Genomic DNA, 56,573 nt, shown 5'->3' with positions numbered 1-56,573 from the left:
AGAGCCACGAAGCCGCTTCCCGGGCCGCGCATCCCGGCCTGTTGACGCCGGATCCAACGGGCATCACCTCCACGGCGCGTTTCGCAGGCGTCGACGCCGACGGGGAGAAGCGGCGGCGCACGGCGCGGCTGTACGGACTGCGCAACTACCCGCCGAAGCAGGTGGCCGACGCCGTTCTGGAGGCGGTCGTTCACAACAGGGTCGTGGCCCCGGTGACGCCGGAGGCACGTGGCGCCCATCCGAGGTTCCGGTTCGCACCAGGAGTGTTGAGAGGGAACACGCGTGTAGAGCCGTCCCTCTGGTTTCCACAGGGGCCCTCAAAGAACCTGTGGATAAGTCCACTTGGCTGTGGATCAAACCTGTGCGGGAAACTCGATCGCGTGACGCGTGTCTCTCGGCCCGCTGGTTCCATGCGACAGGACCACATGTACGACAGACGCACCGTCAAGCTGGATGCCACTGCCATGCAGCGTGACGGGCCCGTCTTCCACGTCAGCGAGAACGGGGTCTGCCTGACGAGGAGAGTGCCGCCGCGGTATCTGCGATTCCCCGCTCGACACCGACCCCGCATGATCGGTGGCATGGAGCAGCTACCCACCACCCAGGCCGCCGTCACCGCTCTCCGCGCCATCGCCGCGGAGTACGCCCTGGAGATCGAGGTCACCGAAGACATCGGCGCGGACCAGACCTCCCGCCGCAGCGCCGCAGGCGTCGGCGTGACCACCGATGTCGACGGTTCCCTCCCCCATGAGGCGTTCGCCGAGTTCGGCGGGATTCCCCGGGTGAGCGTCCGGCTCTTTCCCGAGGGCGACGCCTTGATCACCGTCGAGGACGTGGAGTTCCCCGACATCCCGCGTGACGACGTCCCCGCGTTCCTGCGCTCTGTCTTCGGCGGCCTCGCCTTCGTCAAGGGGCGCCGTTTGATCGTGCCGCTGCCGGGTGACCGCACGTACAAGGAGTTCGTGCCGATGCTCCTCCTCACCCCGTGGCTGAGTGGTCGCGTACGGTGACGCATGGCGAGGCCGGTGGACGTTTCACGTGAAACCGGTTCGGGCGCAATAGGCTCGGATGCATGAGCCTGCGTCTGAGCACCGTGATCCTTCCGCACCGCCGCTGGCACGAGGGCGGCCGTTCGAGCTGGACGCGTGCCGAGCAGCTCGGATTCCACACCGCGTACACCTACGACCACCTGTCCTGGCGGAGCTTCCGGGACGGACCGTGGTTCGGTGCCGTGCCGACGCTCACCGCCGCCGCGGCCGTCACCGAGCGGCTGCGCCTGGGCACCCTGGTGACCTCGCCGAACTTCCGGCACCCCGTGACACTCGCCAAGGAGCTGATCTCCCTCGACGACATCTCCGACGGCCGGGTCACGCTCGGCATAGGAGCGGGTGGCACGGGCTTCGACGCCACCGCGCTCGGCCAGGAGCCGTGGACACCGCGCGAGCGGGCCGACCGGTTCGCCGAGTTCCTTCCGCTGCTCGACCGGTTGCTGACCGAGGACGCCGTGTCCTACGAGGGCGACTTCTACTCGGCGCACGAGGCGCGCAACATCCCGGGGTGTGTACAGCGGCCCCGGCTGCCGTTCGCGGTGGCCGCGACCGGTCCCCGCGGGCTGCGGCTCGCCGCCCGGTACGGGCAGGCGTGGGTGACCACCGGTGACCCGAAGCTGTACGAGAACGGCACCCCCGAGCAGTCGGACCGCGCGCTGCGGGACCAGGCCGACGGACTGGCCGCCGCCTGTGCGGCGATCGGACGGGAGGTGAGTGAACTCGACAAGGTCCTGCTCACCGGCTTCACTCCCGACCGCAGTCGACCACTGGAGTCCGTGAACGCGTTCGTGGACTTCGCCGGCCGTCACCGGGATCTCGGATTCACCGACCTCGTCGTCCACTGGCCGATCCCCGACTCGGACTTCACGGCCGACGAGAAGGTCTTCGAGCGGATCGCCATGGAGGCACTGGCGCAGCTGAAGAGCTGAGAGCCGTAGCTCACATATGTGCGGACTCGCGCACGGTCGTGCAGGCATATGCGTGACAATGGCCGGGTGACCTCAGCGACCCGACAGCCAGACCCCCCGGCCGCCGCCACTCGCCCGCGGCTCATCGCCACCGATCTCGACGGCACCCTGCTGCGCGACGACAAGTCGGTCTCCCCGCGTACGGTCGCCGCCCTGGCCGCCGCCGAGAAGGCGGGCATCGAGGTCTTCTTCGTCACCGGCCGCCCCGCCCGCTGGATGGACGTCGTCAGTGCCCACGTGCACGGTCACGGCCTCGCCATCTGCGGCAACGGCGCCGCCGTGGTCGACCTGCACGGCGGCCCCGGAGCACACCGGTTCGTGAAGGTGCGGGAGCTGGCCCGGGAGAACGCGCTGGACGCCGTACGGCTGCTGCGCGAGGCGGCGCCCGGCACGGTGTACGCGGTCGAGCAGACATACGGCTTCCACCAGGAGCCGGCGTACCCGAAAATGCACATGGAGGCCCCCGACGACCTCCTGCCCGCCGAGGAGATCCTGGCACCGGGTGGCCGCGCCGCCGCCGAGCCGGTTCTCAAGATCCTGGCCTTCCACCCCGAGCTGGACCCGGACGGTTTCCTCACGCTGGCCCGCCTCGCCATCGGCGACCGGGCCAACGTCACTCGGTCCAGCCCCAGCGCCCTGCTGGAGATCAGCGGGCCGGACGTCTCCAAGGCCAGCACGCTCGCCCTGTACTGCGCCGAGCGCGGCATCTCGCACGAAGAGGTCGTCGCCTTCGGTGACATGCCGAACGACGTCGAGATGCTCACCTGGGCAGGACGTTCGTACGCGATGGGCAACGCGCATCCTGACGTGATCGCCGCCGCGTCGGGGCGGACGGTCGCCAACAACGACGACGGGGTGGCGGTCGTGATCGAGCGGATGCTGCGGGACCTGCCCTAGCGGCTGGTCCCACAGCCCTGTCCCACGGGGTGCCCGGCCTCGCCGGGCGCCTGGACCGTCAGAGCGGCCGCACCGTCATAGCGGCACCCCGCGCTGCGCCAGCCACGGCACCGGGTCCAGCGCCGATCCCATCTCCGGTGTGACCCGTACCTCGAAGTGCAGGTGCGGTCCGGTGGAGTTGCCGGTGCTACCCGCCTGTCCGACCCACTGGCCGGGGCGGACCCGGTCGCCCTGGTCGACGGCGACAGCGGCCAGATGGGCGTACTGCGTGTAGTAGCCGCCCGCGTGCTGGACCACGACCTGGATGCCGAACGCACCACCGCACGAAACCTTCACCACCCGGCCCGTGCCGACCGACCGCACCGGCGTTCCCACCGGCACCGCGAAGTCCTGTCCGGTGTGCCGGTTCGCCCACCGCGTCCCACCGCTGCCGAACGACGCCGACAGGTCGTACGTCTCCACCGGTGACACCCAGGACCGGTCGAGGCGCACGTCCGGCTGGTCGAGACGGACCGCGCCGGGACACGAGCCGGCCGCGACCGAGGCGTCCGCCTGTCCCTCGAGCCGCGCCCGCGCCGCCTCCAGCTTGCCCTCGATCCTCTTCTTCAGCTCCGCCAGCCCGGCGTTGCGTTCCTCCAGCCTCTGCCAGGCCGACTGCGCCCTGGCCTCGTCGGCAGCGAGCCGGGCCTCGGCACGCAGGCTCTTCTCAATGGCCTTGTTGACGGCAAGATCCACGCGCGACACCGCTCGCTGACTGCGCATCAGCTCGTCGGGGTCATCCGCGAGAACCACCTGCGCGGTGAGCGAGAGCCCACCGCCGCTGCGGTACTGGGCGCGGGCGATCCGGCCCAGGTCCTCGTGCATGGCGTCGATCTTCTGCCGCTGCCGGTCGAGGCGGGACTCGTACTCCAGGGCCTTCGACCGCTGGGCTTCTGCCTCGCGCCGTCCGTCCTCGTACTGCTGGGTGGCCTTGGCCGCCTCCTCGTAGAGCCTCGCCACCTCCGCGCCGAAGGCGGTGCCGGAGCCACCGTCCTCGTCCACGGCGTCGCTGGGACGGGCCGCGAGCACGGCGAGCGCGCACAGCAACACCGGAACGAGCAGCGGATGTCGGCGAGGTGAGCGCATGACAGTGATCGTGGACCGGATGAGGGCCTGCGGTCTTGCCGAGGTCGTACGAGTGGGGGACCTGTTGCTGCACTCGGCTCAGTACGGCTGCTGCACATGGGGCAACCGGGCTCCGGCAGAGATCAGTTCAGTACGGTGCCGGCCACCGCGTCATCGCGCCACCGCCGCCCGCCCGGTGCCCGGCCCGATCCGACCGGTGCCGCCGCCGGTCTCGGCGCGGCCCTCGGGCTGGGCAGGCCGCGGGGCCGTCCGGACACCGTCGTGCGCGACGGTCCAGCCGCATGCCCCGCCGGCCGTCCGGCCGGGTGGCTGGCGCGCCGGCTGCGAGCTCGATGCGGGTCGCGTGCGCATGCCGTAAGGCGTTGGACAGGGCCTTGCCCAGCGCGGCGATGAGGCGATTGCCGGTCGGATCGCCGACGACGGTGCCGACCGGCCCGACGAACCGGTGCGGGGGTATGAATCCGAGCGGCACTGCGTGGTGATCTCGCGCGGAATGTCCGTGCGCCGCGGCGCGAGCCTGCGGGTCACTCCGCCCCCACGAGCAGTTCCGACGCCGCCTCCCGCTCGGCCATCGCCCGCAGCGGCCCCGGTACGGCGGCCAGTTCCGCGTACGCCCCCCGCTGCACGACGCGGCCCTCGTCCAGCACGATCACCTCGTCCACGGCGTCCAGGCCCACCAGCCTGTGTGTGATCAGCAGTGTCGTACGGCCCTCGGTCGCGGCCAGGAGATCGGCGGTGAGCGCGTCGGCGGTCGGCAGATCGAGGTGCTCCGCCGGCTCGTCGAGTACGAGGACGGGGAAGTCGGCGAGCAGCGCCCGGGCGAGTGCCAGCCGCTGCCGCTGACCGCCGGACAGCCGGGCTCCGTGCTCCCCGATCAGCGTGTCCAGCCCGTCGGGCAGGCCGTCGGCCCACTCCAGCAGCCGGGCCCGTGCCAGCGCGTCGCGCAGTTCTCCCTCGGCTGCGTCCTTCCTGGCCAGGAGAAGGTTCTCGCGCACCGAGCTGTCGAAGAGGTGCGAGTCCTGGGCGCACAGCCCGACGAGCCGCCGTACGTCGTCGCCAGCCAGGGCGTAGGCGTCGACGCCGGCCAGGGTGTATGAGCCCGCTTCGGCGTCGAGGAACCGCAGCAGCACCTGGGCCAGCGTCGTCTTGCCGGCCCCGGACGCTCCGACCACGGCGATACGCCGGCCCTCGGCCAGAGTCAGGTCCACCCCGGCGAGGGCCTGCCGGTCCTGCCCTGCGTGACGGGCGGTCAGCCCCTTGAGGACGACCGGGAACGGCGACGCGGGCGCCTGCCTGGGTGCCTCCGGCTCCCTTACCGGTTCGGGGGCGTCGAGCACCTCGTACACCCGCTCGGCACTCCTGTGCACACGCTGCCGGTACTGGACGGCCAGCGGCAGCCCGAGTACGGCCTCGAAGGCGGCCAGCGGGGTGAGTACGACGACTGCCATGGCCACACCCGCGAGCCGGCCTTCGGCGACGGCGTGAACCCCGGTGAAGGCGGCGCCCGCCACGGTCAGACCGGAGATCAGCGCGGTGAGCCCGTCCCCCAGCGCGGTGGCGGTGGCGGCACGCGAGGCGATCCGGGTGAGCGTGCCGTCGGCCCGGCGCGCCTCGGCGGCCCGTGAGGGCAGGGCGCCGGCGACGGTCAGCTCGGCGGTGCCGGTGAGCAGATCGGTCACCCGGGTGGCGAGCACGCCTCGGGCGGGAGCGAGCCTGCGTTCGGCCCGCCGTGCCACGGCGCCGGTGACCAGCGGGACCCCGGCTCCGGCCACCAGCAGACCGACCGCGAGGACGACCCCGGCCTCCGGCAGCAGCCAGGCCGTGAAGCCGACCGACGCGGCCGAGACGACCACCGCGGACGCGGCGGGCAGCAACCAGCGCAACCAGTAGTCCTGCAAGGCGTCGACGTCCGCGACGAGCCGGGACAGCAGGTCGCCCCGGCGGGTGCGGCGCAGTCCCGTAGGTGCCAGCCGCTCCAGTCGCCGGTACACGGCGACCCGGGTGTCGGCCAGCATCCGCAGCACGGCGTCGTGCGACACGAGCCGCTCGGCATAGCGGAACACGGCACGTCCGATACCGAAGGCGCGCGTCGCCGTCACGGCCACCATCAGGTACAGCACCGGCGGCTGCTCGGAGGCCCGCGAGATGAGGTACCCGGAGGTGGCCATCAGACCGACGGCACTGCCTAGCGCCAGACTGCTGAGCAGCAGGGCGAGGCCGAGCCGCCCGCGCCGGGCGGCGGACATCGCCCGCACCCTGGCGAGGACACCGCCGGGTGCTTCCGGCGAGGGGACCAGGTCATCGGGGACAACCGCCGCAGTATCCACGGGGGTCTCCTCGAAGCGTCGGGCGGCTGGCGTTCCGTGGGTCCGGCCGGCCGCGGCGGCCGGTGCCGGCTCCTCGAGCCGTACCACCCGGTCGGCCACCTCCAGCAGGGCCGGGCGGTGTACCACCAGCAGCACCGTCCGCCCCTGCGCCAGCCTTCGCACAGCGGCCACGACCTCGGCCTCGGTGGCCCCGTCCAGGGCGGCCGTCGGTTCGTCGAGCAGCAGCACCGGCCGGTCCGCGAGGAACGCCCGGGCCAGCGCCAGCCGCTGCCGCTGCCCGGCGGACAATCCGGCCCCGTCCTCCCCGAGCACCGTCCCCGTCCCCTCGGGCAGCGCGTCCACGAACTTCAGCGCGCCCGCGTCCCTCAGCGCGCGCCGTACGGCGGTGTCGTCGGCCTCGGGCCGGGCCAGCCGTACGTTCTCGGCGATGGTCCCGGCGTACAGGTGGGGGTGTTGCGGCACCCAGGCGACGCGGGCGTGCCACTGGGCCAGGTCGAGGGTCGTGAGGTCGGCTCCCCCGATGCGGACCCGTCCCCCGGCCGTGCGTACGAAGCCGAGGAGGGTGTGGAGAAGCGTCGACTTGCCCGCCCCGCTCGGGCCGACGAGCGCGACCGTCTCCCCGGGTTCGACGGAGAAGCTCACGTCCGTCACGGCGTCCGCGGCACGTCCGGGGTAGCGGACCGTCACGTCCTCGAAGGACAGTGCGCCGTTCACCGGCACCGGTCCGGTCCCCGAGGCGGGTACGGGCCGCTCCAGCACCGAGAAGATGTCCTCGGCGGCCGCGAGTCCCTCGGCCGCCGCGTGGTACTGCGCCCCCACCTGCCGCAGTGGCAGATAGGCCTCGGGCGCCAGTACCAGCACGACCAGACCGTCGTACAGGGCCATGTCGCCGTGGACGAGCCGCATGCCGATGGTGACGGCGACGAGCGCCACGGAGAGGGTGGCGAGCAGTTCCAGGGCGAAGGACGACAGGAAGGCGATCCGCAGGGTCCGCATGGTCGCCTGCCGGTACTCGCCGGTGATGCGCTTGATCGAGTCGGCCTGCGCCTTGGCCCGTCCGAAGACCTTCAGCGTCGGCAGCCCGGCGACCACGTCCAGGAAGTGCCCGGACAGCCGGGACAGGAGCTGCCACTGACGGTCCATCCGGGACTGTGTGGCCCAGCCGATCAGCATCATGAAGATCGGGATGAGCGGCAGGGTGCCGACGATGATGGCCGCGGAGACCCAGTCCTCGGTGACGATGCGGGCGAGTACGGCCACGGGTACGACCACCGCGAGGCCCAGCTGCGGCAGATAACGCGAGAAGTAGTCGTCGAGGGCGTCGACTCCACGGGTGGCCAGCGCCACGAGCGACCCGGTCCGCTGTCCACTCAGCCAGCCTGGACCGAGCGCGGTGGCCCGCTCCAGCAGGCGGCCTCGCAGCTCGGACTTCACTGCCGCGCTCGCCCGGTGCGCGGCCAGCTCGGTGAGCCATCCGACCAACGCTCGTCCACAGGCAACGGCCACCAACAGCAGCAAGGGGGCGCGGAGTTCGGCTGCCGTCATACCGGACTGGAAGGCGCTCACCACCACTTCGGCGATGAGCATCGCCTGGGCGACGAGCAAACCGGCGCCGACGGCGCCCAGGACGACGACCGCCGTCAGGAAGAACCTGGTGGCCCGGGCGTACCGCAGCAGACGTGGATCAATGGGTTTCACGTGAAACATGCCCTCCCGTCCAGGGTGTGTGTTTCACGTGGAACATGACGCCGTGCCACGTGAAACACACACCGACCGGACTCAGTGCGCGGGTTCGGCGATGTGCTGGGTGCCGATCCGCTTGCGGAACACCCAGTACGTCCAGCCCTGGTAGAGCAGGACGACCGGCGTGGCGACCGCGGCCAGCCACGTCATGATCTTCAGGGTGTAGGGGCTGGACGAGGCGTTGGTGACGGTGAGACTCCAGTCCGCGTTGAGCGTGGACGGCATCACGTTCGGGAAAAGCGTCAGGAAGAGCATCGCCACGGCGGCCACGATGGTGACGCCGGAGAAAGTGAAGGACCAGCCCTCCCGCCCGGCCTGGTTGGCCATGAGGGCGACGATCAGCGATGCGACGGCCACCAGCAGGGCGACCAGGCTCTTCGCGTCCCCGTTGTCGACCTGCGTCCAGGAGAGGAAGGCCAGGGCCAGCACGGCCGCGACAAGGCCGACTCGCAGCGCGAGGGTCCGGGCCCGCTCGCGAATCTCACCGACGGTCTTGAGGGCCGTGAACACCGTCCCGTGGAAGGTGAACAGCGTCAGCGTGACCAGGCCACCGAGGAGTGCATACGGATTGAGCAGGTCCCATACGGAGCCGACGTACTCCAGGTCCCGGTCGATCTTCACGCCGTGGACGATGTTGCCGAAGGCCACGCCCCACAGGAACGCCGGGATCAGCGAGGTCCAGAAGATCGCGGTCTCCCAGTTGCGCTGCCAGTTCTCCTCGGGTCGCTTCACTCGGTACTCGAAGGCGACGCCCCGGACGATCAGGCAGACCAGGATGACGAGCAGGGGCAGGTAGAAGCCGGAGAAGAGCGTGGCGTACCACTCGGGGAAGGCTGCGAAGGTCGCACCGCCCGCCGTGAGCAGCCATACTTCATTGCCGTCCCACACAGGCCCGATGGTGTTGATCAGCACCCGCTTCTCGGCCCGGTTCCGGGCGAGCAGCCTGGTGAGCACGCCGACCCCGAAGTCGAACCCCTCCAGGAAGAAGTAGCCGGTCCACAGGACGGCGATCAGAACGAACCAGACGTCGTGCAGTTCCATGACTGTGCAGCTCCCTCGGCCTAGTAGGAGAAGGCCATCGGCTTGTCGGCGTCACGGAGGTCGCCGCCGATCTTCGTGGGCGGGTTGAGGTCGGCCTCGGTGAGCTCGGGCGGGCCCGCCTTGACGTACTTGGCGAGCAGCCTTACCTCGATGACGGCGAGGATGGCGTAGAGCGTGGTGAAGACGACCATCGAGGTGATGACCTCCGCCTGCGAAACACCGGGGGAGACCGCGTCGCGTGTCTGCATCACGCCGTAGACGACCCAGGGCTGTCGGCCCATCTCCGTGAAGATCCAGCCCCAGGAGTTGGCGATCAGCGGGAACGCCATCGTCCAGAGGGCAAGAAGCCAGTACAGACGGGAGAGTCTCGTGCCGAGCGGGTTGCGCAGCAGGACCAGATGGGGCACCTCGTCCTCGCCGGTCCGCAGGGCGGCCGGAAGCATGAACTTCTTCCGCGTCAGCCACAGGCCGAGCAGTCCGAGGGAGAAGGACGCCATCCCGAAGCCGATCATCCAGCGGAAGCCCCAGTAGGCGACGGGGACGATGGGCTTGTAGTCCCCCGGGCCGAACTTCTCCTGCAGGGCTTTGTTGGTGTCGTTGATGCCCGGCACGTAGGAGTCGAAGTCGCTGTGGGCGAGGAAGGACAGCAGGCCGGGGATCTCCAGAGCGACCTTGTTGTGCCCCTTGTCGACGTCTCCGTAGGCGAACACGGAGAAGGGCGCCGGCTCCTCGCCGTCCCACAGAGCCTCGGCGGCGGCCATCTTCATCGGCTGCTGCTCGTACATGACCTTGCCGAGGGTGTCGCCGCTGACGGCGGTGAGCACACCACCGACCGCCAGGGTGACCAGACCGAGCCGGAGCGAGGTCCTCATCACGGGGATGTGCTTCTTGCGCATCAGGTGGAAGGCTGCGATGCCGACCATGAAGGCGCCGCCCGTCAGGAAGGCCGCAGAGAAGCTGTGGAAGACCTGGTTGAGCGTGGTGTTCTGGGTCAGGACGGCCCAGAAGTCGGTCAGCTCGGCTCGGCCCTTCTCCTCGTTGATGCGGTAGCCGACGGGGTGCTGCATCCAGGAGTTGGCCGCGAGGATGAAGTAGGCCGACAGCAGCGTACCGATCGAGACCATCCATATGCAGGCCAGGTGGATCTTCTTCGGCAGCTTGTCCCAGCCGAAGATCCACAGGCCGATGAAGGTGGACTCGAAGAAGAAGGCGATCAGCGCCTCGAAGGCGAGCGGCGCACCGAAGACATCACCGACGAACCGGGAGTAGTCGGACCAGTTCATGCCGAACTGGAACTCCTGCACGATGCCGGTGACGACCCCCATGGCGATATTGATCAGGAAGAGCTTCCCCCAGAACTTGGTCGCCCTGAGGTACTTCTCCTTCTCCGTACGGACCCAGGCGGTCTGCAGTCCGGCCGTGAGGGCCGCCAGCGAGATCGTCAGCGGGACGAACAGGAAGTGGTAGACGGTCGTGATGCCGAACTGCCATCGCGCCAGCGTCTCCGGCGCCAGAGCCATGTCCACGTCGTCAGTCTCCTTACATCGCCACATCGCCGTGGTCAGCGGCGGTTTGAGCGTGTATGTCACACCTATCTCGGGCGCAACCGGGACACGCTTGTGAACGCGTTCACATTCACAAGCAATTATGACGTACAGCTTTTCAGCATCGGAAGGGGGGTCCCCTGTGACGTCAAGCCCTTGGTGAGAGCTTCGACGTGTTGGTGAATGCGCCGCGCGTGGATACGGGTCTCATGGCGTGAAGGGGTGCACTTCGGAACGAACATGCCGGTTTCACGTGAAACGGGTCACCTTCATGTGAAACCGGCACTCAACAGGTCGCCCTCACCGGAAACGGCTACCCAAGGTCTCCGAGCCGGGCACGGCCACACGGCCACCTTCTGGACCGATGGCGACGCGCTGGCGCCGCCGTAGCCGCCGTATGGGCACACGCCTGTCTCGCGAGTGAGTGCGTGAGGGAGGGAAGGGTGGCAGGGAGGGAGAGAGGACCTGTGCCACCTCGTGCGCCACCGCGCGAGTCTCCTGCCATGCCCTGAGCGCCCCTACGGCAACGGCGGGTACGGAGTGTCTACAGCCCCTTGCGGAACTCCTCCGACACCTTCAGGAAGATGTCGTTCGCCTCACTCTCCCCGACCGTCACCCGCACTCCCTCACCCGGGAACGGGCGGATGACCACGCCGGCCTGCTCGCAGGCGCCGGCGAAGGCGACCGTGCGCTCTCCCAGCCGCAGCCACACGAAGTTGGCCTGGGTATCCGGCACTGTCCAGCCCTGGGCGCGCAGCGCGTCGACCACGCGCGTGCGTTCGCACACCAGCGAACCGACCCGCCCGATCAGCTCGTCCTCGGCCCGTAGCGAGGCGATCGCCGCCTCCTGCGCGATCTGGCTCACCCCGAAGGGCACCGCCGTCTTGCGCAGCGCCGCCGCCACAGGCTCGTGTGCGATCGCGAACCCGACCCGAAGGCCGGCGAGTCCGTACGCCTTGGAGAAGGTCCGCAGGACGCAGACGTTGGGCCGCTTGCGGTAGATCTCGACACCGTCCGGCACCTCGGCGTCGCGGATGAACTCCCTGTAGGCCTCGTCGAGGACCACCAGCACGTCGCTCGGCACCCGGTCGAGGAACCGCTCCAGCTCGGCCCGCCGCACCACCGTGCCCGTCGGGTTGTTCGGGTTGCAGACGAAGATCAGCCGGGTCCGGTCGGTGATCGCGGCCGCCATCGCGTCCAGATCGTGAACGTCGCCCGGCGTCAGCGGCACCTTCACGGACGTCGCGCCGCTGATCTGGGTAATGATCGGGTAGGCCTCGAAGGAACGCCAGGCGTAGATCACCTCGTCGCCCGGACCCGAGGTCGCCTGGATCAGCTGCTGCGCCACACCGACCGAGCCAGTGCCGGTGGCCAGGTGGGACAGAGGCACTCCGAACCGGTCCGACAACTCGCTCATCAGGGCCGCGCAGGCCATGTCCGGGTACCGGTTGAAGGACGAGGCCGCGGCCGTCACCGTCTCCATCACGCCCGGCAGCGGCGGATAGGGGTTCTCGTTGGAGGACAGCTTGTAGGCCACGGGGCCGCCGGACGCGGCAGGCTTGCCCGGCTTGTAGGTGGGAATACCCTCCAGCTCGGCGCGCAACTTGGGGCTCGTCTCGCTCACCGCAGTCCTCCTCGTGACCACCACCGGCATCGAATACTTCTCACCTTAAGAGGATTCGACGCCCCTGCGTATAGGTGAGGCCGGACCGCCCGCGTCACACTGGCATCAGGGAAATCAAGGGCATCAGCGCACGAAGGCGCACGATTCGGGGGGCGCGCCTCACATATATCTACGCGCCGGTGGCTCACGCCGTAGCGCGCATCCCTCGTGCAGGTGAGTTGAGACCTCTTCGCAACATCTGCCACTTGGCAGGCCCCCGCTGGTCGACACGTCAGGTAATGGGGTCCGAGAGCCCAAGTAGCTTGCTTTGCAAGGCTGTTATGGCTTGATGATCATGCAGAAACGTGACTGTCAACGCGTGCATATGCGTCCGCCCTACCCCATGCCATGAGCCCTACTATCGGCTCGCCATGACAGCAGCAGGGAAGCACCAGGTGAGCCGCGCGGAAACCTCACGTCGAGGCAGTCGGCCGGGCCGGGCGGGCATCAGGGACGTGGCCGCCGCCGCCGGAGTATCCATCACTACCGTCTCCGATGCCCTCAACGGCAAGGGCCGACTCCCGGATGCCACCCGGCGCCATGTGCGCGAGGTCGCCGACCGACTGGGCTACCGGCCCTCGGCCGCCGCCCGCACGCTCCGCACCGGCAAGTCGGGACTCATCGGCCTGACCGTGACGACATACGGGGATGAACCTTTCACCTTCACCGAGTTCGCGTACTTCGCCGAGATGGCGCGCGCCGCCACGTCCGCCGCGCTCGCCCGCGGCTACGCCCTCGTCATCCTCCCGGCGACCTCCCGTCACGACGTGTGGTCCAACGTCGCCCTCGACGGCACCGTCGTCATCGACCCCTCCGACCACGACCCGGTCGTCAGCGAACTGGTACGCCAGGGCTTACCGGTCGTCTCCGACGGCCGCCCGGCCGGCTCGCTCCCCGTCACCGCCTGGGTCGACAACGACCACGAGGCCGCCGTACTCGGCATCCTCGACCACCTGGCCGACGCCGGCGCCCGCAGGATCGGCCTGCTCACCGGCACCACGACCGACACGTACACCCACCTGTCGACCACCGCCTACCTGCGCTGGTGCGAGCGCGTCGGCCAGGACCCGGTCTACGAGGCCTACCCGGCGCACGACCCGTGCGCCGGCGCGGTCGCAGCGGACCGGCTGCTCGCCCGCCCCGACCGGCCCGACGCCGTCTACGGCCTGTTCGATCCGAACGGCACCGACCTGCTCGCCGCCGCCCGCCGCTACGGGCTGCGCGTACCGGAGGACCTGCTGCTGGTCTGCTGCAGCGAATCCACCGTGTACGCGAGCACCGAGCCCCCCATCACCACCCTGTCGCTGAAACCCCGCCGCATCGGCACCGCGGTGATCCAGGTCCTCATCGACGCCATCGAGGGGCTCGACTCGGACCAGCCGGTCGAACAGGTGATACCGACCGAACTGATCGTGCGCACGTCGTCGCAGCGCCGCCCGTCCCGTACGACGGTCAGTCCGCCGCGGACGCCCGAGGGCGAGTAGGGCCGCCCCGGAGGCGCGACAAGGCGGAGCCCGGCCTGCACGGCCGCGGTAACGACGGCAGCTCCGTGGGAACGACGGCGAAGGCGGCGGAGGCAGCGCTCGACACGTCCGGGGCGTCCAAAGCGTCCGGGGCACGGCCGAACCGCCACTGCGGACGGGTGAAGCCGGGCCCAATCGGGGCGAAAGCCGCGGTGAAACGGAGTCCTGCTCTGATTCACCACCCCTGGGTCATCACACAGCGCGATCCGCATTCCTATGATGGGCCCACACACCGCGGGCCGCTGCGACCAGGCAGTCCGAAGCGGTGCAGATGCGGCGCGATGGTGGAGGGGTCGATGACTCAGGGGGCCGGTCAGGGACCCGAGGTGGAGCGGACGGCGACGGTACGAGACTTCCGGGTGCCCGCGTACGTCCACGAGGCCGCTCCGTACGCCGCCACCGGCACGCGCGCGGGCGAAACCGCGCCGCCCGAGGAGGAGTACGAGGAGACCCTTCCGGAGGGGTACACACCCACTCAGCGGGATCTGCCCGTCATCCGTCGGGGTGACACGGTCCAGGTGACCGTCGATCCCGAACCGGCCGCGGTGCAGCAGCCCGCCACGGGTCAGGGCCCGCTCTTCGTCGTCGGCGACGTACACGGCTACCTCGACGAGCTGGTGGCCGCCCTCCAGGAGAAGGGCCTCATCGACGCCGCCGGACAATGGTGCGCGGGCACGTCCCGCCTGTGGTTCCTCGGCGACTTCACGGACCGCGGCCCGGACGGCATCGGCGTCATCGACCTGGTGATGCGGCTGTCCGCCGAGGCCGCGGCGGCCGGCGGATACTGCAAGGCGCTGATGGGCAACCACGAGCTGCTGCTGCTCGGTGCCAAACGGTTCGGGGACACGCCCGTCAACTCCGGGGCGGGCACCGCCACGTTCCAGGCGGCCTGGCTGCTGAACGGCGGGCAGAAGACCGACATGGACCGCCTGCAGGACCACCACCTGCAGTGGATGGCCCGCCTCGACGCCCTCGAAGAGGTCGACGGCCACCTCCTGGTCCACTCCGACACCACCACCTACCTGGACTACGGCCGCTCCATCGAGGAGGTCAACGACACCGTCCGCGAGGCGCTGACGCGCAACGACGCGGAGGAGGTGTGGGACCTGTTCCGCAAGTTCACCAAGCGCTTCTCGTTCCGCGACGAGGGCGGCGCCGACGCCGTGCGTTCCCTGCTGGACACGTACGGCGGAACCCGGATCGTTCACGGCCACAGCCCCATCCCCTACCTCCTGGGCGAGGTCGGCTCCGAGGACGGCGAGGACGACACCCGTACCGCGGTGGAGGGACCTCATGTCTACGCGGACGGGCTGGCCATCGCGATGGACGGCGGCGTGACCATGGCCGGAAAGCTGCTGGTCCAGCAACTCCCGCTCGACGCCTGACCGTTCACCACACGGGTTCGCGCATGACCGCGTCGATACAGCTCGGCACCCAATTTCTGTAAACCCCCTGTCACCGTCCACCGTCACGGCTCTACCATCGGCTTATCCGTAGCAGGCTCCCCTCCGTTTCTGCCCGACGGCTCGTTGGCATGCGAGCCCCAAGCCCTACGGAGCATCGGGGGATGCACATGAACAGCGTTCCGCAGTACCTGCCGAACGAGGACCGCAAGGAGTACGAGCGGATCCTCGACGAGGCACTGCGCTCCGCACCACACCGCCCGGAACTGGCCGCTGTCGGACAGCGCCTCAACCCCGAACAACTGCGCACCATGGCACTCAACGCCACCGCCCTCATCACGGCGGCGGCCACGACCGAGTACCAGCACTACGTGAAGGTCCGCGAGGAGCTGCGCCACCCGGCGCCGTCCACCCCGTCGGCCGCCCCGTCGTCCACGCGTGATTCCGGCACCGCCGAGCCGGGCACGGGCGCGTCGGGGCTCGCCGCCACCATGGGCGAGGTCGCCGAGGCGACCGGCGCGGGTGCCTTCGCCGTCGTCACCGTCCTGGCACCCGTCCTGGCCGGCACCGCCGCGGCGATCTTCCTGCTCGTCGGCTACCTCCTGAAGCTGCTCGATCCGGGGCAGACCTTCGCGCAGACCATGCTCACCACCGGATGGGTGTTCGGTGCCGTGACCGCGGTGGCGATCCTCGTCGCCGCGGTGGGCCTGCTGCTCACCGCGCTGCGCAATCGCCCCTCCGCCGAGCCCGTCCGCTACGGCGAACTCGACGAGGAAGTGGTCCGGGCCAGGGACGCCTGGCACGACGCCCTGCTGGAACGCGGCATCCTGCCCTTCCTGCGGGAGGCACTCGCCGCTCCGAACACGACGGCACTGCACCGTACGGGACCGGTGGCGCCGGCCGGCCGCATGCCGCACCTCGGCTACGACCGTCCCGGATTCACGAGCCCCGACGGCGGCTCGGAGGCGAGTCGGCGTCCGCGTTACTCGAGCCCGGACTACAGCAGCCCGGACTTCGGCGGCCCGGAGCACCAGCCCGAGTAGCCACCGCCCCGGGCGGGCAACGGATCAGAGGATGCCCGCCCGGCCGGCGGCAGTGATCCAGGACGGGAACTCGGACAGCAGGCGGTCGTACAGCTCCGGGTCGGGGACGGTGCTGATGTCGTCCACGGCGAAGAAGCCGACGTTGTCGACACGGCGGCCCGGCAGCGTGTCGAAACGCTCGAGCACCCCGTAGTTGGACCGCCCGAGCCCCACGAACTGCCAGAAGACCGGTTCCTCCACCGCGCCCCGCAGCTCGCGCTCGATATCGGCGTTGCGGTAGACACCGCCGTCGGAGAAGAACAGCACCAAGGTCGGAGCCGACGCCGGGTTGTCCCGGACGTAGGACCGGATCTCGGCGATCACCTTCTGTTCCTCGTTCTGGATGCCGACCGCCCGCATGTCGACCTGCTCCGGGTGCAATCCCTTCTTCCTGCCCCGGCGGAAGAGGCTGATCTCCCCCACGCGCACGTGCAGCCGCAGCCACTCGGGAAGCTCGCCGAGGCGGAGGTCGGGCAGGCGGGCGGGGTTCGAGGCGAAGGTCCATGCCTGCATCTCCCCGTCGTCGTCCAGTTGTGCGGCGACGGCGGCCATCCGCTCCACGACGTCCGCGACCACGCCCTTGGAGTAGAGGAAGGACATGGACCCGGAGGCGTCGAGTACCAGGATGACGCGCGCGGTGACACCGGACGCGCCGTGCTTGGTCAGGCTGACCGCTACCTGTTCCTTGCGCAGGGACAGCCGCTTGCGCATGTCGACGGGAAGGTGCTCCTCGCCCTTGGTGAGACGGGGCCCGGCGGCAGGAGGCGCCGAGGACGCCGACGGCGGGGCCGCTGCTGTGGGCGGGGCGGACGGAGACGCCGGTACGTACGGTGCCGGAGGTTCCGACGGGGCTCCCGGTGCCGGAGGTGACAACGGGACTGTCCGGACCGAAGATGCGGACGGGGCCTGCGGCGCCGGGGGTACCGACAGCGCCGACGGCAGGGGAGAGGCTGCCGTTGACGGGGCGGCGGGCGCGGCGGGATCGTCGTCCACGCTGATCCCGAAGTCGGTGGCCAGCCCCGCGAGTCCGGAGGCGTACCCCTGTCCGACCGCACGGAACTTCCACTTCCCCTGGCGCCGGTACAGCTCGCCGCCGACGAGGGCGGTCTCCGTGCCGGCCGTGATGTCGAACCGGGCCAGCTCGGTGCGGGTCCCGGCGTCCAGCAACCGCAGTGACAGTCCCGGGATCTGGCCGAACGTCCCGCCGTCCGCCGAGGCGCACAGCACGATGCGGTCGACGGCCGGTTCCACCGAGCGCAGGTCCACCTCTACGGCGTCGGTCGTGACACCCGCGCCGGCCCCGTGGCCACCCTGCTTGCCCAGGTGCCCCACTGCGTCGGACGCGTGGCGAGGCTGGTTGTAGAAGACGAAGTCGCCGTCGTCCCGCACCTGTCCGGCCGAGGTGAGCAGGAGCGCGGAGGCGTCGACCTCGGGCACACCCGGCCCGGCGGACCAGACGAGTTCGACGCGCACCGCGGGGGAGTCGACGGCGAGGTTGGCGCCCTTGCTCAGGGAGGTGGCTGTCATGCGCCCAGTCTGCCCAGCCGAGCCGTCGGTGGGGAGGGGCGGGCGTCGACAGCGTGTCCTGCTCGCCTACCTGCTCTGCCCTGCGTGCCCCCTCTTCCCCGTCTCCCGCATCGATGCGGGGGACGGGGAAGGCTGCTCGTCCCCGTCCCCGGTCGGTGCCAGACGCAGCAGTTCCTCACCGGTCGCGTACAGCTCGACCAGTAGCGGTCGCAGAGCTCGGCCCGCTTCCGTCAGTCCGTACCGGGTCCGCACGGGAAAACCACGGCGCCTTTCGGCCTCCACCAGGCCCCGCTCCCGGAGCGTACGCAGCCGCTCACTGAGCACTTTCGCCGACAGCTCGGGGAACAGCGTCCGCAGCTCGGTGAAGCCTCGGTGTCCTCCCATCAGTTCACGCAGCAGCAGGGTGGTCCAGCGGCCGGAGACCGCGGCGAGAGCGATCTCCACCGGGCAACCGGCCTCGGGGCGATGAGTGCGGCCTCGCACCCCTGGGACCAGCTCCGGGTCCCACGCGTGGGTTTCCGCTTGGTGACCCATGTCGAGAGGCTGTTCGCTTGCCACATGACGCATCCTCCCAGTGTGCTCCTGGCGCACAGCGCCACCGATCACCCTTACGCTTTCGCGCGAGCTTTCAACACCTTCGATCCCGCGGCCCTGGACCAGCTCTACGAGGCGGACGCCGGCTTCGTGCCGACGCCCGGGCGCCTGGTCACCGGCACCGGCCGATTCAGGGCCAACGACGACTTCCTGCGCCTGCGCGTCCCGATCGAGGTGACGCCACGCCACACATACGTCGTCGGTGACCTGGCACTGCTGATCGTCGACTTCGTCATCGCCGGCACGGCCGCCCACGGCGGCCAGGTCCACATCGAGGGCACCGCGACAGACGTGGCTCGCCGCGGGCCGGACGGGTACTGGCGTTACGTGATCGACAATCCGTTCGGGGTGGCAAGCCCTCCCGGACAGACATCGGCCCCCGGCTCACGCTGAGTCCCCGCCGCGCGTACGGAGGGGTGGCTCAGCGTGAGGTCAGTGCAGACGGAACTCAGTCGGCCAGCGGCAAGTAGACCCTGTTCCCGCCTGCCGCGAACTCCTTCGACTTCTGGGCCATGCCCTCCTCGATCTCGGCCTTGCTGCCTCCGTGCTCCCGTCGGATGTCCTGCGAGATCTTCATCGAACAGAATTTCGGTCCGCACATGGAGCAGAAGTGGGCCGTCTTCGCAGGCTCGGCCGGCAGCGTCTCGTCGTGGTACTCCCGTGCCGTGTCCGGGTCGAGAGCCAGGTTGAACTGGTCCTCCCAGCGGAACTCGAAGCGGGCGTCCGACAGCGCGTCGTCCCATTCCTGCGCACCCGGGTGGCCCTTGGCGAGATCAGCGGCATGGGCGGCGATCTTGTAGGTGATGACGCCGGTCTTGACGTCGTCACGGTTGGGCAGCCCCAGATGCTCCTTGGGCGTGACGTAGCAGAGCATGGCCGTGCCCCACCAGGCGATCATCGCGGCACCGATGCCGGAGGTGATGTGGTCGTACGCCGGCGCGACGTCCGTCGTCAGCGGACCGAGCGTATAGAACGGAGCTTCATCGCAGATCTCCTGCTGAAGGTCGATGTTCTCCTTGATCTTGTGCATCGGAACGTGGCCCGGGCCTTCGATCATGGTCTGAACGTTCAAACGCTTCGCGATCCGGTTGAGTTCCCCGAGCGTCCGCAACTCCGCGAACTGCGCCTCGTCGTTGGCGTCCGCGATCGAGCCCGGCCTCAGGCCGTCGCCGAGCGAGTACGTGACGTCGTAGGCCGCGAGGATCTCGCAGAGCTCCTCGAAGTTCTCGTACAGAAACGACTCCCTGTGGTGCGCCAGACACCACGCCGCCATGATCGAGCCGCCGCGAGACACGATGCCGGTCTTGCGGTTGGCGGTGAGCGGCACATACGCCAGGCGCACCCCCGCGTGGACCGTCATGTAGTCCACCCCCTGCTCGGCCTGCTCGATGACCGTGTCCTTGTAGATCTCCCAGGTCAGCTCCTCGGCCCTGCCGTCGACCTTCTCCAGTGCCTGGTAGAGCGGCACTGTCCCGATGGGGACGGGGGAGTTGCGCAGCACCCACTCGCGAGTGGTGTGGATGTTGCGTCCGGTGGACAGGTCCATGACCGTGTCGGCGCCCCACCGGGTCGCCCAGGTCATCTTGTCGACCTCCTCTTCGATGGAGGACGTCACAGCCGAGTTGCCGATGTTGGCGTTGACCTTCACCAGGAACCTCTTGCCGATGATCATCGGCTCGATCTCCGGGTGGTTGACGTTGGCCGGGAGAACGGCGCGGCCCGCCGCGATCTCCTCGCGCACCACTTCCGGCGAGACGTTCTCCCTGACGGCCACGTATTCCATCTCCGGCGTGACCTCGCCCCGGCGTGCGTACGCGAGCTGCGTGACCGCTTTGCCGTCCCTCCCCCGGCGCGGCTGACGAGGCCGTCCAGGGAAAACGGCGTCGAGGTTCCGCAGACCACCGCGCGGGGAGGTGTGCTTGATTCCGTCGTCCTCAGGGCGGACGGGACGGCCCGCGTACTCCTCGGTGTCACCGCGGGCGATGATCCAGTTCTCTCGCAGCGGCTCCAGCCCCCTGCGAACGTCGGTGTCGACGAGTGGATCGGTGTACGGGCCCGACGTGTCGTAGAGCGTGACCGACTGCCCGTTGGTGAGATGCACCTGACGAACCGGCACCCGCAGGTCGGGGCGCGAACCCTCGACGTACGCCTTGTGCCAGCCGATGGACTTCCCGGCCTCCGTGGGTTCCGCCTGGGCGGAATTCTGCGTGGAGGCAGGCGTGCGTGCGTCCTTGATGGTCATGAGACCTACTCCCTACGCCGGCATTACCCGGTAACAGGTTCGGCGGTCGACGCAGCGGCTTCCGTCTGCCGACGCTTCGTGGGAAACATCACTCGGCTTCGGTGACGTTTCCCGTGAAACATCGCTGGGACGGAGGTCAGCGCCCTCTCAGCCCGGTGCTCCGAGCTCCCGCGTGTACAAAGGTGCCTCCACGCTAGCGTCAATTCGGGCGCGGTGAACAGAGGGCTCCGCTCGTTCTTGCGATGATCGGCCGGTGACCACACCGCATCAGCCCCCGTTTCCACCGCACGATCCCCGCCGCGGACCGAGTGCCGAGGACGGCAACAGCGGCCGTGCGGCCGAGCAGGCCCCCGTCCATCCTCACGACGCGGGCGGTGGCAGACATGATGCGGGTGACGGACACGGCAGGGGTGACGGGCACGGTACGGGCGGCGGCCACGGTGCTGGGCACGGCAACGGTGGTTCCGACGGGCACGGGGGCGGACACGGGCACTCGCACTCCCACGGTCACGGACCGGCAGCGCCTGTCTCCCGGCACCTGAGGAAGGTCATCGCCGCGGTCCTGATCCCGTTCGCCGCGGCGGTACTGGTCGGGCTGGCGGTGCTGTGGCCGGGCGGTGCGCCACCGCACGAACGCACCGGGGTGGGCTTCGACCGGCAGACGCAGCAGGGAACCGTCACCAAGGTGGTCCAGCTGAGCTGCCAGTCCGTCAACGCCTCCGGGGTCCCCCCGACCGGAGACACCTCCACCGCCGAGGGCTCGTCCGCGGTGCAGCAGGCGAACGGCGACTGCAAGCGGGCGACGATCCGCGTGGACAGCGGCGACGACAAGGGCCGCACGTTCACCGAGATCGTGCAGCCGGACCAGTCACGGCAGTTGCACGAGGGCCAGAAGGTGGTGGTCGCCTACGAGCCCTCCGCGCCGAAGGACCTGCAGTACTCGGTGACCGACATCAACCGAGGGCTCCCGATGGCCCTGCTCGCCGGCATCTTCGCGCTCGCCGTCGTGGCCGTCGGACGGCTGCGCGGCCTCATGGCCCTGGTCTCACTGGCCATCAGCTTCCTGCTGCTCAACTTCTTCATCCTGCCCGCGATCCTGCAGGGTTCGAACCCACTCGCCGTGGCGGTGGTCGGGGCCAGCGCTATCATGCTGATCGCGCTGTACCTGTGCCACGGCCTGTCGGCCCGTACGTCCGTGGCGGTCCTCGGAACTCTGATCTCGTTGTTGCTGATCGGTCTCCTCGGGTCGTGGTTCATCGGCTGGGCCGCACTCACCGGGAACACGGACGACAACACCGGCCTCATCCACGGCCTGTATCCGACGATCGACATGAGCGGTCTGCTGCTCGCCGGGGTCATCATCGGTTCGCTCGGTGTCCTCGACGACGTGACGGTCACCCAGACCTCGGCGGTCTGGGAACTGCACGAGGCCAACCCGACGATGGGTTGGCGCGGGCTGTACCGCGCGGGCATCCGTATCGGCCGCGACCACATCGCCTCGGTCGTCAACACGCTCGTCCTCGCCTACGCCGGCGCCGCGCTGCCCCTGCTGCTGCTGTTCTCGATCGCGCAGAGCGGGGTGGGAACGGTCGCCAACAGCGAACTGGTCGCCGAGGAGATCGTGCGCACGCTGGTCGGTTCGATCGGCCTGGTGGCGTCTGTTCCGGTCACCACGGCACTCGCGGCCCTCGTCGTGTCGGCCGACCGGTCCGGCGACCGACCGGCGTCACAGGCCGCCGGGGCGACGACGCCGGGTGCCGGTGCGTCGGCTCCCGTACGCGGGCGAGGCCGTCGCCGTAAGCGCTGACCCGTCGGCAGCCGATCCGGCGAAGCGTTACGCCACCGCTGTAGAGCTGCCGTAACGGTTCAGCCCGCGCTCTGTTCCTCCGCCAGGATGCGGTCCAGGGCCTCGTCGAGGTGGGCGTCGAAGTCGGCGAGCGCGCCCTCCTGCCCCAGCGGCACCAGCTTGTCGGTCCGGTCGAGGAACGCCACCAGGGGGGCAGCGGACGAACGGAACAGCGCCTGGTCGCTGCCCACCTGAAGCCGGATCAGCACCTCGGCCAGCGGCTCGGGATCGACCGGCGCGATGCGCACGTCGCCGTCACCACACGGCCGGCCCACCCCGTCGACCAGCAACTCCCGGCCGAAGGCCCAGGTCACCGGCGCATCCCCGGGCAGATGGAAGGTCAGTCGCACAGCATAGGGATCACAGGTCTCGTAGCGCAGCTCCACGGGAATGCGGAAAGAGAGCTCCTCGGACACGAGAAAGCTCATCATGACCTCCGCCTGTACGGACTCGCCCATCGCCTACCCCGTCATTCGCCGTCGACTGTCCGGGAATCAAACCTCTAACACTGGTGGCATCTTGCTTAACGTACACACCAGATCACAAGGAGTGAGTTTTCAGATACTGATAGAGATCGCGAGTGACCCCAGAATCCGTCCCACCTCGTTCTGCAGCAGATCCGCCGCGGGCAGCAGCCGGTCGGCCTGCTGGAGGGGCAGGGAGATGGCCACCGTCGCCGCCGTGGTGCCGGCGGTGATCGGAATCGCCGCACAGACCGTCCCCAGGGCGTACTCCTGGCGCTCGGTCACCGGCGCCATGCGCCGCATGCGGTCCAGTCGCTTCAGCAGACTGTGCCCGTCGCGCACCGTGTACGGCGTGACCGGCTGCACCGGATAGCGGTCCAGGTGGTCGCGGCGGGCATCCTCGTCCAGCTGCGACAACAGGCACTGCCCGATGGCGTGCGCGTGCCCGGTCTCACGGAAGTCCGCCCACTCCTCGACCGCCGGAATGCCCGGTGTGTCCGAGACGCTCATGATCTCGATCTCGCCGTCACGGTACATGGCGTAGTACACCGGGGCACCGATCGTGTCGCGTACGTGCGCCAAGGCGTCGGCCACCGTGCTGCGACGTTTCTGCTCGGCTCCGCTGCTGCTCAGCCGCTCGGTGGCCTCGCCGAGGAAGAACAGGCCCTTCTCACGGCGCAGATATCCCTCGTGCACCAGGGTGCGCAGCAAGTGGTACGCCGTGGGCAGTGCCAGCCGCGCCTCACGGGCCAGTTGCTTGGCGGGGGCTCCGTACCCGTGCTCGGCGACACACTCCAGAAGACGCATCGCCCGCTGCACGGAGCCGATGAGCGTCGCGGAAGGAGGGTCAGCGGAGGAAGTCGCTGGGGGGGTGCGAGGCGTCGAACGAGGCTGCACTGGCAGTGCTTGCGCTGCGTGCACTGGAACAAACGCGGTGTCAGCCGTGGCCAAGAGGCACTCCCGGAACGCGAGGGGGCAGCCCGTGCGGGGAACACGGGTGGGGGTGTACGCCACTCGCGGGGTCGCCCCCGCGTGGAGTTCCGGACTCTATTCGCCGGTCACCGCTCGCCGACGGCCCGTCCGGGAAACTTCCCTCGCGCGAGGGAACCGGTGATTCCTGTTACCGGTTCCCCACGCCTCTCACCAGTCGCTGCGTGACGACGAACTCGGCAGGAACTTGCGTACGACGTAAATCAGTCCGCCGACGAGCGCCACGAAGAGCAGCAGCTTGAACAGCAGTCCGACAACGAAACCGACCACGCTGGCGATCAGCCCGCCGAACACGACCAGGGCGATGACCGGTACCGCGACCCACTTAACCCACCACGGCAGTCCCGTGAAGATCTCTCGCATCGCCCTCGTCCTTACCTTTCCGCCCGCTCGAGTGCCGGGGCCTTCGACGGCCCGGATACCTCTGGGAAACTTCTGATGTCCTGCACTCGATGCTAGGGCCGTGAGCGCCCCGGCGGGGCCCTCGCATCCCTTGTCTCCCCCTGATCGATCCCCTAGGGAACCCCGGGCCGCGGCTCAGCTCTCGGGCGGAGAGAACACCACCAGGACCCGCAGGTCCTCGCTGATGTGGTGGAACTTGTGGGCGACCCCGGCCGGCACGTACACCACGCTGCCGCGGGCGACCTGGGTGGTCTCCATACCCACGGTGATCGCGGCCCGCCCGCTCACCACGAAGTACACCTCGTCCTGCGCGTGCGGCTGCTGAGGGTCGGCCGTGCCCGCGTCGAGGGCGTACAGGCCGACCGACATGTTCCGCTCGCGCAGGAACTGCAGGTAGGCACCGTCGTTGGCGGCGCGTTCCGCCTCCAGTTCGTCCAGCCGGAATGCTTTCATCGCCTCGTCCGCCCCTGCCTCACCATTCGTTACCGAGCACGTCTGCCACGATCAGACACATGAAGAATTTCCTAGTCAAGACGATCGCCAACGCGGCCGCCCTCGCGATCGCCGTGTGGCTGCTCGACAAGATCACACTGACCGGTGGCAGCACCGGCGAGAAGGCCGCCACACTCATCGTCGTCGCCCTGGTGTTCGGCCTGGTGAACCTGCTGGTCAAGCCGATCGTCCGAGTGCTGACCTTCCCGTTGTTCGTCCTGACCCTCGGACTGTTCACACTGGTGGTCAACGCGCTCATGCTGTTGCTCACCTCGTGGCTCGCCGACAAGCTCGACCTGAGCTTCCACGTCGACGGCTTCTGGACCGCCGTCCTGGGCGGCCTGATCATCTCGGTCGTCTCCTGGGCGCTCAACGCGTTCCTGCCCGACAAGGACTGATCCCGATGACCTACCGCGTCTGCTTCGTGTGCACGGGCAACATCTGCCGTTCCCCGATGGCCGAGGCCGTCTTCCACGCGCGCGTGGCGGACGCCGGGCTGGACGGCCTGGTCGAGGCCGACAGCGCCGGCACCGACGGCTGGCACGAGGGCGAGGGCGCCGACCCGCGCACCATGGCCGTCCTGGAGGGCAGCGGCTACGGCCTCGACCACACGGCCCGCCGGTTCCGGCCGTCCTGGTTCTCCCGCCTCGACCTCGTCATCGCCCTGGACGCCGGCCACCTGCGGGCACTGCGCCACCTGGCGCCCACGGAACAGGACGCCGCCAAGGTAAGGCTGCTGCGGTCCTACGATCCCGCCGCCGACCGCCAGGACCTCGACGTACCGGACCCCTACTACGGGGGCGTGGACGGCTTCGAGGAGTGCCTTGAGATGGTGGAGGCGGCGAGCACAGGATTGCTCGCCGCGGTACGCGAGCAAGTGGAAGGACGAGCGGCATGAGCGATTCCGCTGCAAACAACGGGGCCGGTACGGGCGCGGAGGCGGTCCCTTCCGTCACCGGTGACGGCACGCGCGCGGTGCGGGCCGGACTGCCCGAGCCCGTCAAGCACGAGCCGACCCTGCCCGGCCCCGTGTTCGCCGCCCACTTCCATCTGCCGGGTGAGCCGACCGGCCCGTACACCTACGGCCGCGACGAGAACCCGACCTGGACCCACCTCGAGCGCGCCATCGGTGAGCTGGAGGCGCCCGGGCAGGACGACGTCGAGACACTCGTGTTCGCCTCCGGCATGGCCGCGATCTCCTCGGTGCTCTTCTCCCAGCTGCGCGCCGGTGACGCGGTCGTCCTGCCCGACGACGGCTACCAGGCGCTGCCCCTGGTCCGGGCCCAGCTGCAGGAGTACGGCATCGAGGTACGCACCGCGCCGACCGGCGGGGACGCGCAGCTCGACGTCCTGGACGGGGCGAAGCTGCTGTGGATCGAAACGCCGTCGAACCCCGGGCTCGACGTGTGCGACGTCCGGCGGCTCGTCGAGGCGGCCCACGCGCGCGGCGCCCTGGTCGCCGTCGACAACACGCTCGCGACGCCGCTGGGGCAGCGGCCGCTGGAGCTCGGCGCCGACTTCTCGGTGGCCAGCGGAACCAAGCAGCTCACCGGCCACGGTGACGTCCTCCTGGGCTACGTGGCCGGCCGCGATGCCGGGGCGATGACCGCCGTACGACGCTGGCGCAAGATCGTCGGTGCGATCCCCGGCCCCATGGAGGCCTGGCTCGCGCACCGTTCGATCGCCACCCTCCAGCTGCGCGTGGACCGGCAGAACACCACCGCGCTCAAGGTGGCCGAAGCCCTCCGGGAACGGCCCGAGGTCACCGGTCTGCGGTACCCGGGGCTGCCCGGCGATCCCTCGCACGAGATCGCCTCCCGGCAGATGCTGCGGTACGGGTGCGTCGTCTCCTTCACGTTGCCCACCCGTGCGCGTGCCGATCGCTTCCTCGACGCACTGCGGCTCGTGGACGACGCGACGAGCTTCGGCGGGGTGCGTTCCACGGCCGAGCGGCGTGGCCGCTGGGGCGGCGACGCGGTGCCGGAGGGCTTCGTCCGGCTCTCGGTCGGCGCGGAGGATCCCGAGGACCTGCTGGCTGATCTGCTGCGTGCGCTGGAGGATTCCGCGGACTGACCACGCCGCACAGCTGCCGCGCTGTGTCCGGCCGAGTACGACGGACGGTCCGAGCCTCCCCCCTCGTGGCTCGGACCGTCCCCCGGTTCCACGCGCGAAGAACCGCGCGATTAAGGCTAGTTGACTCTGCGTCAGTGTCCAATCACCGTAGCGACAGCGACCTATCGACATATTTATAGTTGGGCGCGGCCGGAGGGCTGGAGGTAACAGAAGAGGGGAAGGGCTTGCGTGGATCTGGCCTTGCTGCGCACTTTCGTGACCGTGTACCGAGCCGGCTCCTTCACCCGCGCGGCCGCCCTGCTCGGCCTCTCCCAGCCGGCCGTCACCTCGCAGATCCGCACCCTGGAACGGCAGCTCGGACGCCCGCTGTTTCTGCGGCAGGCCCGCGGCGTGACCCCGACGACCATCGGTGACGAGCTCGCCCACAAAGCCGCACCGCATCTGGACGCCCTGGTCGAGATCGCCGAAACCGGAGTGGACGACGACTCCTTGCTGAGGACCCTGCATCTCGCCGGACCTCCCGAGTTCACCGCCGAGCGCGCCCTGCCCGTACTCACGGAGCTCACCGGCGAGGACGGACAGGGCTTCGCCCTGCGCGCTTCGTTCGGGAACGCCGAGGAGGCCCTGGAGGGGCTGGCCGCCGGACATCATGATCTGGCCATCGGCACGGCCCGGCCGCGCGGCGCGCTCCTCACGGCGACTCCGCTCTGCGACGAGGAGCACATCCTGGTCGCCGCGCCCCGCTGGGCCGAGCGGACCGGCGCCGAAAAGCCCCGCCGCACCACCGCACCCGCTCTGGAACACGTTCCCGTGGTCGAGGTGCATGAGTCCCTGCCCTTTGTCGCCCGTTACTGGGCGTCCGTCTTCGATGCTCGCCCGGCCGCCCCGGGCACGGTCGTCGCCCCGGACCTGCGTGCGGTACTCGCCTGTACGGTCGCGGGCGCCGGGCTCGCCGTACTGCCCCGCTATCTGTGCGCCGAGGCACTGGGGCGCGGTGACGTCGTCTCCCTGCACGATCCGGCGGTGCCGCCGCTGCGAACGTATTTCCTGGTGGTGCGTACTGGCACGTTGGCGATGCCGCACATTGCCCGGGCCCATGAGGGGCTGCTGCGCGCAGCCGCCGACTGGAACTGAGGCCGACGGCCCCGCACGGTGAGCCTCCGCGATGTTTCACGTGGAACCAGCCGGGCCACATTTCTCCCATGACCGTCCGACCCGTGGTCAAGCGCACCGCCCGTGCCGTCCTCCTCGACGGCGATCACCTGATCCTGATCAAGCGCACCAAGCCCGGTGTCGATCCCTACTGGGTCACTCCCGGAGGTGGGGTGGAGCCGGGCGACAGCACTGTCGTGGACGCCCTGCACCGCGAGGTGCACGAGGAACTCGGTGCCAAGATCACTGACGTGGTCCCCTGCTTCGTGGACACGGTGGAGCACATCGGCGAGGACGACGGCGCGACCGGCGTGAAGGTGCAGCACTTCTTCGTCTGTCACCTGGAGTCCATGGACCCGTCCCTGCGCCACGGCCCCGAGGTCGACGACCCCGCCGGGGAGTACGAGATCGTGCGGGTGCCGTTCACCCGGGTCGGGATCGCCTCCGTCCACCTCGTCCCGCTGTCGCTGAGGCACTTTCTGGACGGCAACATTGAGGGGGTGCGTGCCATGCACGCTCCCGACCTCGGCTGACACCGGCGGCAACCGGTCTGTCGGGCGGCACGGCGTCCAACGGGTGACGGACCGCTGTGCACTCGGCCACAACGCGGCCAAAAGCTCGCGTGTTCCGCCGGAAAGTGGTGGACGCGGACGGCCGTTGTCGGACAGCCTGACCTGCGTGCCGACACCTTCCCTCGCCTCTCTGCCGATCCGCCGTCTGACGCTCCGCGATCTCACCGCCTGCGCCGATCTGTCCGAGGACCGGGGGTGGCTGCGCGAAGAACACAAGTGGAGGTTTCTCCTCACAGCCGGGAAGGGCTACGGCATCGACGATCCCGGGGGCGGTCTCGTCAGCGCTTGCACCGTCACCGAGTACGGACCGCACGAACGTCCCTCCCTCGCCGCCATCGGCATGGTGCTGGTCGCCGAGCGGCACGCCCGCCAGGGCGTCGGACGCCGGCTGATGCGCCACGTCGTCTCCGCACTGGGCACCACCCCCCTGACCCTGCACGCGACCCCGCACGGCCGGCCGCTCTACGAGGAGCTCGGCTTCAAGGCCACCGGCCGGGCCGAGATGGTGCGCGGGCGTTTCACACCAGGCGGGCCCGAACCCCGGACCGCCACACGCGCCGCCACGGCCGAGGACCTCCCCGCGATCCTCCGGCTCGACGAAGAGGTGTTCGGCGCCGACCGCACGCACAACATCACGCGGCTGCCGGCCTTCGCGGACCAACTGCGCGTCGCCGAGGAGGACGGTCGGCTCATCGGGTACGCCGCGGCCTGGCCCAATATGGACACCCACGTCGTGGGCCCGCTGATCGCCCGCGACACCGAGACGGCCAAGGCGCTCGTCGGCTCCCTCGCCGCCCGCACCGACCGGCCGCTGCGCACGGACATCGACGTGCGCCACGAAGAGCTGCTGAGCTGGGCGAAGGAGCACGGCCTCTCCTCCGTAGCGCCCAACGCGGTCATGACGTACGGGGTCACCGAACTGCCCGGGGACTGGAGCCGACGGTTCGCGCCACTGACCGTGGCGGCGGGCTGACCCTGGGCGGCGGGCTGCCTCTCGCGAGGCAACGGCGTGCGGTAGCGGAGTGCGGTACGGCGACATGCGGTACGCCGAAGCCGGTTCCCTGTGAGGTCCGGGAACCGGCTTCGCCGTGCGCATGGCGGCTGTCGTCAGGCGAGGGCTTCCAGGGCGGCCGTGGCGACGGTGTGGTCCTGCTCGGGCGCGCCGCCACCGACCCCGATCGCGCCGATCAGCCGACCGTCGCGGTGTACGGGCACGCCGCCCGCGATGAACAGCAGTGGCCGGTCGAGTGCCGTGGGAAGCGTGTGGAAGAGGCCCCCGGGCTGAACGGCGTCGACGAGGTCTGCGGTGGGAGCGTTCAGCTGGAGCGCCGTATAGGCCTTGCGGGTGCTGGTCTCCCCGGATATCAGCACGGCCCGGTCGTCACGCCGGAAAGCGAGCAGATGCCCGCCGGCGTCGAGGACTGTGACGCTGACGGTGCTCCCGGCGGCCTCGGCGGCACGGTGAGCCGCGATGACGAGGGCTTCCGCGTCCTGGATGGTCAGCGGGGCGACAGCGGTGGTGCTCATGGGAGGTTTCTCCTTGGTTGGTGCTGAGTGGTGCGGTGCCTCAGTCGTCGTCGAGGCGGAGGAACCGCAGAGGTACGGGGGACTTGCCCTGGCCCCACTACTCCACGGCCTGGTGCGTTCACTGGTGGACGGCGGCGGCCCGCTGCTCGGTGGGCACGGACCCCGTGACGACCGTGCCGGGGCCACCGCCGCGCCGTTCGAGAGCGGCCGAGAGGAATGCGAGGAGCAGCGCGGAGGCGGCGAGCACGGCCCCGACCCAGTTCGGGGCGGTGTAGCCGAAGCCTGCTGCGATGACAGCGCCACCGAGCCAGGCGGACAGCGCGTTGCCGAGGTTGAAGGCGCCGATGTTCACTGCCGAAGCCAGTGTCGGGGCGCCGTGCGCGTGGTCCAGGACGCGCTTCTGCAGCGGCGGGACGGTGGCGAAGCCCAGTGCACCGATCAGGAAGATGGTCACGGCCGAGGCGATCTTGTTGTGCGCGGTGAGTGTGAAGAGGGCGAGTACGACGGCCAGGGCGCCGAGTGAGACGTACAGCATGGGCAGCAGGGCGCGGTCGGCGAACCTGCCGCCGACAAGGTTGCCGCCGACCATGCCGAGGCCGAAGAGGACCAGCAGCCAGGTGACCGAAGCGTCGGCGAAGCCCGCGACGTTCGTCATCATCGGCGCGATGTAGGTGACGGCGGCGAAGACTCCGCCGAAGCCGAGGACGGTCATGGCCATCGCCAGCAGGACCTGGGCGTTCTTGAACGCGGCCAGCTCGTGCCGCAGCCGCACGCCCTCCGCCTTGGGCACGTCGGGGACAAGTCTGGCGACACCGGCCAGGCCCACGACACCGAGCACCGCCACGATGGCGAAGGTGACGCGCCAGCCGGCGGACTGTCCGACGAGGGTGCCCAGCGGGACGCCGACGACGTTGGCGACGGTCAGTCCGGTGAACATCATCGCGATCGCGCCGGCCTTCTTGTGCGGCGCTACCAGGTCGGCCGCGACGACCGAGCCGATGCCGAAGAAGGCACCGTGGGCGAGGGAGGCGACCACGCGGCCGGCCAGCATGACCGAGAAGGCGGGGGCGAGCGCGGAGAGGAGGTTGCCGGCGATGAACAGGCCCATCAGCAGCATCAGCATCCGCTTGCGCGGGATCTTGGTGCCGAGCACGGTCATCAGCGGGGCACCGAACATCACGCCGAGCGCGTATCCGGTCACCAGGAATCCGGCGGTGGGGATGGAGACCCCGTAGTCACTGGCGACCTCGGGCAGCAAACCCATGATCACGAACTCTGTGGTTCCAATTCCGAAGGCCCCGATCGCGAGGGCCAGAAGCGCGAGAGGCATGGAGGGAGGCACCTTCCAGACGATTGCAGGAGCGCTTTACGTGCGTCAACAATAGTTGCAGACGCGGGCTAAGCGCAAACGCCGAAAGACGCGACCCTGGTCTACGCTGGTCTCAGCCACTCCGGGACGGAGGAAACACATGACAGCGACGGACCCCGCGCTCACCGCCCTCTCCCAGGGCTGGTGTGCCCTCTCCCTGCTGCACGGGAGGATCGAGGCTCACATCGAACGCGCCCTGCAGGCCGGTCACGATCTGAGCGTGCGCGAGTACTCCCTGCTCGACGTACTCAGTCGGCAGCACGACGGCGACGGGGGACATTTGCAGATGAAGCAGGTCGCCGATGCCGTCGTCCTGAGCCAGAGCGCCACCACACGCCTGGTGACCCGGCTCGAGGACCGCGGACTGCTCGAGCGCTACCTGTGCCCCACCGATCGCCGCGGCATCTACACCAACGTCACCGCGGCGGGCCTGAGCCTGCTGGACGAGGCGCGGCCCACCAATGACGCCGCCCTGCGCGAGGCCCTCGACGAGGCGGCCAGGAATCCGGAACTGGCCCCGTTGGTCCGGGTAGTTGAGACACTCAAGACGCCGGTGCCCGCCTAAGAGCCGGCGACCGGTGCCGGTGTACGCCGCACTCTCTCCCGCCTGTACACCGCACTCTCTCCCGCCGCCTCTGCATAGGGTGCGGCCATGGGAGATCTTGTTATACGACCCACCACCGAGGACGACATCCCAGCGGTCGTCGCCATGCTCGCCGACGACCCCCTGGGGGCCCAGCGAGAGTCACCGGACGACCTGGCCCCCTACCTCGCCGCTTACGAACGGCTCAGCAACGATCCCAACCAGCACCTGGTCGTCGCCGTCCGCAACGACCGCGTCGTCGGCACACTCCAGTTGACGATCGTCCCCGGCCTGTCCCGACGCGGTGCCACTCGGTCGATCATCGAAGGCGTCCGCATCGACGCCGCCGAACGCGGCAGCGGCCTGGGCACCCAGCTCATCGAGTGGGCGATCGACGAGTCCCGTCGACAGGGGTGCCACCTGGTACAGCTCACCTCCGACAAGACCCGGACCGACGCCCACCGCTTCTACGAGCGTCTCGGCTTCTCGGCCTCGCACACGGGCTTCAAGCTCCAGCTCTGAATAGGGCGCTGCCGTGTGCGCCCTGTTTCACGTGAAACAGGGCGCACACGGCAGCTCGAGATGCCTAGGACTTGCCCTGGCCGATCCCCTGCCACCCCTCCGGGTCCACCCCTCCCGGCACAGGTGCCCCTTCGTCGTACGGCTGGCGCGTGAACACGAACGACCCGAGGTCCAGGTGGCTCACCGACCCGTCCGCGCGCCGCACAGCTCGCAGGAGCTCCCCGGCGTAGTAGCCCTCGAGCCCCGTCCACGTGCCATCGCTGTTCGCCCGGAAACGCGAGCTACGGCCATGGCCCGACAGCGGCTCCAGCGAGACTCCCCCACTGGGGGCCAGCCGCAGGGCGAAGGCGTGTGTCCCCCAGTACCACTGACCGGCCAACTCCAGCACGGAGGCATCGGCTTCCGGCAGCGGGCGCCACGGTTCGGGGAACCGGGGTTCCGCCTCGGCGACGATGCGAACGAGATCGGCACCGACCACGGCCGGCATCGGCCCGGACGTGCAGTTGGTCAGTACCACCGCAGCCACGTCGTCCTCCACGCTGATGGTGAGGTTGGCCAGGAAGCCCGGCAAGGAGCCGGAGTGCCCCACGAACAGCCGCCCGTCCCAGCGCTGGATCTGCAAACCCAGTCCGTAGGCCGAACCGTCCACGACGTCCGCGGCCTCGGCCGGCGCCGCGGGTGTCCTCATCTCCTGCACGGTCTCCGCGCTCAGCACCCTGTCGTCCCCCCTCGCCAGGAAGACGGCGAACCGTGCCAGATCACCCGTGGTGGACCAGAGCTGACCGGCAGGGGCCATCCGCCCGAGGTCTTCGGCAGGCTCGGCCAGCATCACATCGGCCCATGGATGAACCGCCCAGCCGCCGGCGTGGGGTGCCTGCGGACTCCCGGACGTACGGTCCAGACCCAGCGGTTGCAGCACCTCCCGCCGCAGTACGTCCTCCCACGGCGCACCGCGCAACTTCTCGACCAGCGCGCCGAGCAGGGTGTAGCCCGGGTTCGAGTAGTGGTGCCGACGGCCCGGCGGGTGCAGAAGCGGCTGCTCGCCCAGCACGTCGGCGAGCTCGGGCCTCAGCGAGCCCGGCGTCCGCTCCCACCACGGCGCGGGCGACTCTGCGGCCAGCCCGCCCGAGTGCGCCAGCAACTCGGCGATCGTGGCCTCGCCCGCTCCGGTACCCGGCAGGTGCTTCTCCAGCGGATCCCCGAGGTCGAGCACTCCTTCGTCGCGCAGCCGCAGGACGAGGACGGCGGTGAACGTCTTGGTGATCGAGCCGATCCGGTACTGCACGTTCTCGTCCGGGCCGTGCCCGTCTACCGAGGTCCGCGCTCCGTGCCACACGGTGCGCCCGTCCCGGACGACCGCTGCGACGAGCGACGGGGTACGCCCCTCGGCCTGAGCCACGGCGATCCGGTGCAACAGCGCCCGGCGGGTGGCGGGGAGCAGCTCTTCCTGAGATGTCGTCATGCTCCCAGTCCATCGGCCGGGGCGTCGCGCGTCGAGCGGATTTCCCCGCAGTGGGTCAGGTCTGGGCCATGTCCACGAAACGCGAGTAGTGGCCCTGGAAAGCGACGGTGATCGTCGCCGTCGGACCGTTGCGGTGCTTGGCCACGATCAGGTCCGCCTCGCCCGCGCGCGGCGACTCCTTCTCATAGGCGTCCTCTCGGTGCAGCAGGATGACCATGTCGGCGTCCTGCTCGATCGAACCTGACTCACGCAGGTCGGAGACCATCGGCTTCTTGTCGGTGCGCTGCTCGGGGCCACGGTTCAGCTGGGAGAGCGCGATGACCGGGATTTCCAGTTCCTTGGCCAGAAGCTTGAGGTTACGGGACATGTCCGAGACCTCCTGCTGACGGCTCTCCGCACGCTTGGAGCCACCCGACTGCATCAGCTGGAGGTAGTCGATGATGACCAGCTTGAGGTCGTTGCGCTGTTTGAGACGGCGGCACTTGGCGCGGATCTCCATCATCGACAGGTTCGGGGAGTCGTCGATGTAGAGGGGAGCGGCCGAGACATCCGGCATCCGGCGGGCCAGGCGGGTCCAGTCGTCGTCCGTCATCGTGCCGGACCGCATGTGGTGCAGCGCGACGCGGGCCTCGGCGGACAGCAGACGCATCGCGATCTCGTTGCGCCCCATTTCGAGCGAGAAGATGACGCTCGGCAGGTTGCTCTTGATCGAGGCGGCCCGCGCGAAGTCCAGCGCGAGCGTCGACTTACCCATGGCGGGACGCGCCGCGATGACGATCATCTGACCGGGATGCAGCCCGTTGGTCAGCGAGTCGAAGTCCGTGAACCCCGTGGGCACACCGGTCATCTCGCCGCTGCGTGACCCGATCGCCTCGATCTCGTCGAGGGCGCCCTCCATGATGTCGCCGAGCGGCAGGTAGTCCTCACTGGTGCGCTGCTCAGTGACGGCGTAGATCTCCGCCTGGGCGCGGTTGACGATCTCGTCGACGTCGTCGTCGGCCGCGTACCCCATCTGCGTGATCCGTGTGCCTGCCTCCACCAGGCGGCGCAGGACGGCACGCTCGTGAACGATCTCCGCGTAGTACGCGGCGTTCGCGGCCGTCGGCACGGTCTGGACGAGAGTGTGCAGATAGGAGGCTCCGCCGACCTTGTTGATCTCGCCACGTTTGGTGAGCTCGGCGGCGATCGTGATGGGGTCGGCCGGCTCGCCCTTGGCATAGACGTCGAGGATGGCCTGGTAGACGGTCTCGTGGGCCGGCTTGTAGAAGTCGTGGCCCTTGAGGATCTCGACGACGTCCGCAATGGCGTCCTTGGACAGGAGCATGCCGCCGAGGACGGACTGCTCCGCGTCCAGGTCCTGCGGCGGCACCCGCTCGAACGACGGCCCGCCGCCGTCCCACCCGGCACTGTCCGGACCCCGCTCGTGCTGCTCGTCGCGGCTGCGGCCGCCGTCTCCGCGGCGGCGGGAAGCGGGCAGACGATCACTGGGACCGGTGTCGGCCCACGGGTCGTCCAAGGGCTCGGAAATGCTCACCGAGCCACCTCCTCCCGTCCGCCGAGCGGACCTCGCCGTGCTCTCATTTCTACGGCACGGCACTGACAAATAGGACGCCCAACTCCGGTTCTGGCGCGTCGGTTTTGTGATGGTTCACCAGCCGACGGACGGAGGAGACGCCGGACCACCGTAGGCCTGCGGGCACCGTCAGCCAATCTGGTTATCCACAGGCCATGTGGACGACCGGCCAGATGCTGTGGAGAACTCCCCGAAACCTGTGCACGACCCGGTGGACAGCCCTGTGAACAAGCCCTCGAACCCACCTGCCAAACCCCTCTGACCTGCACCTCTGCCGTCCACTCCCTGTGCAGAAGAAAAACTTCCCCACTCAGTTCAAGATCGCTTCGAACCGTGCCCAGAAGTGCACGCGGCGAGACGACACGTAAGGGTCATAGTCGCATTGCATCTCTTACCTGTGGACGATTAGATTGGTGCTCATGACACAGGCTCCCGCGCGCTCCCGAACCGCCCGGCGCCGGCACGACCGAGACATCATCGCGCTGGCCGTCCCGGCCTTCGGCGCGCTCGTCGCCGAGCCCCTCTTCGTCATGGCCGACAGCGCGATCGTCGGCCATCTCGGCACCGCACAACTCGCCGGACTAGGCATCGCCTCGGCCCTGCTCACCACAGCCGTCAGCGTTTTTGTCTTCCTCGCCTACGCCACCACGGCGGCCGTGTCCCGGCGGGTCGGCGCGGGCGACCTGCAAGCCGCGATCCGCCAGGGCATGGACGGAATCTGGCTGGCGTTGCTGCTCGGTGCCGCCGTCATCGCCGCCGTCCTGCCCACGGCCCCCTCCCTCGTAGAACTCTTCGGCGCCTCCGACACCGCGGCCCCGTACGCCGTCACGTATCTGCGCATCTCCGCCCTCGGCATCCCCGCCATGCTCGTCGTACTGGCCTCAACCGGTGTCCTGCGGGGACTGCAGAACACCCGGACCCCTCTCTACGTCGCCATCGCCGGCTTCCTCGCCAACGCCGTTCTCAACGTCGTACTCGTCTACGGCGCCGGCCTCGGCATCGCGGGCTCCGCCTGGGGCACCGTCATCGCCCAGTGCGGCATGGCCGCCGTGTACCTCTGGGTGGTGATCCGCGGAGCACGCCGACACGGTGCCTCGCTGCGCCCGGATGTCTCCGGGATCAGGGCCTCCGCCCAGGCCGGGGTGCCGCTGCTGGTGCGTACCCTCTCGCTGCGGGCGATCCTCATGATCGCCACGGCTGTGGCGGCCCGGCTCGGTGACGCCGACATCGCGGCCCATCAGATCATCCTGTCCCTGTGGAGCCTGCTCGCCTTCGCCCTCGATGCCATCGCCATCGCCGGGCAGGCCATCATCGGGCGCTGCCTGGGGGCCGGCGACGCCCAGGGTGCCCGCGACGCCTGCCGCAGGATGGTGGAGTGGGGCGTCGCGGTCGGGGTCGTGCTCGGAGTGCTCGTGGTGCTCTCACGTCCGGTGTTCCTGCCCCTTTTCACCGGGGACTCCGCGGTCAAGGACACCGCCCTGCCCGCTCTCGTGATCGTGGCCGTATCGCAGCCGATCTGCGGAGTGGTCTACGTCCTGGACGGCGTTCTGATGGGTGCGGGCGACGGCCCGTATCTCGCTTGGGCGATGTTGGTCACTCTCGCGGTCTTCACTCCCGCGGCACTTCTGGTCCCGACGCTCGGTGGTGGGCTCACTGCCCTGTGGGCAGCCATGACGCTGATGATGGCGATGCGCCTGGTGACACTGTGGCTGCGAACGCGTTCGGGCCGCTGGGTCGTCACCGGCGCGACGCGCTGACCGTTTCGCATGAAACACGATGTTTCACGTGAAACTTCGGGCATGAGAGCAGCCGTCAAAAGCGGGGTCGTGAGAATCCGACCATGAAGAGGGGGCCGCATCCCCCTACCGGGAGATGCGGCCCCCTCTCATCGCTTCAGCGAGAGCAATGCTCAGGCTGCGACGACCTCGATGCTGACCTTGGCGGCAACCTCGGGGTGCAGACGCACGGACGTCTCGTGGGCGCCCAGGGTCTTGATCGGCGAGCCCAGCTCAATGCGGCGCTTGTCGACGTCGGGACCACCGGCAGCCTTGATCGCCGAGGCGACGTCGGCCGGGGTGACGGAGCCGAAGAGACGACCGGCCTCGCCGGAGCGGACGGCCAGGCGGACCTTCACGCCCTCGAGCTGGCCCTTGACCTGGTTGGCCTGCTCGATGGTCTGGATCTCGTGGATCTTGCGAGCACGACGGATCTGCTCGACGTCCTTCTCGCCGCCCTTGGTCCAGCGGATGGCGAACTTCCGCGGGATCAGGTAGTTGCGAGCGTAACCGTCCTTGACGTCGACGACGTCGCCCGCGGCACCGAGGCCGGAGACCTCGTGGGTGAGGATGATCTTCATTAGTCGGTCACCCTTCCCTTATCGCGCGGTGGAGGTGTAGGGCAGCAGCGCCATCTCACGGCTGTTCTTCACGGCCGTGGCGACGTCACGCTGGTGCTGGGTGCAGTTACCGGTCACGCGGCGGGCACGGATCTTGCCACGGTCGGAAATGAACTTCCGCAGCATGTTCGTGTCCTTGTAGTCCACGTACGTGACCTTGTCCTTGCAGAATGCGCAGACCTTCTTCTTCGGCTTGCGCACAGGCGGCTTAGCCATGATGTTTCTCCTGTGTGATCAAGAAGTGTGAGTGGAGCGCCCTCTAGAAGGGGGGCTCGTCCGAGTAGCCGCCACCGCCGCCGGAGCCACCGCCCCAGCCGCCGCCCTGGCCGCCACCACCCTGCTGGCCACCGGCGGGAGCGCCGGTCGCCCAGGGGTCGTCGGCCGGAGCACCGCCGCCCTGCTGGCCACCGCCGGGGCCGCCGCCCCAGCCGCCGCCACCCTGGCCGCCACCGCCACCGCCGCCGTAACCGCCCTGGCCTCCGCGGCCCTGGCCCGAGGTCTTGGTGACCTTGGCCGTGGCACTGCGCAGGCTGGCGCCGACCTCGTCGACGTCCAGCTCGTAGACCGTGCGCTTGACGCCCTCACGGTCCTCGTAGGACCGCTGCTTCAGCCGGCCCTGCACGATGACGCGCATGCCTCGCTGGAGCGACTCGGCGACGTTCTCCGCCGCCTGACGCCAGACCGAGCAGGTGAGGAAGAGGCTTTCGCCGTCCTTCCACTCATTCGTCTGACGGTCGAAGGTGCGGGGAGTCGACGCGACACGGAACTTCGCGACGGCCGCACCGGACGGGGTGAAGCGCAGCTCGGGGTCGTCGACAAGATTGCCGATGACCGTGATGACGGTCTCGCCTGCCATGGGGGAACCTCTCGGCGGGTTTGCTGCTGGCTGCTTGTGCTGCTACTCGAATCCCGGGATCGACTGAGCGGAAGGGCTCAGTGCATCTCGGGACGGAGGACCTTGGTCCGGAGGACCGACTCGTTCAGGTTCATCTGGCGGTCGAGCTCCTTGACGACCGCAGGCTCGGCCTGCAGGTCGATGACCGAGTAGATGCCCTCGGGCTTCTTCTTGATCTCGTACGAGAGACGACGACGGCCCCAGGTGTCGACCTTCTCGACCTTTCCGCCGCCGTCACGGACGACAGAGAGGAAGTTCTCGATCAGCGGGGAGACAGCACGCTCCTCGAGATCGGGGTCGAGGATGACCATCACCTCGTAGTGACGCATGTGGAACCCACCTCCTTTGGACTCAGCGGCCACGGTCGTTCCGTGGCAGGAGGGTTGCGATGCGTTGGCACCGGTATCAACGAGTAAACCAGGACCCACTGACAATCGGGCCTCCTCCGGGGAGGTGGCCCGGCCGTGGGACGGCAGCAGACACCAGTGCAGAAGGTACAGAGTACCCGTCCACCGGCTTGCGGTTGAAATCCGGCGGTGAGGGGACACAATCGGTACTCAGCGGAATGTGAAGGGCGAAGACACACTGCCTTTGGCAGGAGGTTCCCCATGGCACAGATCATGCGACCCGCCAAGCCGCGGACCGGGCTGCTGGCCACCGACGGCAAACCGCATCCCCTCCAGGACACGCTGCTCGCCGTGACCCTGGTGCTCGCGGTCCTCGCCCTCGCCACCGCGAGCTTCCGAGGGCTCCACGTCCTGACCTCGTGGGCCGGGCTGCTCGGGGTGCTGGCCGGCGGGTACGGCCAGCTCATCTCCGAGACGACACGTGAGCGCTTCGGCCTGGTGGTGGGCCTCGGAGGCGCCGCGCTCGGCCTGTACTTCGGCATCTACCACGGCGGGCTCTTCGGCTGAGCCCCCGGAGCCCGCTCCGGGCCGCCGACCGCCCCCCGGACACGCCCTTCCCTCCGCCTTCCACCCGTACGCCGAACGGGGCGCTCACGGGGCGCAGTAGGCTTCGCGCGAGAGCCGGAGCCCCTGTACCCATGGGGACACACCAGCCCGAGGAGCGCCCCGAATGAGCCTGACCCTGAGGACCATCAGTCGCGAGCAGCATCTGGCCTACATCCAGAGTCTGCCGGCGGCGAGTCACATGCAGGTCCCGGCATGGGCAGACGTGAAGGCGGAATGGCGCTCGGAGAACCTCGGCTGGTTCGACGACCGCACCGGTCATCTGGTCGGCGCAGGCCTTGTCCTGTACCGGCAGCTGCCCAAGATCAAGCGCTATCTCGCCTACCTCCCCGAGGGCCCGGTCATCAACTGGTTCGCGCCGAACCTCCAGGACTGGATGGAGCCCATGCTGGCGCACCTCAAGCAGCAGGGCGCCTTCTCGGTGAAGATGGGCCCGCCGGTGATCATCCGCCGCTGGGACGCCACGTCCATCAAGAAGGGCATCCAGGATCCCGACGTCAAGCGCCTGCGCGACATAGAGGCCGACCACATCGAGCCGCGCGCCTTCGAGGTGGCCGACAAGCTGCGCCGCATGGGCTGGCAGCAGGGCGAGGACGGCGGTGCCGGCTTCGGTGACGTGCAGCCCCGCTACGTCTTCCAGGTGCCGCTGGCCAACCGGTCCCTGGAAGAGGTCCACAAGAACTTCAACCAGCTGTGGCGCCGCAACATCAAGAAGGCCGAGAAGGCCGGCGTCGAGGTCGTCCAGGGTGGCTACCACGACCTCGAGGAGTGGCAGCGCCTGTACGAGATCACGGCCGTGCGCGACCGCTTCCGGCCGCGTCCGCTGTCGTACTTCCAGCGCATGTGGGCGGCCCTCAACAACGAGGACCCCAACCGCATGCGGCTGTACTTCGCCCGGCACAACGGGGTGAACCTGTCGGCGGCGACCATGCTGGTCGTCGGCGGGCACGTCTGGTACTCCTACGGCGCCTCCGACAACATCGGCCGCGAGGTCCGGCCCTCGAACGCGATGCAGTGGGCCATGCTGCGCGACGCCTACGCCCTGGGCGCCACCGTCTACGACCTGCGCGGCATCTCCGACTCCCTGGACGAGAACGACCACCTCTTCGGCCTGATCCAGTTCAAGGTCGGCACGGGCGGGCAGGCGGCCGAGTACCTCGGCGAGTGGGACTTCCCACTGAACAAGCTGCTCCACAAGGCGCTCGACATCTACATGTCGCGCCGCTGATCCCCTGCCCGGCGCTCCCGGCTCCAGTAGCGTCGGTGACAGCTTTCACAGCTCCACCAAGGCTTTTCCCCGACAGTCCCCGACACACCGCAGCACACCGCAGCACACCGCAGCACACCGCAGCCACGAGAAAGGTCCCAGGTCCGGCCATGGCGCTCACGCTCTACGTCGACACCGCGCGCTGGCGGGCGCACCACAAGCACGTGCAGGAGCAGTTCCCCGGGCTGGTCCCGGTCTGCAAGGGCAACGGCTACGGCTTCGGCCACGAGCGGCTGGCGGAGGAGGCCACGCGGCTGGGCTCGGACGTGCTGGCCGTCGGCACGACGTACGAGGCTGCCCGGATCAAGGACTTCTTCGGCGGTGACCTGCTGGTCCTGACGCCGTACCGGCGCGGCGAGGAGCCCGTACCGCTGCCCGACCGGGTCGTGCGCTCCGTGTCGTCCATCGACGGCGTGTACGGCCTCGTGGGCGCGCGCGTGGTCATCGAGGTGATGTCCTCGATGAAGCGGCACGGCATCAGCGAGCAGGACCTGCCGCAGCTTCACGCCGCCATAGAGAACGTCCGGCTGGAGGGCTTCGCCATCCACCTGCCGCTGGACCGTACCGACGGCTCGGACGCCGTCGAGGAGGTCATCGGCTGGATGGACCGGCTGCGTGCGGCCCGGCTGCCGCTGCACACGATGTTCGTCAGCCACCTCAAGGCGGACGAACTGGCCCGGCTCCAGCAGCAGTTCCCGCAGACCCGCTTCCGCGCCCGGATCGGTACCCGGCTGTGGCTGGGGGACCACGAGGCCACCGAGTACCGCGGTGCGGTCCTGGACGTCACGCGCGTCGCCAAGGGCGAGCGCTTCGGCTACCGGCAGCAGCGAGCCGCCTCAGACGGCTTCCTGGTGGTCGTGGCGGGCGGTACGTCGCACGGTGTGGGCCTGGAGGCACCGAAGGCGCTGCACGGCGTCATGCCGCGCGCCAAGGGTGTCGCCCGGGCCGGACTCGCCACGGTCAACCGCAATCTCGCGCCGTTCGTCTGGGGCGGCAAGCAGCGTTGGTTCGCGGAGCCGCCGCACATGCAGGTCTCGATCCTGTTCGTGCCCTCGGACGCGCCGGAGCCCAAGGTCGGTGACGAACTGGTGGCCCATCTGCGGCACACCACCACGCAGTTCGACCGGATCGTCGACCGCTGACGGCTGGGCCGGCATTCGGATCCGGCAACAGCGAAAAGGCCGTACACGCTGTCCCGTGTACGGCCTTCCCCATGGCTTACGGCGTCCGGTCCACACCAGGGCTCTGTTCGCTCAGAGCGAACCATCCGCCTGCTGTCCCACGCCCCACTGCACCCGGGATGTCTCGTAGTGAGCCGTGTGCCGCGGTGCATGAGCGGCGGGCCCCAGGACGAAGACGTCCTTCGCACCGTCGAGCACACCACCCGACGGGTCGTCGTCGCCCGTCCGCCGGACCGGGTCCCGGTCCGGCATCAGAATGTCGCGCACGACCATGACACACAGGAACAGCGTCCCCAGCAGGTGTACGCCGATGGCCCAGTGGTAGCCGTCCGTCGGCAGGCCTTTGTGAGCGTCGCCGCTGGTCGTGTACGCGAGATACATCCAGATGCCCAGGAAGTAGACGACCTCGCACGCCTGCCAGATCAGGAAGTCGCGCCACTTCGGCCGGGCCAGCGCCGCCAGCGGAACCAGCCACAGCACGTACTGCGGTGAATAGACCTTGTTGGTGAGGATGAACGCCGCGACGATCAGGAAGGCGAGCTGGGCGAACCGCGGACGCCTGGGGGCCGTCAGAGTGAGCGCCGCGATACCTCCGCAGCACAACACCATCAGGAGCGTGGCCAGCGTGTTGACGGTCTCGGTGCTGGGCGGGTTGTCGGAATTCTGGGCCAGGATCAGCCAGAAGGATCCGAAGTCGACCCCGCGTTCCTGGCTGAACGTGTAGAACTTCGACCAGCCGTCGAAAGCGAAGAGCATCACCGGCAGGTTCACCACGAGCCAGGCGACGGCCGCACCCCCCAGGGCCTTCCCGAAGTCACGCCACTTGCCCGCACGCCAGCACAGCACGAGCAGCGGGCCCAGGATCAGGAAGGGATAGAGCTTCGCGGCCGTGGCGAGCCCCAGCAGTATGCCGAAGGCCAACGGACGCCCCCGCGACCACATCAGGATCGCGGCGGACGTCAGAGCGACCGCCAGCAGGTCCCAGTTGACGGTCGCGGTCAGCGCCAAGGCCGGCGCAAGGGCGACCAGCAGGCCGTCCCAGGGGCGCCGCGCGTGCGTACGGGTCACGCAGATGGCGATGACCACGGCACACACCATGAGCATCCCGGCGTTGACCATCCAGTACCACTGTTCCTGGTCCTGGATGGAGCCGTCGCCCGGCGTGAGCCAGGACGCGACCTCCATGAAAACGCCGGTCAGCACCGGGTATTCGAGGTACTCCATGTCGCCCGGCAGCTTGTCGAAGTACGGCACAAGCCCGTCGACGAACCCGCGCCCCTGGTAGAGGTGCGGGATGTCCGAGTAGCACGCATGCGTGTACTGGGAGCTGGCACCGAAGAACCAGGCACCGTTGTAACAGGGCGCTTTCTGGACCAGGCCGAGGGCGAACATGCCGATCGCCACAAGAGCGATCACCCGCACGGGAGTCCACCAGGACGTCCCGAGCAGGGCACGTCGGCCGAGAGGCCCGCCGATCAGCTCGCTGCCGGCGGCGGCGACCGTGTCCTCCCTGGTCGGCTGCGCCTGGTCCGGCTCGTGCGCGCTCGCTGGCGTCGATTCTGCACTGGGCATGGGGCACATCCTGCCGTACGTACCTGGGAATACGCCGGGGCCGCCGCACCCTCGTGGATGCGGCGGCCCCTGTTTCACGTGAAACCTGCGGGCGTTTCACGTGAAACGCCCATGCCGGGCAACTCTTCGGCTAACCGTTCGAGCCCCAGATGGTGTTTCCCTGACTGTTCCCGTCTCCGTTGCCGTCGCCGTTGTCCTCCGTCTCGGTGGCCGTCGGTGACGGTGCCCCGCTTCCGTCCGAGCCGCCCGGGCCGTTGCCGGAGTCGTCGTTGCCGCCATCATTCCCGTTGTTGCAGTTCAAATCCCAGACGCCGCACGTCGACGTCGGTGCGGACGGGGTGGGGCTGGTCTCCGTCTGGCTCGGCGACGGGCTCGGCGAGGGGCTCGCCTCCTCCGTCTCGGAGGCAGAGGGCGAGGGAGAGGGAGACGGGCTTGGCGGCGGGGTGTCGTTGACGACCTCGCCGATGGGCTCCGGCTTCGGGAACTTCTCCGCCTTCGTGCCCTTCAGCGCGTCTTCCATGTAGTCCTTCCAGATGTGGGACGGGAACGACGCGCCGTGGATCTCCTTCTCACCGCCCGTTCCGTACATCTCCAGGAACGCCCGCTCCTTGACGGACTCGTCGTCCGGGTAGCGGAACATGCTGATCGCGGTCGACAGCTGCGGCGTGTAACCGACGAACCAGGCGGACTTGTTGCCGTCCGTGGTACCGGTCTTCCCCGCCACCTCGCGTCCGGGCAGCTGGGCGTTGGTACCCGTCCCCTCCTCGACGACGGTTTTCAGGATGTCCGTGACGTTGTCCGCGACCTGAGCGGTGAACGCCTGCTCGGTCTCGACCTTGTGCGTGTAGATCGTGCCGCTCTTGTCCGTCACCTTGGTCACGGAGTAGGGCTCGCTCTGCTTGCCGCTCGCCGCGAAGGTCGCGTACGCGTCCGCCATACGGATGGCACTCGGAGACGAGACGCCGATGGAGAACGACGGGTAGCCGGCACCCGCCAGGCTGTCCTCGAGAAGGCCCGCGTCAACGGCGGCCTCCTTCACCTTGTCCAGACCGACGTCCATGCCGAGCTGCACGAAGGCAGAGTTCGACGACTCCCGCATCGCCTCACGGAGGGTGATCTTGTAGTCCGGCGGATCGCCCAGTGACACCTTGCCGTCATTCCTCTGGAGCCACTGCTCGCCGTCCTCGTTCTTCCAGATCGTCCCGTCGTATTCCTTGATCTTGAGGTCGTTCTTGCCGCTGTAGAGGCTCTTGGGGGAGACGATCGTGCGTTCGTCCTGGGCCTGCGTCGGCCCGAGGTCGGGATCGCGCACGCCCCAGTTCATCGCCGCCGCCAGCACGAAGGGCTTGAACGTCGAACCGACCTGGGCACCGGTCACGTCGGCGTTGTTGGTGAAGTGCTTGGTGGCGTCCTCTCCACCATAAACAGCCTTGATGGCGCCGGTTTCGGGATCCACGGACGCCCCGCCGAACTGAACGTGCGTGTCCTTGTCGGGACGCTTCTTGGGGTCGATCTTCTCCTTGTAGACCTTCTGCACCGCGGATTCGAGAGCCTCGACCTTCTTCTTGTCGAAGGTCGTGTAGATCGAGTAGCCGCCCCTCTCCATCTGCTGCTCCGAAACCACGCCGTTCCTGACCACGGACGACTTGGCCAGCCTGACGAGGTAACCGATCTGGCCGCCCAGCTGCGCGTTCGACTGCGGGTTCCGCACGGTGGGAAGGTCGGTGTACTTGTCCCGCTCCTCCTGGCTCAGATGTTCGTACTCCACCATCTTGTCGAGGGTGTCCTGCATCTGCCGCTTGGCGCGCTCGCTGTTGGCCTCGGGAGTCGCGGCCGGGTCGATCGAAGTCGAACCCGCCGGGTCGTAGTACGTGGCGCCCTTGAGCATCGCCGACAGGAAGGCGCACTGTCCCGCGTTGAGGTCGACGGCATCCACGTTGAAGTACGCCCGCGCCGCGGCCTGGATCCCGTAGGCGCCGCGGCCGTAGTACGCGGAGTTCAGGTAACCCTCGAGGATCTTGTCCTTCGGTTCCTTGGCGCCGACCTTGATCGAGACGAAGATCTCCTTGACCTTGCGGGAGATCGTCTGCGACTGGTCGTTCAGCATCGCGTTCTTCACGTACTGCTGGGTGATGGTGGAACCACCCTGCGTATCGCCACCCTTGGCCATGTTGAACACGGCTCGGGCGATGCCCTTGGGGTCGATGCCGCTGTCGGAGTAGAAGGTCTTGTTCTCCTGGGAGATGACGGCGTTGCGCATCTCCTTGGGAATCTGCGCGAAGCTGATGCTCTGACGGTTGCGCTCACCGCCCGTGGCGACCATCTGGGTGCCGTCGGCCCAGTAGTAGACGTTGTTCTGGGCCTCCGCGATCTTGGCGACATCAGGGATGCCCACCATGGCGTAGGCGATGCCCGCGGCGGCCACCATGGTGCCGAAGAACCCGACGCACAACCCGGAGACGAGTTTCCAGGAGGGCACCCACCGGTGCCATCCGTCCTTGTCGCGGCGCGGGTAATCGATCATCCGCTTCTTGCCGGACGCTGCCGCACGGCCCCGTCCGGCCCCTCCAGGGCCGCCGGGAGCGGCCCGCCGGCCTCCGCGAGACGGCTCGGCCACTCTGCGCCGACCGCCCCCGCTGCGCTGTGCCGCGCGCCGGGCTTCGGCACGACTCCCGTACGGACGCTCCTCGTCCTCCGGACCGTACGAGCCGGACGGAGACCCTGTGGCGCCTCGCGGTGCCGCACGGCGGCCGGAGGACGAGCCGGACTGGCCGCGTCGGGCCGCGGCACGTCCGCCTCCCTGCGGCGGCGGCGGTTTGCGACGGTGCTCGCTCATCGAACGACTACTCCTCGGGCAGGCGCACCTTTGCGCGCCTGGTAAAGGCGGCTGTTTTCCGGTCCCCCCGAAGTACGGATGCGGCCCCTCCCGCATTCACCCGTACTGCACCAGGGACAGGGACGCCCCCAGGCGTCACTCGGTTCCCGGTGGTCTGCATGGCGCACAGACTACGCACCGTCAAAACCCCCGAGCCCCGAAGTTCACCTCAAATCAGGCAACTTGCTCTCGATGAATCCCTGATGTGATCCCGTTCACCGGCCCCCCTCTTGTCGCACGAGGAAGCTCGTTCTATCGTGCTGATGTATCGAGTCGATACATCAGCGCGGCATAAGGACGAGAGGAGGCGACGATGAGCCGACGATCCGGCATCCTCGAGTTCGCTGTACTCGGCCTGCTCCGCGAATCCCCGATGCACGGCTATGAGCTGCGTAAACGGCTCAACACGTCACTGGGTGTGTTCCGGGCGTTCAGCTACGGGACGCTCTACCCCTGCCTCAAGACGCTGGTCGCCAATGGCTGGTTGATCGAGGAACCGGGGAACGTCGGCGAGGCCGCCGCTTCCCTCACGGGACGCCGCGCCAAGATCGTCTACCGGTTGACGGCCGACGGTAAGGAACACTTCGAGCAGCTCCTCTCCCAGACGGGCCCGGACGCGTACGAGGACGAGACCTTCGCCGCTCGCTTCGCGTTCTTCGGCCAGACGTCGCGCGACGTGCGCATGCGCGTGCTCGAGGGCCGGCGCAGCCGGCTGGAGGAGCGCCTGGAGAAGATGCGGGCCTCCCTGGCCCGCACCCGGGAGCGACTCGACGACTACACGCTTGAGCTCCAGCGCCACGGAATGGAGTCCGTGGAGCGCGAGGTGCGCTGGCTGAACGAGCTCATCGAGAGTGAGCGGGCGGGGCGGGACCTACGGGGTTCCGCTTCGGAGGGGACCGCTCAACAGGACACGACATCTGGAGCGACGGGCGGCCTGCCCCGGTCCGGGGACGACCCCCGGCCGGATACGCCCGGCGACACCGCCACGTGAGCGCCCAGTCAGGGCCTCACTCGTACACACAGGGAGCAACCGGAATGGGTTCGGTTCGCGTAGCCATCGTCGGTGTGGGCAACTGCGCCGCATCGCTGGTGCAGGGCGTCGAGTACTACAAGGACGCCGACCCGGCGGCCAAGGTCCCGGGCCTGATGCACGTCCAGTTCGGCGACTACCACGTCCGTGACATCGAGTTCGTCGCCGCCTTCGACGTGGACGCCAAGAAGGTCGGCCTGGATCTCGCGGACGCCATCGGCGCCTCCGAGAACAACACCATCAAGATCTGCGACGTCCCGAACAGCGGTGTCCAGGTCCAGCGCGGCCACACCCTCGACGGTCTCGGCAAGTACTACCGCGAGACCATCGAGGAGTCCGCCGAGGAGCCGGCCGACATCGTCCAGGTCCTCAAGGACAAGCAGGTCGACGTCCTCGTCTGCTACCTGCCCGTCGGCTCCGAGGACGCGGCGAAGTACTACGCCCAGTGCGCCATCGACGCCAAGGTCGCCTTCGTCAACGCCCTCCCGGTCTTCATCGCCGGCACCAAGGAGTGGGCGGACAAGTTCACCGAGGCGGGCGTCCCGATCGTCGGCGACGACATCAAGTCGCAGGTCGGCGCCACCATCACGCACCGCGTCATGGCGAAGCTGTTCGAGGACCGGGGTGTGATCCTGGACCGCACGATGCAGCTGAACGTCGGCGGCAACATGGACTTCAAGAACATGCTCGAGCGCGACCGCCTCGAGTCGAAGAAGATCTCCAAGACGCAGGCCGTCACCTCCCAGATCCCCGACCGGGACATGGGCGAGAAGAACGTCCACATCGGCCCGTCCGACTACGTGGCCTGGCTGGACGACCGCAAGTGGGCCTATGTCCGCCTGGAGGGCCGCGCGTTCGGTGACGTCCCGCTGAATCTGGAGTACAAGCTCGAGGTCTGGGACTCCCCGAACTCGGCGGGTGTCATCATCGACGCCCTGCGCGCCGCGAAGATCGCCAAGGACCGCGGCATCGGCGGCCCGATCCTGTCGGCGTCGAGCTACTTCATGAAGTCCCCGCCCGTGCAGTACTTCGACGACGAGGCCCGCACCAACGTCGAGAAGTTCATCGCCGGCGAGGTCGAGCGCTGACAAGCGCGGACTCCGGTCCGTCGGAGGTCCCCGGGTCGCATGACCCGGGGACCTTTCCCGTATGTGAGGCTGTGCCCCATGGCCGTCGTCCGTGACCTGCGCGTCCTGCTGCGCCTGAAGGGCTTTCGGCGCCTGCTCGCCGTACGCCTGCTCTCCCAGGGCGCCGACGGCGTCTACCAGGTCGCGCTCGCCGCCTACGTCGTCTTCTCCCCGGAGAAGCAGACCTCGCCCGCCGCGATCGCCTCCGCGATGGCGGTCCTGCTGCTGCCGTACTCCCTGGTGGGCCCCTTCGCCGGCGTCCTGCTGGACCGCTGGCGCCGCCGCCAGGTCTTCCTGTACGGCAACCTGCTGCGCGCCGCGCTGGCCTCGGTGACGGCCGTACTGATCCTCGCTTCCGTCCCGGACTGGCTCTTCTACGTCTCGGCCCTCTGCGTCACCGCCGTCAACCGCTTCGTCCTCGCGGGCCTGTCCGCCGCGCTGCCACGCGTGGTCGACACCGACCGCCTGGTGATCGCCAACTCGCTCTCCCCGACCGCCGGTACCCTCGCCGCGACGGCGGGCGGCGGCCTCGCCTTCGTCGTACGTCTCGTCTTCGCGGACTCCGATGCCGCAGTGGTGCTGCTCGGGGCCGCCCTGTACCTGTGCGGAGCGCTGGCATCACTGCGCATCGCCGTGGAACTGCTGGGTCCCGACCCCACCCGCGTGCCGCCCCGACTGGCCTCGGCGCTCGCAGGCACCGCCCGCGACCTCGTGGCAGGAGTACGTCATCTCGCGGCCCCCGCACGCCGGGAAGCGGCCTGGTCACTGGCGGGCATGACGCTGATGAGGTTCTGCTACGGAGCCCTGCTGGTCATGCTGCTGATGCTGTGCCGGTACGCCCTGACCTCGGACACGGACGAGGGGCTCGCCCTGCTGGGGCTGGCGCTGGGCGTCTCCGGCGCCGGGTTCTTCGCGGCCGCGGTGGTCACCCCGTGGGCGGCGGGGCGGCTCGGGCCCGGCCGCTGGATGGCCGTGTGCGCGGCGGCCGCCACGGTGCTGGTCCCTGCACTCGGTCTGCCGTTCGCCACCGTGCCGCTGCTCGCCGCGGCGTTCGCCCTGGGTCTGACGACGCAGGGAGCGAAGATCGCGACCGACACGGTCGTACAGTCCTCGGTCGACGACGCCTTTCGCGGCCGGATCTTTTCCGTCTACGACGTGTTGTTCAACGTCGCCTTCGTCGGCGCCGCCGGGGTGGCCGCGCTGATGCTGCCGCCGGACGGCCGTTCGGTACCGCTGGTCGTGACAGTCACGGTGATCTACGGAGCGGTTGCGGCCGCTATGGCCCGGTTCGAAAGCCAGTAAGTGTCACATCCGATGCCACGAAGTCTCAGCGAAATACAGAGATGTCAGTGGGGGGCGATACCTTACGTGCGTCTTATTCGCGACACGTTCGCTACACGTCTCTATGCTTCAGGGGGACCCCAGTGACCACTTCGCCGCCCCAGGGCAATCCATTCGCGCAGGGCCGGTCGGTGGTTTCATCGCGAGCCGGGACGACGCCGACCAGGCCGGCGTGGGTGACTGCCTGAAGTCCGCGTCGTCGTCTTCCGACCGCATGGAGGTGGTGGACTGCTCCTCGGCGGATGCCGAGGCCAAGGTCATTGAGAAGATCAAGGGCCACCACACGCAGTTCACTGCTGAGTCCGCATGCAGCAAGGTCGAGGGCGCCACCGGCTTCTACGCGGAGACGGGCGACGGGCGACGGGCGACGGGCGACGGGCGACGGGCGACGGGGAAGAGTTCCTGCTCTGCCTCACCAACGTCTGAGCCACCCCGTAGCGAGACGGCAGGGGCGGTGTTTCACGTGAAACACCGCCCCTGCCGCGTCAGGGCGGGTCATGTTTCACGTGAAACATGACCCGCTCTCCGCTACTCACGCCTCCTGCTCGGCCCACCACTGCTTGAGTGCCGCCACCGCCGCCTCGTGCCCCATCGGCCCGTGCTCCAGGCGAAGCTCCAGCAAATGCTTGTAGGCCTGGCCCACGGCCGGCCCGGGGTGGATGCCGAGGATGTCCATGATCTGGTTGCCGTCCAGGTCCGGACGGATCGCGTCCAGCTCCTCCTGCTCCTGCAGCTGCGCGATCCGCTCCTCCAACCCGTCGTACGCACGCGAGAGCGCCGAGGCCTTGCGCTTGTTGCGGGTCGTGCAGTCCGAACGGGTCAGCTTGTGGAGCCGGTCAAGCAGAGGGCCGGCGTCCCGGACGTACCGGCGGACGGCGGAGTCCGTCCACTCGCCCGTGCCGTAGCCGTGGAAACGCAGGTGCAGCTCCACCAGGCGCGAGACGTCCTTCACCAGGTCGTTGGAGTACTTGAGCGCGGTCATGCGCTTCTTCGTCATCTTGGCCCCGACCACTTCATGGTGGTGGAACGAGACCCGGCCGTCCTTCTCGAACCGGCGTGTGCGCGGCTTGCCGATGTCGTGCAGCAGGGCGGCCAGGCGGAGGGTCAGGTCGGGACCCTCGCTCTCCAGCGCCATCGCCTGCTCCAGAACGATGAGTGTGTGGTCGTAGACGTCCTTGTGCCGGTGGTGCTCGTCCCGCTCCAGGCGCAGCGCCGGCAGTTCGGGCAGGACCCGCTCGGCGAGGCCCGTCTCCACCAGCAGACTCAGGCCCTTGCGCGGGTGAGAGGAGAGAACGAGCTTGTTCAGCTCGTCCCGGACCCGCTCGGCCGAGACGATGTCGATGCGCCCGGCCATGTCCTTCATGGCAGCGACCACTTCGGGAGCCACCTCGAAGTCGAGCTGCGCGGCGAAGCGTGCGGCCCGCATCATCCGGAGCGGGTCGTCCGAGAAGGACTCCTCGGGGGTGCCGGGAGTACGCAGCACCCGCGCCGCGAGGTCGTCGAGACCGCCGTGCGGATCGATGAACTTCTTCTCCGGGAGCGCGACGGCCATGGCGTTCACGGTGAAGTCCCGCCGGACGAGGTCCTGCTCGATGGAGTCGCCGTAGGACACCTCGGGCTTGCGCGAGGTCCGGTCGTAGGCTTCCGACCGGTAGGTGGTCACCTCGATCTGAAAGCTTCGATCAGTGTCTCCGTCACGGGCGTCCTTCTGCGCACCGACCGTGCCGAAGGCGATTCCGACCTCCCAGACGGCATCCGCCCACGGCCGGAGGATCTTCAGGACGTCCTGCGGGCGGGCGTCGGTCGTGAAGTCCAGGTCGTTGCCGAGCCGGCCGAGCAACGCGTCCCGGACCGAGCCACCCACCAGGGCGAGAGAGAACCCGGCCTCCTGGAAGCGGCGGGCGAGGTCGTCGGCGACAGGGGCGACCCGCAGCGGTTCACTCACCGCGCGGTCCTCGTCCTGGCTCAGGGCACTGGGGTTGACTTCGTTGGCGTTCGGCACAACAGAACAGGGTACGTGGCCCGGGCGGACACCGGCGCCCCCATTGATCACGCAACGAATCCCCCACTCGTGCAGCGCTCCCTTTATAGGCGCACATACGGTGCGGCTCCGTCCGGTGGCGGATCTTGTGGCGTACTCCGCGGCACTTCCCCTCGGCCCGCATCGTTACCATGCGTGGACGCACATTCCGACGACCACTGACGACGACGAGGGACGGGCGAGCGCGTGGCCGAGGCGGCAGACTTCCAGGGGACCAGTCCCTCACCTGCCCGCCGGTGGCTACGGCGCACCACGGCGCTGCTCGCCGGGGCGCCCCTGGTGGCCGGTCTGCTCCAACTGCCGGCCGCGGGCCCGGCACACGCCGACGGGCCGTCCCTCGCCAAGGCCGACGCCGATGCGGGTTCGGTGGCCGTCGCCGTCGACTCGCTCACCCCCTCCGCACCCACGGACGGGGACACGGTGACCGTGTCCGGCACCGTGACGAACAACGGCAAGCAGACCGTCACCGACGCCCACGTGGGGCTACGCGTGGGCCCTGAGGTCAACACCCGTTCGTCCGTCGACGCGATCGCCAAGGACGGCGACGATCTCCGCAGATCCATCGCCCCGGAGATCGACGACAAGTACACCGAGAAGTTCTCCAAGCTCACTCCCGGTGTCGCCGAGCACTTCAACATCTCCGTACCGGTCGACGACCTGAACCTCGGCAAGGACGGCGTCTACGAATTCGCCGTCTCGCTCTCCGGGGAGACCTCCTCGCAGCCGTGGGAGCGGATCCTCGGCATCCAGCGGACCTTCCTGCCCTGGCAGCCCGACGGGGCCGCCCCCAGGACGAAGACGACGGCTCTGTGGCCGCTCGTGTCGACCACCCACATGGCCGCCGAGACGGGACCGAACGAGGAGCAGACACCGGTCTTCCTCAACGACGACCTGGCCAAGGAGATCTCCCCCGGGGGCCGCCTGAACCAGATGGTGACGCTGGGCAAGGAGCTCGACGTCACCTGGGTGGTCGACCCGGACCTGCTGGCCTCCGTCGACGCCATGACGGGCAGCTACCGCGTCCGGGACGGCGACAAGACCGTCGCCGGCGCGCACCAGGCGGTCGCCAAGCAGTGGCTCGCCGAGCTGCAGGACGCGGTGGCCGACGAGGAGGTCGTCGCCCTGCCCTTCGCCGACCCCGACCTGGCGTCCCTGGCCCACAACGGCACGGACGTCACCGGCTCGCTGAACCAGCTGAAGAGCGCCACGGACGTCATCAACAACACGGTCGAGCCGATCCTCCATGTGAAACCCAGCACCGACTTCGCCTGGCCCGTGGACGGAGCCGTCGACCGGTCGATCGTCAAGGTCGCCACCTCAGCGGGCGCCGACAACGTGATCGTCCGCAGCGACAGTCTCCAGGAGACCAGTGGTCTGCCCTACACGCCGTCCGCGGCCCGCCCGATCGGCGGCGGCACGACCGCCGTCGTCACGGACGCCCGGCTGTCCAAGGCGTTCGAGGGCGATCTGACGAAGGCATCCGCGTCCACACTCGCGGTGCAGCGGTTCCTCGCCCAGAGCCTGGCCCTGAATCTCCAGACCGGCGAGCAGCGCAGCGTGGTCGTCGCCCCGCAGCGCATGCTCTCCGGGAGCCAGGCACGCGCGATGGCCGACGCGCTGCGGGCGCTGCAGGGCGGCACCTGGTCCGAGTCCCAGAAGCTGGCGGCGGCCGCCGCGGCCAAGCCGGACCCGGAGGCCACCACGGAGGTACCGGCAACCTCGTCCTACCCCGCGGCGCTGCGCAAGAAGGAGCTGCCCCGGTCGGCGTTCGTGCAGATCGCCCGGACCCAGGACACGCTCGACAACTTCAAGGTCGTCCTGTCGGACCCGTCCCGGGTGGTGACCCCGTTCGGACGCGCACTGAACAGGGACATGTCCGCGTCGTGGCGAGGCCGGGCCGACGAGGCGGAGTCCTTCCGCGCCGACGTGAAGTCGTACCTCGACGGGCTGACCGGCCGGGTCAGACTGATCGACAAGTCGGAGACGAAGCTCTCCGGCCGCAGCGCCACGATCCCCGTGACGGTGCAGAACAACCTGGTACAGGACGTGGGCCCCCTGGTCCTGCGGCTCACCTCCACGAACCCGACGCGCCTCGAGATCGACGGCGCCGACTACCAGGAGCAGCCGATCTCGGTCTCCGGCGGGCACAGCCAGTCGGTGAAGTTCACCACGTCGGCCAACGCCAACGGCCGGGCGACGGTGATCGCCCAGCTGTACACGACGGACGGGCGGAAGTACGGCGAGCCCGTTACCTTCGACGTGAAGGTCACCGAGATCACCGCCACCGTGATGCTCGTCATCGGCGGCGGTGTCCTGCTGCTCGTACTCGCCGGCTTCCGGATGTACACGCAGCGCAAGCGGGCCGCGGCCCGCAACGCCGAGAAGGGCGAGGACGACGAGATGGAGGAGCCCGGGGAATCCGAGGACGGTCCGGAAAACCCGGAAGGCTCCGACGAACGTCTCAAGGAGGAGTCCGAGACGGAGGCGTCCGAGGCACGCCCGCGGGCAGGCGCCCCGGAGCAGCCGAGTGACCCGACACCGGACACCGCAGCGGAAAACGCCGACCCGTCCGGCACGGGTGAGAGAGTGGACCGTTGAGGATGTCGTGGCCGGTGGGCCCGGGACGATGAGGTGGGGTAACCATGAACGCGCCGTACGACGGTGACCGCGGTCAGACCGTGGACGGCTCGGGTCACCCCGAGGATCCGCCGCCCGGTCCCGGCCAGGCATCGCCGCAGCCGCCCGCGGACATGTATCTCCAGGACGCCTACGACCAGGATCCCTACCGGGCTCAGGACCTCTCCGCCCAGGACCCGGTCTCCGAGGCTCTCTACGACCGCGCCGCGCACCCACCCCCGCCGCCGGGCACGTACCCGCCGCAGCAGCCGCTGTACGCCCAGCCCTCCCAGTCGCCCTATTCCCCCGACCCGCACATCTGGGCCCAGACCCCGGCCCCCGAGCCCGAGGGCCCGACGCAGTACCTGCCGTACGGCGACGACCCGCGGACCACCCAGTTCGTCGGTGTGGACGACCTGGTCACCCAGGCCGGCGAGCAGCGCCACGAGCCGGACGCCTTCGCCCACCTGTTCCGCGACCAGCAGCAAGGTGGCGGCCATCCCTCGTACGACGACCACGCGTCCGTACCCGCCCCCGCTCCGCCACCGGGGCAGTACGGCGGTACACCAGGACCGGGTCAGTACGGCGGTACACCGGGGCCAGGGCAGTACGGCGGGCACCAAGATCCCGCACCGTACGGAAACGCTCCGGCACCGGGTCAGTACGGCGGGCACCAAGGCCCCGCACCGTACGGAAACGCTCCGGCACCGGGTCAGTACGGCGGGCATCCGGGGCCCGGCCCCTACGGGACCGCACCGGCGCACGGCCAGTACGGCGGCCCCGCTCCGGCGCCCGGACAGCACGCTGCGCCCGCGCCGGGTCAGTACGCGGTGGCTCCCACCCCGGAAGCGGCCGAAGCGCCCCTCCAGGAGCCCGAGCCCGTTTCCGCGCCGGTCGTGCCCAAGAAGGGCGGACGTGCGGGTGGCCTGCTGAAGTCCAGCGCCGTGATGGCAGCGGGCACGATGGTGTCCCGGCTCACCGGGTTCATCCGGTCCGCGATGATCGTCTCGGCTCTGGGACTCGCACTGCTGGGCGAGACCTTCCAGATCGCCTACCAGCTGCCGACGATGATCTACATCCTGACCGTCGGCGGCGGCCTCAACTCCGTGTTCGTCCCGCAGCTCGTACGCGCGATGAAGGAGGACAAGGACGGCGGCGAGGCCTACGCCAACCGGCTTCTGACCCTGGTCATGGTCGCCCTCGGAGTCCTCACCGCGCTCGGTATGCTCGCGGCGCCACTGCTGGTCCGCGCGCTGTCCGACCCCGTCGCCTCGAACCCCGCGGCCAACGAGACGGCCGTCACCTTCACCCGGTACTTCCTGCCGTCCATCTTCTTCATGGGCGTCCACGTGGTGATGGGACAGATCCTCAACGCCCGCGGCCGGTTCGGCGCGATGATGTGGACCCCGGTCCTGAACAACATCGTCATCATCGTCACGCTCGGCATGTTCATCTGGGTCTACGGCACCGCCGCCGACTCCGGTATGACGGTCGAGAGCATCCCGCC

Annotated in this window: 49 protein-coding genes and 1 pseudogene (1 of these 50 only partly in view); 27 read left to right on the top strand and 23 right to left on the bottom strand. The window is 69.1% G+C overall.

What is annotated here, in order from left to right; genetic code table 11:
* Positions 1-32: 32 nt before the first annotated feature.
* From ACP4J0_RS17910 to ACP4J0_RS17895, 4 genes and pseudogenes are all read left to right on the top strand, one after another.
* Positions 33-299: pseudogene (locus ACP4J0_RS17910) on the top strand (SDR family oxidoreductase); the annotation flags it as partial.
* A gap of 270 nt (positions 300-569) precedes the next feature.
* On the top strand, positions 570-1,010 hold the full coding sequence (locus ACP4J0_RS17905; protein WP_426599664.1) for a hypothetical protein: 441 nt from the start codon (positions 570-572) through the stop codon (positions 1,008-1,010).
* Positions 1,011-1,072: 62 nt separating this feature from the next.
* Positions 1,073-1,978: an LLM class flavin-dependent oxidoreductase gene (locus ACP4J0_RS17900; RefSeq protein WP_426599663.1), complete on the top strand. Its 906-nt coding sequence runs from the start codon at positions 1,073-1,075 to the stop codon at positions 1,976-1,978.
* A 48-nt stretch (positions 1,979-2,026) separates the two neighbouring features.
* Positions 2,027-2,914, top strand: coding sequence for an HAD family hydrolase (locus tag ACP4J0_RS17895; RefSeq protein ID WP_426599662.1), 888 nt, complete (start codon positions 2,027-2,029; stop codon positions 2,912-2,914).
* Between the two features lie 75 nt (positions 2,915-2,989).
* Here the strand turns inward: ACP4J0_RS17895 and ACP4J0_RS17890 are convergent, their stop codons facing one another.
* The 5 genes from ACP4J0_RS17890 to hisC form a co-directional block, all read right to left on the bottom strand.
* Entirely contained in the window at positions 2,990-4,039 is a 1,050-nt protein-coding gene (locus ACP4J0_RS17890; protein WP_426599661.1) for a peptidoglycan DD-metalloendopeptidase family protein, read from the bottom strand.
* Between the two features lie 524 nt (positions 4,040-4,563).
* The gene (gene cydD / locus ACP4J0_RS17885) at positions 4,564-8,064 is read right to left on the bottom strand and encodes a thiol reductant ABC exporter subunit CydD (protein ID WP_426599697.1); all 3,501 of its coding nucleotides are present in this window, start codon (positions 8,062-8,064) and stop codon (positions 4,564-4,566) included.
* 81 nt (positions 8,065-8,145) lie between these two features.
* Entirely contained in the window at positions 8,146-9,150 is a 1,005-nt protein-coding gene (gene cydB / locus ACP4J0_RS17880) for a cytochrome d ubiquinol oxidase subunit II (protein WP_426599660.1), read from the bottom strand.
* Between the two features lie 20 nt (positions 9,151-9,170).
* The gene (locus ACP4J0_RS17875; protein WP_426521582.1) at positions 9,171-10,676 is read right to left on the bottom strand and encodes a cytochrome ubiquinol oxidase subunit I; all 1,506 of its coding nucleotides are present in this window, start codon (positions 10,674-10,676) and stop codon (positions 9,171-9,173) included.
* A 562-nt stretch (positions 10,677-11,238) separates the two neighbouring features.
* Positions 11,239-12,318, bottom strand: coding sequence for a histidinol-phosphate transaminase (hisC, locus tag ACP4J0_RS17870; RefSeq protein ID WP_426599659.1), 1,080 nt, complete (start codon positions 12,316-12,318; stop codon positions 11,239-11,241).
* Between the two features lie 410 nt (positions 12,319-12,728).
* Between hisC and ACP4J0_RS17865 the strand changes: the two genes are divergently transcribed.
* The 3 genes from ACP4J0_RS17865 to ACP4J0_RS17855 all read left to right on the top strand — a co-directional run bounded on the left by ACP4J0_RS17865 (position 12,729) and on the right by ACP4J0_RS17855 (position 16,326).
* Entirely contained in the window at positions 12,729-13,841 is a 1,113-nt protein-coding gene (locus ACP4J0_RS17865; protein WP_426521467.1) for a LacI family DNA-binding transcriptional regulator, read from the top strand.
* A 320-nt stretch (positions 13,842-14,161) separates the two neighbouring features.
* Positions 14,162-15,265 carry a Ser/Thr/Tyr protein phosphatase SppA gene (gene sppA, locus ACP4J0_RS17860; protein ID WP_426599658.1) on the top strand — a complete coding sequence of 368 codons (1,104 nt, stop codon included), beginning with the start codon at positions 14,162-14,164 and terminating at the stop codon, positions 15,263-15,265.
* Positions 15,266-15,447: 182 nt separating this feature from the next.
* A complete protein-coding gene (locus ACP4J0_RS17855; protein WP_426599657.1) occupies positions 15,448-16,326 on the top strand; it encodes a hypothetical protein in 879 nt (292 codons plus the stop codon).
* Between the two features lie 24 nt (positions 16,327-16,350).
* On the opposite strand, the gene ACP4J0_RS17850 is transcribed toward ACP4J0_RS17855, so the two are convergent.
* Together ACP4J0_RS17850 and ACP4J0_RS17845 are read right to left on the bottom strand one after the other, a co-directional pair.
* Positions 16,351-17,892 carry a VWA domain-containing protein gene (locus ACP4J0_RS17850; protein WP_426599656.1) on the bottom strand — a complete coding sequence of 514 codons (1,542 nt, stop codon included), beginning with the start codon at positions 17,890-17,892 and terminating at the stop codon, positions 16,351-16,353.
* A gap of 66 nt (positions 17,893-17,958) precedes the next feature.
* Positions 17,959-18,426, bottom strand: a complete 468-nt coding sequence (locus tag ACP4J0_RS17845; protein WP_426599655.1) for a winged helix-turn-helix transcriptional regulator — start codon at positions 18,424-18,426, stop codon at positions 17,959-17,961.
* A 24-nt stretch (positions 18,427-18,450) separates the two neighbouring features.
* Between ACP4J0_RS17845 and ACP4J0_RS17840 the strand changes: the two genes are divergently transcribed.
* Complete coding sequence (locus ACP4J0_RS17840; RefSeq protein WP_426599654.1) at positions 18,451-18,879, top strand: YybH family protein; 429 nt, start codon at positions 18,451-18,453, stop codon at positions 18,877-18,879.
* Between the two features lie 55 nt (positions 18,880-18,934).
* On the opposite strand, the gene thiC is transcribed toward ACP4J0_RS17840, so the two are convergent.
* Positions 18,935-20,728 carry a phosphomethylpyrimidine synthase ThiC gene (thiC, locus tag ACP4J0_RS17835; RefSeq protein WP_426599653.1) on the bottom strand — a complete coding sequence of 598 codons (1,794 nt, stop codon included), beginning with the start codon at positions 20,726-20,728 and terminating at the stop codon, positions 18,935-18,937.
* A 253-nt stretch (positions 20,729-20,981) separates the two neighbouring features.
* On the opposite strand from thiC, the gene ACP4J0_RS17830 reads away from it, so the two are divergent.
* Positions 20,982-22,535: a YibE/F family protein gene (locus ACP4J0_RS17830; protein WP_426599652.1), complete on the top strand. Its 1,554-nt coding sequence runs from the start codon at positions 20,982-20,984 to the stop codon at positions 22,533-22,535.
* A gap of 59 nt (positions 22,536-22,594) precedes the next feature.
* On the opposite strand, the gene ACP4J0_RS17825 is transcribed toward ACP4J0_RS17830, so the two are convergent.
* The 4 genes from ACP4J0_RS17825 to ACP4J0_RS17810 form a co-directional block, all read right to left on the bottom strand.
* Positions 22,595-23,032 (bottom strand): SsgA family sporulation/cell division regulator, encoded by a 438-nt coding sequence (locus ACP4J0_RS17825; RefSeq protein WP_055422101.1) that lies wholly within the window; start codon positions 23,030-23,032, stop codon positions 22,595-22,597.
* A gap of 99 nt (positions 23,033-23,131) precedes the next feature.
* Positions 23,132-23,857 carry an IclR family transcriptional regulator gene (locus tag ACP4J0_RS17820; protein WP_426599651.1) on the bottom strand — a complete coding sequence of 242 codons (726 nt, stop codon included), beginning with the start codon at positions 23,855-23,857 and terminating at the stop codon, positions 23,132-23,134.
* Between the two features lie 321 nt (positions 23,858-24,178).
* The gene (locus tag ACP4J0_RS17815; RefSeq protein ID WP_426521474.1) at positions 24,179-24,391 is read right to left on the bottom strand and encodes a DUF5326 family protein; all 213 of its coding nucleotides are present in this window, start codon (positions 24,389-24,391) and stop codon (positions 24,179-24,181) included.
* 174 nt (positions 24,392-24,565) lie between these two features.
* Positions 24,566-24,883 (bottom strand): cupin domain-containing protein, encoded by a 318-nt coding sequence (locus ACP4J0_RS17810; RefSeq protein WP_361158897.1) that lies wholly within the window; start codon positions 24,881-24,883, stop codon positions 24,566-24,568.
* A 59-nt stretch (positions 24,884-24,942) separates the two neighbouring features.
* Here ACP4J0_RS17810 and ACP4J0_RS17805 point away from each other — a divergent pair, with 59 nt between their 5' ends.
* The 6 genes from ACP4J0_RS17805 (at position 24,943) to ACP4J0_RS17780 (ending at position 29,692) form a co-directional block, all read left to right on the top strand.
* A complete protein-coding gene (locus ACP4J0_RS17805) occupies positions 24,943-25,320 on the top strand; it encodes a phage holin family protein (RefSeq protein ID WP_426599650.1) in 378 nt (125 codons plus the stop codon).
* Positions 25,321-25,325: 5 nt separating this feature from the next.
* Entirely contained in the window at positions 25,326-25,820 is a 495-nt protein-coding gene (locus ACP4J0_RS17800; protein ID WP_426599649.1) for a low molecular weight protein-tyrosine-phosphatase, read from the top strand.
* Positions 25,817-26,995 (top strand): cystathionine gamma-lyase, encoded by a 1,179-nt coding sequence (locus tag ACP4J0_RS17795; RefSeq protein ID WP_426599648.1) that lies wholly within the window; start codon positions 25,817-25,819, stop codon positions 26,993-26,995. The genes ACP4J0_RS17800 and ACP4J0_RS17795 overlap by 4 nt, the downstream gene beginning before the upstream one ends.
* A 228-nt stretch (positions 26,996-27,223) precedes the next feature.
* Positions 27,224-28,129 carry a LysR family transcriptional regulator gene (locus ACP4J0_RS17790; RefSeq protein WP_426599647.1) on the top strand — a complete coding sequence of 302 codons (906 nt, stop codon included), beginning with the start codon at positions 27,224-27,226 and terminating at the stop codon, positions 28,127-28,129.
* A 68-nt stretch (positions 28,130-28,197) separates the two neighbouring features.
* Positions 28,198-28,680 (top strand): NUDIX hydrolase, encoded by a 483-nt coding sequence (locus ACP4J0_RS17785; RefSeq protein ID WP_426599646.1) that lies wholly within the window; start codon positions 28,198-28,200, stop codon positions 28,678-28,680.
* Positions 28,681-28,825: 145 nt separating this feature from the next.
* Positions 28,826-29,692 (top strand): GNAT family N-acetyltransferase, encoded by an 867-nt coding sequence (locus tag ACP4J0_RS17780; protein WP_426599645.1) that lies wholly within the window; start codon positions 28,826-28,828, stop codon positions 29,690-29,692.
* Between the two features lie 134 nt (positions 29,693-29,826).
* On the opposite strand, the gene ACP4J0_RS17775 is transcribed toward ACP4J0_RS17780, so the two are convergent.
* Both ACP4J0_RS17775 and ACP4J0_RS17770 read right to left on the bottom strand, forming a co-directional pair.
* On the bottom strand, positions 29,827-30,246 hold the full coding sequence (locus ACP4J0_RS17775) for a GlcG/HbpS family heme-binding protein (protein ID WP_426599644.1): 420 nt from the start codon (positions 30,244-30,246) through the stop codon (positions 29,827-29,829).
* Positions 30,247-30,364: 118 nt separating this feature from the next.
* The gene (locus ACP4J0_RS17770; protein ID WP_426599643.1) at positions 30,365-31,576 is read right to left on the bottom strand and encodes an MFS transporter; all 1,212 of its coding nucleotides are present in this window, start codon (positions 31,574-31,576) and stop codon (positions 30,365-30,367) included.
* Positions 31,577-31,715: 139 nt separating this feature from the next.
* On the opposite strand from ACP4J0_RS17770, the gene ACP4J0_RS17765 reads away from it, so the two are divergent.
* Positions 31,716-32,180, top strand: coding sequence for a MarR family winged helix-turn-helix transcriptional regulator (locus ACP4J0_RS17765; protein WP_426599642.1), 465 nt, complete (start codon positions 31,716-31,718; stop codon positions 32,178-32,180).
* Positions 32,181-32,267: 87 nt separating this feature from the next.
* Positions 32,268-32,720: an N-acetyltransferase family protein gene (locus tag ACP4J0_RS17760; RefSeq protein ID WP_426599641.1), complete on the top strand. Its 453-nt coding sequence runs from the start codon at positions 32,268-32,270 to the stop codon at positions 32,718-32,720.
* 64 nt (positions 32,721-32,784) lie between these two features.
* Here ACP4J0_RS17760 and ACP4J0_RS17755 read toward each other — a convergent pair whose 3' ends face one another.
* On the bottom strand, positions 32,785-34,182 hold the full coding sequence (locus ACP4J0_RS17755) for a serine hydrolase domain-containing protein (protein WP_426599640.1): 1,398 nt from the start codon (positions 34,180-34,182) through the stop codon (positions 32,785-32,787).
* Positions 34,183-34,237: 55 nt separating this feature from the next.
* Entirely contained in the window at positions 34,238-35,716 is a 1,479-nt protein-coding gene (gene dnaB / locus ACP4J0_RS17750) for a replicative DNA helicase (protein WP_426556243.1), read from the bottom strand.
* A gap of 458 nt (positions 35,717-36,174) precedes the next feature.
* Here dnaB and ACP4J0_RS17745 point away from each other — a divergent pair, with 458 nt between their 5' ends.
* On the top strand, positions 36,175-37,512 hold the full coding sequence (locus ACP4J0_RS17745) for an MATE family efflux transporter (RefSeq protein ID WP_426599639.1): 1,338 nt from the start codon (positions 36,175-36,177) through the stop codon (positions 37,510-37,512).
* Positions 37,513-37,664: 152 nt separating this feature from the next.
* Here the strand turns inward: ACP4J0_RS17745 and rplI are convergent, their stop codons facing one another.
* The 4 genes from rplI to rpsF all read right to left on the bottom strand — a co-directional run bounded on the left by rplI (position 37,665) and on the right by rpsF (position 39,374).
* Positions 37,665-38,111 carry a 50S ribosomal protein L9 gene (rplI, locus tag ACP4J0_RS17740; RefSeq protein ID WP_398134266.1) on the bottom strand — a complete coding sequence of 149 codons (447 nt, stop codon included), beginning with the start codon at positions 38,109-38,111 and terminating at the stop codon, positions 37,665-37,667.
* An 18-nt stretch (positions 38,112-38,129) separates the two neighbouring features.
* On the bottom strand, positions 38,130-38,366 hold the full coding sequence (gene rpsR, locus ACP4J0_RS17735; protein ID WP_003949403.1) for a 30S ribosomal protein S18: 237 nt from the start codon (positions 38,364-38,366) through the stop codon (positions 38,130-38,132).
* A gap of 43 nt (positions 38,367-38,409) precedes the next feature.
* Complete coding sequence (locus tag ACP4J0_RS17730) at positions 38,410-39,006, bottom strand: single-stranded DNA-binding protein (protein ID WP_426599638.1); 597 nt, start codon at positions 39,004-39,006, stop codon at positions 38,410-38,412.
* A 77-nt stretch (positions 39,007-39,083) separates the two neighbouring features.
* A complete protein-coding gene (gene rpsF / locus ACP4J0_RS17725) occupies positions 39,084-39,374 on the bottom strand; it encodes a 30S ribosomal protein S6 (protein ID WP_077798159.1) in 291 nt (96 codons plus the stop codon).
* A 279-nt stretch (positions 39,375-39,653) separates the two neighbouring features.
* Between rpsF and ACP4J0_RS17720 the strand changes: the two genes are divergently transcribed.
* The 3 genes from ACP4J0_RS17720 to ACP4J0_RS17710 all read left to right on the top strand — a co-directional run bounded on the left by ACP4J0_RS17720 (position 39,654) and on the right by ACP4J0_RS17710 (position 42,425).
* Positions 39,654-39,959, top strand: coding sequence for a hypothetical protein (locus ACP4J0_RS17720; RefSeq protein WP_426599637.1), 306 nt, complete (start codon positions 39,654-39,656; stop codon positions 39,957-39,959).
* A 163-nt stretch (positions 39,960-40,122) separates the two neighbouring features.
* Positions 40,123-41,244 (top strand): peptidoglycan bridge formation glycyltransferase FemX, encoded by a 1,122-nt coding sequence (gene femX, locus ACP4J0_RS17715; protein WP_426521487.1) that lies wholly within the window; start codon positions 40,123-40,125, stop codon positions 41,242-41,244.
* A gap of 149 nt (positions 41,245-41,393) precedes the next feature.
* On the top strand, positions 41,394-42,425 hold the full coding sequence (locus ACP4J0_RS17710; protein ID WP_426521488.1) for an alanine racemase: 1,032 nt from the start codon (positions 41,394-41,396) through the stop codon (positions 42,423-42,425).
* Positions 42,426-42,536: 111 nt separating this feature from the next.
* On the opposite strand, the gene ACP4J0_RS17705 is transcribed toward ACP4J0_RS17710, so the two are convergent.
* Complete coding sequence (locus ACP4J0_RS17705) at positions 42,537-44,045, bottom strand: glycosyltransferase family 87 protein (RefSeq protein ID WP_426599636.1); 1,509 nt, start codon at positions 44,043-44,045, stop codon at positions 42,537-42,539.
* 121 nt (positions 44,046-44,166) lie between these two features.
* Entirely contained in the window at positions 44,167-46,560 is a 2,394-nt protein-coding gene (locus tag ACP4J0_RS17700) for a transglycosylase domain-containing protein (RefSeq protein ID WP_426599635.1), read from the bottom strand.
* Positions 46,561-47,224: 664 nt separating this feature from the next.
* Here ACP4J0_RS17700 and ACP4J0_RS17695 point away from each other — a divergent pair.
* The 4 genes from ACP4J0_RS17695 (at position 47,225) to ACP4J0_RS17680 (ending at position 50,926) form a co-directional block, all read left to right on the top strand.
* Positions 47,225-47,902, top strand: coding sequence for a helix-turn-helix transcriptional regulator (locus ACP4J0_RS17695; RefSeq protein ID WP_426521491.1), 678 nt, complete (start codon positions 47,225-47,227; stop codon positions 47,900-47,902).
* A gap of 44 nt (positions 47,903-47,946) precedes the next feature.
* On the top strand, positions 47,947-49,029 hold the full coding sequence (locus tag ACP4J0_RS17690; RefSeq protein WP_426599634.1) for an inositol-3-phosphate synthase: 1,083 nt from the start codon (positions 47,947-47,949) through the stop codon (positions 49,027-49,029).
* Between the two features lie 78 nt (positions 49,030-49,107).
* Positions 49,108-50,370, top strand: coding sequence for an MFS transporter (locus tag ACP4J0_RS17685; RefSeq protein ID WP_426599633.1), 1,263 nt, complete (start codon positions 49,108-49,110; stop codon positions 50,368-50,370).
* Positions 50,371-50,473: 103 nt separating this feature from the next.
* Positions 50,474-50,926 (top strand): LppU/SCO3897 family protein, encoded by a 453-nt coding sequence (locus tag ACP4J0_RS17680; protein WP_426599632.1) that lies wholly within the window; start codon positions 50,474-50,476, stop codon positions 50,924-50,926.
* Between the two features lie 15 nt (positions 50,927-50,941).
* Here ACP4J0_RS17680 and ACP4J0_RS17675 read toward each other — a convergent pair whose 3' ends face one another.
* On the bottom strand, positions 50,942-52,411 hold the full coding sequence (locus ACP4J0_RS17675; protein WP_426599631.1) for a CCA tRNA nucleotidyltransferase: 1,470 nt from the start codon (positions 52,409-52,411) through the stop codon (positions 50,942-50,944).
* A 225-nt stretch (positions 52,412-52,636) separates the two neighbouring features.
* Between ACP4J0_RS17675 and ACP4J0_RS17670 the strand changes: the two genes are divergently transcribed.
* Both ACP4J0_RS17670 and murJ read left to right on the top strand, forming a co-directional pair.
* A complete protein-coding gene (locus ACP4J0_RS17670) occupies positions 52,637-55,048 on the top strand; it encodes a DUF6049 family protein (RefSeq protein WP_426599630.1) in 2,412 nt (803 codons plus the stop codon).
* Between the two features lie 44 nt (positions 55,049-55,092).
* A protein-coding gene (gene murJ / locus ACP4J0_RS17665; protein ID WP_426599629.1) for a murein biosynthesis integral membrane protein MurJ crosses the window boundary here: on the top strand, positions 55,093-56,573 show its 5' portion. The gene runs 1,033 nt beyond the window's last position; the window shows 1,481 of its 2,514 coding nt (coding positions 1-1,481); its start codon is at positions 55,093-55,095; the stop codon falls past the right edge of the window.

The organism is Streptomyces sp. WG7 (assembly GCF_049975785.1).
In the GTDB taxonomy this organism is placed as follows: domain Bacteria; phylum Actinomycetota; class Actinomycetes; order Streptomycetales; family Streptomycetaceae; genus Streptomyces.
Note: the sequence above shows the minus strand (reverse complement) of the source record. Positions and strands in the feature narration are given on the sequence as shown.

Excerpts from the sequence above, each read along its gene's own strand:
- ACP4J0_RS17840 (WP_426599654.1), top strand. The coding sequence starts at position 18,451 with ATGACGCATCCTCCCAGTGTGCTCCTGGCGCACAGCGCCACCGATCAC.
- ACP4J0_RS17865 (WP_426521467.1), top strand. The coding sequence starts at position 12,729 with ATGACAGCAGCAGGGAAGCACCAGGTGAGCCGCGCGGAAACCTCACGT.
- ACP4J0_RS17800 (WP_426599649.1), top strand. The coding sequence starts at position 25,326 with ATGACCTACCGCGTCTGCTTCGTGTGCACGGGCAACATCTGCCGTTCC.
- ACP4J0_RS17695 (WP_426521491.1), top strand. The coding sequence starts at position 47,225 with ATGAGCCGACGATCCGGCATCCTCGAGTTCGCTGTACTCGGCCTGCTC.
- ACP4J0_RS17755 (WP_426599640.1), bottom strand. The coding sequence starts at position 34,182 with ATGACGACATCTCAGGAAGAGCTGCTCCCCGCCACCCGCCGGGCGCTG.
- ACP4J0_RS17705 (WP_426599636.1), bottom strand. The coding sequence starts at position 44,045 with ATGTGCCCCATGCCCAGTGCAGAATCGACGCCAGCGAGCGCGCACGAG.
- ACP4J0_RS17850 (WP_426599656.1), bottom strand. The coding sequence starts at position 17,892 with ATGACAGCCACCTCCCTGAGCAAGGGCGCCAACCTCGCCGTCGACTCC.
- ACP4J0_RS17825 (WP_055422101.1), bottom strand. The coding sequence starts at position 23,032 with ATGGGCGAGTCCGTACAGGCGGAGGTCATGATGAGCTTTCTCGTGTCC.
- cydB (WP_426599660.1), bottom strand. The coding sequence starts at position 9,150 with ATGGAACTGCACGACGTCTGGTTCGTTCTGATCGCCGTCCTGTGGACC.
- ACP4J0_RS17690 (WP_426599634.1), top strand. The coding sequence starts at position 47,947 with ATGGGTTCGGTTCGCGTAGCCATCGTCGGTGTGGGCAACTGCGCCGCA.
- thiC (WP_426599653.1), bottom strand. The coding sequence starts at position 20,728 with ATGACCATCAAGGACGCACGCACGCCTGCCTCCACGCAGAATTCCGCC.
- ACP4J0_RS17770 (WP_426599643.1), bottom strand. The coding sequence starts at position 31,576 with ATGCCTCTCGCGCTTCTGGCCCTCGCGATCGGGGCCTTCGGAATTGGA.
- ACP4J0_RS17900 (WP_426599663.1), top strand. The coding sequence starts at position 1,073 with ATGAGCCTGCGTCTGAGCACCGTGATCCTTCCGCACCGCCGCTGGCAC.
- ACP4J0_RS17745 (WP_426599639.1), top strand. The coding sequence starts at position 36,175 with ATGACACAGGCTCCCGCGCGCTCCCGAACCGCCCGGCGCCGGCACGAC.
- ACP4J0_RS17700 (WP_426599635.1), bottom strand. The coding sequence starts at position 46,560 with ATGATCGATTACCCGCGCCGCGACAAGGACGGATGGCACCGGTGGGTG.
- ACP4J0_RS17905 (WP_426599664.1), top strand. The coding sequence starts at position 570 with ATGATCGGTGGCATGGAGCAGCTACCCACCACCCAGGCCGCCGTCACC.
- femX (WP_426521487.1), top strand. The coding sequence starts at position 40,123 with ATGAGCCTGACCCTGAGGACCATCAGTCGCGAGCAGCATCTGGCCTAC.
- rplI (WP_398134266.1), bottom strand. The coding sequence starts at position 38,111 with ATGAAGATCATCCTCACCCACGAGGTCTCCGGCCTCGGTGCCGCGGGC.
- ACP4J0_RS17710 (WP_426521488.1), top strand. The coding sequence starts at position 41,394 with ATGGCGCTCACGCTCTACGTCGACACCGCGCGCTGGCGGGCGCACCAC.
- ACP4J0_RS17815 (WP_426521474.1), bottom strand. The coding sequence starts at position 24,391 with ATGCGAGAGATCTTCACGGGACTGCCGTGGTGGGTTAAGTGGGTCGCG.
- ACP4J0_RS17680 (WP_426599632.1), top strand. The coding sequence starts at position 50,474 with ATGCTTCAGGGGGACCCCAGTGACCACTTCGCCGCCCCAGGGCAATCC.
- ACP4J0_RS17685 (WP_426599633.1), top strand. The coding sequence starts at position 49,108 with ATGGCCGTCGTCCGTGACCTGCGCGTCCTGCTGCGCCTGAAGGGCTTT.
- ACP4J0_RS17805 (WP_426599650.1), top strand. The coding sequence starts at position 24,943 with ATGAAGAATTTCCTAGTCAAGACGATCGCCAACGCGGCCGCCCTCGCG.
- ACP4J0_RS17810 (WP_361158897.1), bottom strand. The coding sequence starts at position 24,883 with ATGAAAGCATTCCGGCTGGACGAACTGGAGGCGGAACGCGCCGCCAAC.
- ACP4J0_RS17730 (WP_426599638.1), bottom strand. The coding sequence starts at position 39,006 with ATGGCAGGCGAGACCGTCATCACGGTCATCGGCAATCTTGTCGACGAC.
- ACP4J0_RS17795 (WP_426599648.1), top strand. The coding sequence starts at position 25,817 with ATGAGCGATTCCGCTGCAAACAACGGGGCCGGTACGGGCGCGGAGGCG.
- rpsR (WP_003949403.1), bottom strand. The coding sequence starts at position 38,366 with ATGGCTAAGCCGCCTGTGCGCAAGCCGAAGAAGAAGGTCTGCGCATTC.
- ACP4J0_RS17765 (WP_426599642.1), top strand. The coding sequence starts at position 31,716 with ATGACAGCGACGGACCCCGCGCTCACCGCCCTCTCCCAGGGCTGGTGT.
- ACP4J0_RS17785 (WP_426599646.1), top strand. The coding sequence starts at position 28,198 with ATGACCGTCCGACCCGTGGTCAAGCGCACCGCCCGTGCCGTCCTCCTC.
- ACP4J0_RS17845 (WP_426599655.1), bottom strand. The coding sequence starts at position 18,426 with ATGGGTCACCAAGCGGAAACCCACGCGTGGGACCCGGAGCTGGTCCCA.
- ACP4J0_RS17720 (WP_426599637.1), top strand. The coding sequence starts at position 39,654 with ATGGCACAGATCATGCGACCCGCCAAGCCGCGGACCGGGCTGCTGGCC.
- ACP4J0_RS17855 (WP_426599657.1), top strand. The coding sequence starts at position 15,448 with ATGCACATGAACAGCGTTCCGCAGTACCTGCCGAACGAGGACCGCAAG.
- ACP4J0_RS17890 (WP_426599661.1), bottom strand. The coding sequence starts at position 4,039 with ATGCGCTCACCTCGCCGACATCCGCTGCTCGTTCCGGTGTTGCTGTGC.
- rpsF (WP_077798159.1), bottom strand. The coding sequence starts at position 39,374 with ATGCGTCACTACGAGGTGATGGTCATCCTCGACCCCGATCTCGAGGAG.
- ACP4J0_RS17760 (WP_426599641.1), top strand. The coding sequence starts at position 32,268 with ATGGGAGATCTTGTTATACGACCCACCACCGAGGACGACATCCCAGCG.
- sppA (WP_426599658.1), top strand. The coding sequence starts at position 14,162 with ATGGTGGAGGGGTCGATGACTCAGGGGGCCGGTCAGGGACCCGAGGTG.
- ACP4J0_RS17895 (WP_426599662.1), top strand. The coding sequence starts at position 2,027 with ATGCGTGACAATGGCCGGGTGACCTCAGCGACCCGACAGCCAGACCCC.
- ACP4J0_RS17775 (WP_426599644.1), bottom strand. The coding sequence starts at position 30,246 with ATGAGCACCACCGCTGTCGCCCCGCTGACCATCCAGGACGCGGAAGCC.